Genomic DNA, 57,671 nt, shown 5'->3' with positions numbered 1-57,671 from the left:
ATATCATTCGTATTTCCGTAAGCGACAGCGGATTTGCCTTGCTCGAATGCATCTTTGCTGCGTACTTTGTTGGAAATGGCGTTCTTGTTAATATAACCTTTGTCATACCAGGATTTGATGACTTTCGCGGTTGCTTTCTGGCTGTCCAGAATGTACGGGTCGAATTGGGAATACACTTTGCCTTCCGGATCGTCCCACTCCGTATGAATACCAGACCATCCATTGGTGATCAACACCGTATCCAATGTCGCGCGGCCCGTTTCCCATTCCAAATTATAGAACGATTTGGCGAAGTCGTACTGGCTGTCCGCATTGATCGGAATCATGCCCTTCTCGTTCTGCTTGATCGCTGCCAAATACGGCTCGATATCTTTGAATTTCGTGATTTCCGGAACGCCGTACTTTTTGCGAAGATCGCCACGGATCAACGTTACAGGCACCTTCTGGTCAGGAGTAGCAGTCGGAATCATGAAGATTTTGCCGCCGATCGACGCTTCTTTCCAAGCGACTTCGCTTGCAGCCGCAAAGTGCTTAGGCATATATTTCTGAAGATCGTCCTGCGTAATTTCGCGGAAGGCGCCTTTCGCCGCTTCTTGGTTATAGAACGCCCAGTTCGCGGCATAGATGAAATCCACGTCTTCTCCTGCCGCCAGAACAAGAGGATACTTCGCGCTCAGATCGCCCCAGCCGATATAACGGAATTCGACCGTCGCATTAATGTCCGCTTTCAGCTTTTTGTTAAGCTCTTCCACGACTGCGCTCATGCCGGCAGGCGCGTCACCTAACAAATAACCGACCAGCTTAACTTCCTTCGACGTGTCTACCGCGTTGTCCGAACTAGCGGATGCCGAAGCGGAAGGCGATGATTCCTGAGAATTCGACGCGCTTGGTGCCGCGCTGCTTTCCTTTGCCTGATTGTTATTTTTGTCGTTACCGCAGCCTGCTAACACTAATGTAAATACGATAATCGCCGAAATGAAGGTAAACAACATTTTTGACTTAATCATTGAAATCCTCCTAATAATGAATGATGGAATGATATCCCCCTGTGAATCTCTTGAAAAGGCTGTTCAACTTTAGTATCGAGCCTATGCCAGTACGACTCACCTCCCTCAAGGAATGAACGCGATCCTTTAACCTTTTACCGCTCCGACCGTAATACCGGATACGAAATACTTCTGTACGAACGGATATAGCAGCACGATCGGTCCGGTTGCAACGATCGTTAGCGCCAGCTTCAACGATTCCTTAGGCATATCCAGCCGAGGAACGCTGTTTACGATCTGCGTGGAGAAGTTTGCGCTGGACAGTATGCGATAGAGCGTATATTGCAGCGTATATAAATTTTCTTTCTCGACGAACATGAGCGGCGTCCACCAGTCGTTCCAATAGCTCAGCGCCGTAAACATTCCGATGGCGGCCAGACCCGGTTTGGAGAGCGGCAGAATAATCTGGATGAAAATTCTAAAGTCCCCCGCTCCATCGATTTTCGACGACTCTATCAACGCATCCGGAATCGAGCCGTTAATGAAGTTTCTAAGAATGAGAATGTTGAACACGCTGAACATCCCGCACAGCATCAAAACCATAAGATGATTTTTCAGATGCAAGTCTTGAACGATCAACAAGTAGAACGGCACCAAACCGCCGTTGAACAATGTCGTGAAGAACAGGAAGAACGCTAAGCTGTTCCGATAACGAACGTCCTTGCGGAACATGACGTACGCTGCCATCATCGAGACGAACAAAGAAATGATCGTGCCTGCGACCGTTATGAAAATAGTGACTCCGTACGAGCGCAATATTTTTTGCGGATTCTGAAACACCAGTTCATAAGCGTCTAGCGAAAATTCCTTCGGAATCAAGGAGTAGCCGTAATAAATGATGGAATGCTCGGTAGAGAAAGAGTTAATGGCAACCACGAAGAAAGGAACTACGGCGATTAATGCGAATAGCCCGACTATGATATGCCCGATTATGTTTAATATGGTTACGTCCCGTGAACGAATTCCCATGTCTATCACCTCGATGGATTCTTTTTTTAGAATAAGGCGTGATCACGATCGTATTTCTTGACCAGCCCGTTCGCGAGCAGAATGATCACGAAACAGAGAACGGATTGATACAAACCGCCGGCGGAAGCCATTCCGAAGTCCGGACTAAGCACCAACGAACGGAATACCAACGTGTCGATAATATCCGTGCCATCCATCAGAATCCCGTTGTTGCCAATCAGCTGATAGAACATATCGAATTCGCCGCGCATGATTCTTCCGATTCCCAGGAGCACCAAGATAATCGTCGTCGGCTTTAACAAAGGCAAGGTCAGATAACGAATTCTTTGGAAAATATTCGCCCCGTCGATCTTAGCCGCTTCATTAATCGAGTTATCGAGCCCCATGATCGCGGAAAGATACAAGATGCTTCCGAAGCCGACCCACTTCCAGACGTAGAAGAACGGAAGGATGAAATACCAATAACTGACGTTGGAATAAATATCGATCGGTTCAATACCCATGTTCTTAAGGAGCGTATTAATGACGCCGAACTCGTAGTTAAACAAGTTGTAGACGATTGCCGCTACTGCGACCCATGATAGGAAGTAAGGGAGGAACAGCAGCGTTTGTGCTGTTTTCTTGAATACTTTGCCCGCCATCTCGGCGATGAGTACGGCAACAAGAATTGAGAAAAACGTATATGCGGCTAGAAAAACGATGTTGTATAAAAAGGTGTTTCGAGTCACCAGCCACGCTTTGCCCGAGCTGAAGAAATACTCGAAGTTGTCCAAGCCGACCCAAGGACTGCCGAACATGCCGCCGGAGTAATTAAAATTTTTGAACGCGACTACGATTCCGGCCATCGGGTAGTAGTTAAATACGATGAAATAAACCGCAATCGGGACGAACATCAAGTAAAGAACCTTGTTCTTCATGAGCTCGTGAATAAATCCTTTGTTCATCTAGGTCCCTTCTCTCCTATCTATTATCTGTATCTGGATGCGCTTACAACTGTAATTATAAGGAACCCGAAAATGATTAAGAATGACACAGGATTACGATTTTCTTGGTTAGATTACGGAATTACGACTTCCGGTTTAGGAGCGGTTGCGCATATTCGAAATCCGATATATATTGTAGGCACACATTTGAGAAACGGGGGGACCTGTTGCGATGAAGGTTCTATTGGTCGATGACGAGCCTCTAACTACCGAAAGCCTGGAACGTTATATCGATTGGCAACAATTAGGCATATTCGAAGTGAAAACCGCATCTAACGGGTTAGAGGCATTGGAACTTCTGCCGCAGTTCAATCCGGATATTATCGTCAGCGACGTTCGCATGCCCCGGATGAACGGAATCGAATTCGCTACGGCCGCGCGCGAGCGTTATCCGACGGTTAAGCTCATTTTCTTAAGCGGCTATTCCGACAAGGAGTATCTCAAATCCGCCATACACCTTAAGGCACTCAGCTACGTCGAGAAGCCGGTTAAGCTCGAGGAGCTCACTTCGGCCATTCGCGAAAGCGTTTACCAATGTCAAGCTGAAACCGCTAACCGCACGCTGACCCGATCGGTTATTCGTCATCGCATTCTAGCCAAACTCCTTAAAGAACCTCTCTCATATGAAGAACTTCGCGAAGAATTCGGAGATCACGTTCCTTCCTTCTTCAATAAGTCTGCTCGTGCAATGGCCATCCTCATGTCGGTGAATCACGAGGCCGATCCAAAGCTCAAACAATCATGGCATACGGAAATCGCGGATCGGTTAGCCGATCTCGTCGGGGAAACGAATGTCGCGAATTGCTTCTGCGGTTACGCGGGGAACGATACGCTGTTCGTTCTTATGGATGCGGATGAAATATCTGCTTCGAGCTTCAAAGATTCGGCGAGGAAGCTGCTCTATTCTTTGAATGCCCTCTACGGGGACAAGATCGCTTTCTCCATCGGCATTGGGAAGCCGTCTGCTGCCCAGGACACACTTACGGTTTGCTGCCTCTCTTCCATCGAAGCCGTCCGATCGCAATTTTATTTCGGGACCGGACTTGTTTTCTCCGAGCCTCCCGCGGAAGTCCGTTGCGACCCTTCCGCTATCGCGGCCAAGCTATACCCGGATTTCCGCCATGCGCTTAGATCGGACAGCGCGCTTGAAGCGGGTTCCCTTGTCGAGCAATTGACGCAGGACATGAGGCGGGAACGCGACCCTGAAATCGGTCGCGTCAAGAACGCGTTCTTCAAGCTTCTGATGATCTTGCATGAGTTTGCGGTGGAGAAAGGATTAACCGGAACGGACCCTCAGCAGGAGGAGAAATTCATCTGGCAAGAAGTTGGAGAGCTTTCCACTCTGGACTCGCTGAGCGATTATGTAACCGCAAACGTTCAAGCGGTATTCTCTCAATTCAAGGAACATACCGCGGTAAATGCAAGAGTAGGCAGCGTCATGCAGTACATTAAAGAGCATTACTCGGACAAAGACCTAACGACGCGTTCGATCGCCGACAATACTTACTTGAGCCAGAATTACATGTGCGCATTGTTTAAGAAGGAAACTGGCAAGACGATCAACGAATACATTACGGAAGTGCGTTTGGAGAAAGCGAAAGAACTTCTGAAAGACCGCCACGTCAAGCTTTACGAAATCGCGCTGTCGATCGGCATTACCGATCCGAACTATTTCTCATCCATGTTCAAGAAATCGACAGGGCTCACGCCTAGCCAATATAGGGAGAAAATGTGACGGCCATGAGACGATTGTTCCGCCCATTCCGCGATTTAAGCATTAAAAATAAAATGTTTATATCGTTTTTGCTCATATTGACGGTCTCTTCCGGACTGTTCATTGTCGTCAATTCTTATATCACTTCGAACGATACGGAAAAGCAGGCTAGATATTCCTTGGAAGTCGTTCTCGAGCAATCCCGTTCTTTCCTCAACTACAAGACGAGTTCGATCCGCAAGGTCGTAGATATTATGGTCATTCACGATACGATTCAAGCGATCGTTGCAACCAAGTCCGAAGTCTATCGCAACAATATCGGCAACTGGCTATTAGATGAATATGTTTTTAATCAACTGATCTACAACGTTCAGACGAATCCCGATATTCAGAAAATAAGCCTCTATATGAGGGATGGGATGGCTTCCATTCAAGCGACGGATCAATTTCTTCGGTTGGAGGATGTGCAAGCGGAGCCTTGGATGCTGCGGTTGGTAAACAACGAGAAGCCGTACCTGTGGATTCCCTCCGAATCGGTATCGGAGTCCGACGGAGATACGATATCCTTCTTCCGCAAGGTGCCAAGTCCGATAGACAATAACGATTTCGCGGGTTTACTAAGGGCTGAAATGCCTAAGATGAGCTTAGTCCAAATTTTAGACCAAGCCTTGTTCACCCAATCGACGTCGGCCCTGCTCATCAATAGCCGTAACGAACTCATAGCAAGCTCTAGCCAGGGAAAAGTTTCCGACCCGGATACGATCATCCAATCACTGGACAGCATGACGAACACGAACGACGACGCCTTCGAAACCGTCACGCTGAACGGCGAGAAAATGCTGATCGGAACGGTGCCCGTAGAACATACGGATTGGCGATTCATTCTCGTCGTACCGCAGCATGACATCGTGAAGATCGCCCAAAAATCGCGTAATCAAATGCTCGTCATTTTCCTGTTCGTCGCGGCCATGACGTTCCCGCTCGCCTTCTGGGTGTCCGCATCCGGAACGATCCGCATCCGTAAGCTGACCAAGAATATGCGGAAAGTCGGCGTAGATAACTTCAAACCAAATCTCGATCCCAAGAACAATGACGAGATCGGCGAGTTGACTACGACGTTTAACCGGATGATTACGCGGATCGACGATCTAGCGGCGGACAAGTATCAGCTCGGATTAGACGTGAAGAACATGGAGCTTAAAGCGCTGCAGGCGCAAATCAATCCCCATTTTCTATATAACACCTTGGACATGGCCAATTGGCTCGCCATGAAATACAACGCGGACGATATTCGGGTGTTGATTACCTCTCTCTCGGATTTCTATAAGCTCAGCTTAAGCAACGGGGAAGATTTCATCTCCGTTCGCAATGAAATCGAGCATGTGTCCGCTTACGTGCGCATACAAAATATGAGGTTCCGCGACAAGATCGATCTTCGGATCGACGTACCCGAAGAGCTGATGGACTATCGAACGTTGAAGCTCCTGCTCCAACCGCTTGTCGAGAATGCGATCCTACACGGGATCATGGAGAAAGAAACGCAGACGGGAACGGTATGGATACGCGGTAAAATGGACGGGGACACGATCGAGCTCATCGTGGAGGATGACGGAATCGGGATGGAAGACGGTACTCTGCGAGGCATTCTAGATGGGACGCTCAAGAAAAAAATCGGCGGCTACGGCATGCGGAACATCCATAACCGTCTTGAGCTCATCTTCGGTTACCCTTTCGGCATAATGGTGGAAAGCAAAATTGGCGAAGGCACTAAGGTGACGGTCAGAATCCCCGTGCAGGGGACGTCAGAAGAAGCGGAAGCGGAAGCGGAACGCGCGTAAATCCATAATCGCTGCCTAAATAGGCCATCCTTAACGGGATGGCCTATTTTATGTATTTTTAAGGGGGACTTACTGTTCCAAAAAGGTTGGACCCACACCAATTATCGCCGACAAATTTATTAATGGACTATTAATAGATTTCCGTGGGTGGTATCATTTTTCGACCAAATGAGACTAGCATAATTGTAAAGGAAAGGGCAGTCCAAGAAGGTCATTAAGACCTCCCGAGACTGCCCAAGCTTTATTTCGCCGAAAGATATAGACGATAGATAATCATAGCCGCTTCCGCTCTCGAACAATGCTCCAACGGTGCGAATCTGCCGTCGGCGACGCCTTTGATCAGTCCTGCATGGAACATCGCGTTTACGGCATTGACTGCGTAAGGGGACACTTGGGATCGATCCTTGAAAGAGCCTTCTATTGAGCCGGAGCTCAGATCGATTCCAAGATGTTTTGTTGCCTTGAACGCGATCACGGCCATATCCTCTCTCGTAATCCGATCCGCAGCGCCTAAGCTGCCGTCGGGTTTGCCGTCTACAATTCCAAGCTGCTGCGCGATAGCAACTTGATTAAAGTACCATGCGCCTTTAGGAACATCCTTTAACGTTGTCGTCGCATTGTTTGCTTCCAGATCGAACGCTCGAATCAACATGGCGATAAATTCAGCACGGCTGACATCGCCTTTCGGCCCGAATTGGCCGTTGCCGATCCCTTTGATCGCTTCCCTTGCCGCTAAAGCTCCAATCGCCTCCTTAGCCCAGGCATGAGATCCAAGATCGTTAAAGGTGACGGCGACATGAGCCGCCATATATTTACTGAAATGCTTTGCCTTGAACTCTACTTTCCCCGTCGTCGGATTGTACTTGCCGTTCTTCACGATCTCGAGTTGACCCTGATCATTAATGAAGTATACGACGACTTGATTCGGATTTTCTGCCGGTTTCAACGTGTAAGGAATAGCAACCTGAACTTCATTTCCATTAAAATCTCTAATCGGTTTCCCATCCAGCAGCAAGTTGAAGTCGAATACTTCGTTGTCGCCAACCCGCGATCTTACCCCATCTCGCAAGATTGCCGAGTCAACCTTGGAAACGGTAAGCTGCAGATTCCCTGAAGCAGTAGCTCCTTTGCTCTTGAGCAAGTCCGGTTGAATAGAGAGGGTAGCCAGCCCCGTATCCATAACTATGACCTTGATTCCGTCTTGTCCGGCTTGCATGACGGAGGCGGAAGGAAGGCTAACTTGCACTTCATTCGTTCCGGCAGGCGGCTTCACTTCGATACGTACGGTGTTATTTTCCGTATTCTGCGTGGCCGATTGCAGTTGTTCGACCGGAACGTTTACCGCAATTTTTCCAGTCCCATTGGTAACCGGCACAATGGTAATCGTCCCTTTGTTAACCGATATTCCTGGCTGCGAAGGTTGCGTCGATCCTGATGAACCGGAAGATCCGGATGGATTCGACGGCGTCGTCGTCACTTCCCCGTTTAAGCTAACATTCACGCCTGAAGTGGTTTCGTAAGCGACAACGGCGACATTGGCCGTTGTTCCCGCCGAATATCCCGTCTTGCTTGCCGTAACGCGATATCCCGTTCCTTCAGGAACATTCGGCAAGTCGAATGCACCCGATTGATCCGTAACCGCGGAATACTCGACTCCGCCAACCGTAAGCTTAACTGCGGCCCCTACAACTGCGTGGTTAGACGGATCCTTTACCGTACCTGCAATATTTCCTACTGCCGGCCCCTGGTAACCGAGCTCCACTTGGTCGACGAGCATCCAATTCCCTGCCTTGGCATCCGCATAGAAACCGATCGTAAGCTGTCCGTTAGTTACTTTCACGTTGAGCAGCTTCTGGGTCATGCTGCCCGTTACAGGAATGTTGACCCTAGCCTCCGCGCTTCCCGAATCCTTGGCATACATATAATACTCGTTCTGCCCTCCGCCTCCAGTAAACCAAGCGGAAACGGTATAGTATCCATTCGCCAATCCGGTAATCGTTTGATGAGCGTCCGAGATGAACGGTCCCTCCATCCAACTGGATAAAACGTATTGCCCCTCTTTAACCGCAGCGTGCGTCTGGATGTAAGTTGATTTCTCCGTTCCCAGAGTCGTGACCCAGTTCGGAATGTCGAACTTGTTCGTACCCTGCATTTCGAAACTTCCGTTAAGTACCGGAACCTTAGCCGACACCCGAAGATTGGCTCCTTCCGTCGTATTAAGGGCGCTTACCTGAACGCCAACTTTCGTCCCCGCTAAATAACCGTCCGCTTGGGCGGTAATCGTATAGGAGTTACCTGCAAGCACTTGATCCAGCTTATACCCGCCTTGGGAATCTGTTGTGGTGCTAAAATTGCTCGTCCCCGAGACCGCCGTCACGACAGCGCCGGAAATGGATTGTCCATTCGTATTCTTGACCGTTCCTTTGATCGATCCTACGTTAAGCTTCAAGACGATATCGGGACTTGTCGTTTTCGCTCCAATGGTTACCTGAATACCCGTCGCCGTGCCGTCTAAATAGTTGCTCTTGCTAGCTTTGACCGTGTATCCGGTACCCGGTGGGACATGGTAAATGGAATACCCGCCTGATGCGTCCGTTACCGCCGAATAAGATTTTCCTGATGCGATGACGTTAACATTCGCGCCTGCTACGGGAACGGATTCATGATCGATGACAGCTCCAGCAATCGTTCCTGAATTCAACGCGACCGTAAGGTTCACGCCCGTCGTCGTGCCCCCATAGCTTGGAACGTCGATTGCTGTTGCGGAGCCCTCTTGATAACCGACTACGGTCGCTTTAACCGTATATCCGTTTGCTATCGGCAAATCGTTCAACAGATAAGTTCCGTCTGCTTGCGATAATGTCTCGTAAGTTTTTTCCGAAGTTTCAACGCTTATCGTCGCCCCCGGCATGAGGTTTCCGCTCGTATCCGTTACGGTCCCGGAGATCGCTCCGCCCATCAGAACCAGAGAGTCTGCAGTCGTGTTGGCTCCTGCGGTCACGATAGCCGTTGTCGTCGAGCCGCCGCCATATCCGGCTTTGCTTGCGGAGATCGAATACCCGTTTCCTTCAGGTACGTCAGGGAAAATATAATTTCCTTGCCTATCGGTCACGGCCGAATATATCGTTCCCGACGCGTTCATGGTTACGTTCGCATGGTAGATTCCCGTTCCGCCCGCACCTTTAACCACTCCGGTCACGTTCCCCGAGTTCGTACCTTCCGTGTTGTATTTATAAGCATCGTGCGCAGGCAACGCCCTGCCATTGAAGTCGAATAGGGTCGTATTGGATACGACGTTAACGTCCGGCAGATCATCCGATTCTTTAATTGCCCAGCCTACGCCCGGCGTCGCGATCATGATCGGATCCCAGTACAAATCCCCTATGACTCTGCCTCCGTTAACATTTTTCAAACCGTTGAAAAGCTCGAGCATGAAGTTCTTCTGCCCTTCCGGCGTACTCGTGCTGTCGGAATAAGGACCGTTATCGGACAGCTGGCCGGGCTCTCCGTTCGGCAGAGTCGAGTTCCAATTATAGCCGGTCTCCATGATCATAATGTCCTTGTCGTATTTGGCGCTTATCGTGTTGCAGAACGCTACGATTTGTTGTACCGTCAAATCCGTCCAGAACGGATAATAAGAAGGGCCGATAATATCGTAAGGTACACCTAGCTCTGCGGCTTTATCGAAGAAGCTCGTGTATTTGCCGTAATCACCCGCTCCGTCCAAATGAAGGATGATCTTGGAAGTTGGGGAAACCGCCTTAACGGCCGACGCGCCGGCTTTTAGAAATTCCGCCAAATTCGTCCATGCCCCGTCCGTAGCCCTACCATACGGAAACAGAATGCCCGCTTGCATCTCGTTGCCTAAAGACACGAATTCAGGAGTCGTTCCTTGGGCAACCATTGCCTGCATGACTTCTGTCGTATAATCGGACAGCAATTGTTTGAGCTTAGCTACTTTAGCGGAATCACCCGCTAATCCGCTAATCTGCTCCGCCCATTCATGCGGAACCATATGCGTGGCCCCGTTCGTCCAATAGTCGCTGTAATGGAAAGAAAGTTGAATTTGCAGCCCCGCCGCTTTGGCCCGTTTGGCCAGCTTCAAAATATCCGCTTTATCCATGATGCCGGCCGGACGATAGTAGTTCCCGTCGCCATGCCCTTTGCCCGGATCGTTATAAACTCGCAGCCTAACGATGTCGTGACCGTTCTCCTTGAGAATCTGGAACAGGTCTTTCTCCACGCCGTTCGCATCGTAAAATTTGCCGCCCATTTTCTCGACATGGCTAAGCTCCGATACGTCTCCGCCCTTGAGTAACCGATAAGGCTTATCGTCTTTGACGAGCTCTACGAAATCCATTTTCGCCCAATTGCCCGCGTTCGCATCCGAATAAAGCCCGATCGTCGCTTGGCCCGTCGTCACGTGTATGCCCCTTACGGTAACTTTCGTCCAGCTGTCCGCAACCGGAAGGCTCGTTCTGGACTCGGAAGTTCCGTTGTCTCTCGCGAATAAGTAGCTCGCTTTCTGGCCGCCGCCGTTCTGCGTCCATGCCGTCAGCGTGTAATACCCTTCCGCTAGTCCGGTTATCGTCTGTTGCGTAGAGACGGTGTAAGCCGAATCTCTGTAATGCGTTAAGCTGTTCGCGCTTAAATAACCTGTCGCTTCGGTGAAAGAAGCCTCGCTATCTCCCGCTTCACTCCATTGATCGATGACGTTCGAAGGACTTCCGACCTCGAAATCACGGTTTGGAATATTCTCGCCGTTGGGATCGGGAACCGCGCTGGTCTCTTTCGTTAAAGTGACAAGATCCGCTCCCAGCCATCCTCCGGCTTTGCCGTTTGCATGAAATCCGATCGTCAACTCTCCATTATCGACTAGAACCGATAAACTGATCTTGATCCAACCGCTATTCGTCGGCATGGATGCCTTCGATGTTGGCTTTCCAGGAACGTCGGCATACAGCACTTTGTCATTGAATTTGTCGTTCCCGGTCACCCAAGCCGAGATCGTATAAATCCCATTCGCAAGTCCCGTGACCGTCTGATGAATATCGGCCGTATAAGGATCGGCTTCGTTTAAGTAAAATTGCAGGTACTTCGCTCCGCCGTCCGCCCCTTCTCCCAGTTTCCAAGAATCGGAGTATCCCGATCCCGTCGAGATTACGCCGGATGCGGGAGTGCTAGCCACAACCCATGAAGCAAGATCGCTCTCGAAGCTTGCATTCATTAGGCTAGGAGTTACGCCTGCCTCGGGTGCTTGTTCGCTCGTCAGAGTAATCAAGTCCACGCCTAACCAAGCATCAGCGGACGAATCCGCGTAAACTCCGATCGTTAACTGATTGTTCGTCACGGTTACGGGTAAACTTACTTTCATCCAACTTCCGCTGACGGGAATATCGGTCTTCACCTTATCGATGCCGTTTCCAATTGCGTACAAATACCGTTCGTTATTCGTTCCGTTACCGGCAATCCAAGCGGATAACGTGTACGCCCCATTCGCTAAGCCCGTTAACGTTTGATGCGTGTCTGCCTTATACGCATTAGCTGAATAATAATTTAATTTGCTGGCGCCTCCGCCGGTCGGAGTCCATCCATCCGTATTAATGGAAATCGCTCCGCTCCCCGTGTCATCGGTTACCCAATTGGCTAATTGATTCTCGAAGCTTCCGTTAGGCACCATGATGTCCGTCGATGCGGCCTTAACCATCTTACCTGGGGGTAAAAAAACCATGATTAAACAGATAGCTAATAGAATGTGCAAACCAGATCTAAAATTTCGTTTCATTACACCCACCTCTATTTCCCCCTATCCTTCTTATCAAAGCATTAGAAACGGCGCGCGTTGAATGCGCTTACAAGAATTATAAGGAATCCGTTTTTCGCTGATAATCGGGTTATTCAACGATTTCCTTGGACGGATTACGGAATTCATTAAAGCCGCATAGGACAGCGAAAAAACCTGCCGAGATTTCCTCGACAGGTTTGATAATTGATGGAGTAGGAGTATCACTTTTAAGCGGGTATACTCCCCTCTATTCGCATTTGCTAGAAGTAAAACGATATTCCCCCGAACCGACTTTACAATGAACGTATCCCGCTTCGAATTTGACTATCCTTATATCCGTGCATTGCCGGACCGGATTCCCGCTCTCGCTGATCTCAGCCCCATCGGCAACAGGAAGGCATACGACCGCTCTCACATTGGGCGGCAGCGAGACGTCAAGCTCGACCCCGCCCGCTTCGGTTGTCTTCCAAGCTACTTCAACCAAACCTTGGGGCATGAGATGGCTGGCCTTCGTCCAATCGATCCCCTCTGCCAGGAACGGTTTAATGACAAGATCCGTGTCTTCGTGCAATTTCCCGTCGTAGTCGCGGACGATTCCCGCCAAGTATCGGTAGAACCATTCTTCTACATGACCTAGCATAAAATGATTTTGCGATTTGCCGGAAGTGGGTCCATCCCAATGCTCCGTCAGCGCCGTTGCACCATGTAGGATCTGATAGCCGTAACTAGGATCGTCCGTCTGGTTGAGCATCCGAGCAATCACATCCGAACGGCCTCCTTCACTCAATGCGGTCAGCAGCAACCGATGTCCGACGTCGCCGCTTGTCGTATGATAACCTTTCGCTGCCACGTCTTCGCATAGAAGATCCAACACAGCCGGGGCTAGGGAAGGATCGGTCATGCCAAGCGCCAGCGGAGTTGCATTGGAAGTTTGGCTGCCGGAGCCGTATCGACGTGTCGTCGAATCGAAAAACTGATTGTGGAACGCCTTGTTCACTTCATCCGTCATTTCCTTATATTTATGCGCTTCTTCAATTAAGCCTAGCAAGTCCGACACTTCCTGCATGATCCGCAGCACGTAGAAGTAATAACCCGTCGCCGTGATCGGAACCGGCGTATTCTGGGCATGAGGGGGATTCGGGCCTACGTCCGCCCAGTCGCCCAAACCATGGCTGACGATGCCGTTATGGGACATCATCGTTAAATAAGCAGCATATCTGGCCATTCCTTCGTAATGTTCCTTCAATATCCGCGTATCGCCTTCCCAATGATACAGGTACCACGGAATTACGACGTAAGCGCAGCCCCATTCAGGCGAATCCAGAAATCCTTCTTCGAATACCGCATACTCTGGAGAGATGCTCGGGATAAGTCCATTCGTTAACTGGGAATCCGCCATATCCCTTACGGCTTTGCGGAACAAGTTCGCCAATCCGTAATTATACATGACTGACGGACCCATGAGATGGGTTTCCTCCAGCCACCCCAGCTTTTCCCGGTGCGGGCAATCGGTGAATACGCTCTTTACGTTGCTGAGAATGGCCCAATTAATGATTTCATGAATTCGATTCCACATCGGATTGGAGCAGGAAAATTGCCCGATCGTCGGAGTATCGGGATAGATCAATTGTCCCTCCAACGACTCGATGACGGGTTTGTCTGTCTCCGCTTGATCTTGATTGGTTAACAAGAGCTCCCAAGGAGTCGCCCCTTCAATCTGCACATACCGATATCCCGTATAAGTAAACCTAGGAGTCCAGCTTTCTTTCCGATCTCCTTTGGCCGTATACACAAAGTAATTCCAAGCCTCATCCTTCTGCTGGAGCTCCTGCCATACCCGGCCGTCCTCGCCTAACAATTCGGAGGGCGTAACGACAATCCTCTGTCCGGCTGAAGCACCGCTAATCGAAAGCTTAAACCAGCCGGAGAAATTTTGGCCGAGGTCCGCCACGTAAACGCCCGCAGAAGGTTCTGTCCATTTCGTCGGCCGGAATATCTCTCTCACTTTGTTAGGAGGATTCATCTCTCTCCTTAATCTACCGCCTGGTGCAGGAACAAGAGCCGCTGGAGTCCAACTTTCGTCCTCTTCGTAACTTGGCTGATCCCAGCCCGTCTTTTCTTGTCGCGCATCGTAATCCTCTCCGCCGAAGTAGCAGGAGTAGACGATCGGACCTTGGGCAACCTTCCAGCTGCCATCGCTGCAAATCCATTCAGTCGTGCCATCCGAGAAGGTGAGAGCGAGCTGAACGATCGCTTTCGGATCATCTTGCTGGACGCGCTTGGGCGAATAGTCTCTCTGCAAAGCGTTCTTCATATAACGTCCGGGCTCTTCATTCACGTTATAGAACCCGTTTCCGAGCATCACTCCGACTGCATTGTTCCCAGTACGAAGATGAGAAGTAATATCATGGACGGCGTACAAGCACGTCTTCCCGTAATTCGTCCAACCTGGCTCCAGAACGTGATCGCCTACTTTGACTCCGTTCAACCTCAGCTCGAAGTTTCCTAATCCGCTCACGTAAGCTCTTGCCTGAACTACCTCCCGATTCAGCGCAAACTCGCGCCTCAAGAGCGGCAAAGGTTTGGAATTCCGATAGGCTTCCCCAGATGACCAATGAGCTAGTATATTCGGATGAACCCCAATCCATTGCGCTGTCCAGTCCCGTTCTTCTAATAGCCCCATCTCCCAGAAGGCTGTTTCGCTGCTCGAAGCTGCTCCGGTCTCGTCCCACGCTTGAACTTTCCAATAATATTTGCGAGTAGAAACAAGATCAGGACCTTCATATTCCACGTTCGTGTGATGGCCCGATTGAACGATGCCGCTATCCCATAGGTTTCCTTCGTTAGACGAAAGAAGCAGCGGGTCATCCGACACCCGAATCCGATAGGCGCTTTGAGCTTGACCGCGCTGTGTCGTAGCGTCAAAGCTCCACCCGAATCTAATCTTACGGCAATCGATTCCGAGCGGATTATTAATATCTTCAACGGTAAGCTTAATAAGATGCAGCATAACTAAACGCTATCCCTCCTCTATCGAACGCAAATTGTATTCACCACTTCGCGGCTACCGGATCAGGACAGTAAGAATCACGCAGCTTCGTTCTGATCTTCACGTAACATCCGCAATAGCGGCAAGTCGTTCCGCCTTGAAGTGACGTGCATTGCTCGCAATGCCTCAGCCTTGCCGCAGCCTCCCCATCCGATACGAAGGGGACGTTGCCACCCTTCGCCATCCTTTCCAGAAACCTTTCAATCTGGCTCTCTTCCGTATGAACGGCTTCCCGGCAGCCTTTGCAGGGAACAACCTGGACTCGTGCCCGTTGTTGCTCTCCGTACATGAGTCCACTCATCCTTCCAGAGCAATGACGGCCACGGAGGCCGGCGGCAAACGAAAGCTTACAATACCATCTTTAAGAACGATTCCCTCAAGGGATACCGGCTTGATCGTCTCCGGCGAATCGAACGTATTGTGCGCATCCAGCCTATTAGCCGTCAACAGCCTACCCGATGCTTTAGCCGTGTTGCACCCTCTTAATTCCGTGCGGAACTCCGCATCGTCCGCATGACTTAAATTACAAACCGAAAGATGAATTCTGCCTTCAGCATCTCTGGATGCCGATACGCTTAACTGCGGAATTTCATCGTCCCCGTGCTTGATCTTAGGGCTATCGAAAACAATTTCCAGCCGCTCGGCATCCTGATGAACCTTGTACATTTCGAATACGTGATAGGTAGGCGTCAGCAGCATTCGCGAGCCCTCAGTGAGGATCATCGCTTGCAATACATTAACGACCTGGGCGATATTCGCCATCCTCACCCGATCGCAATGCTGATGGAACAGATTCAGGTTAATCCCGGCGACAAGGGCATCCCTAAGCGTATTTTGCTGATATAGGAATCCCGGGTTCGTTCCTGGCTCCACGTTATACCACGTTCCCCATTCATCGACGATCAGCGCGACCTTCTTGTCTGGATCGTACTTATCCATAATGGCGGAATGCTTAATAATCAGCTCTTCCATGTGCAGAGTCTTGCTAAGCGTTACGTACCATTCCTCAGTTCCGAACCCCACCGCTTCGCCTTTATCCTTCCAATCCCCTGTCGGCAGCGTGTAATAGTGCATGCTGAGCCCATCCATATACGCTCCCGCTTCGCGCATTAATACTTCGGTCCAATGATAGTTGTCTTCATTCGCTCCGCAAGCGATTTTGTAGATTTGATTGCCGGAATAGTTGCGCACGTATGTCGCATACCGGCGATATTCGTCCGCGTAATACTCCGGTCGCATATTGCCGCCGCAGCCCCAATTCTCGTTGCCGACACCGAAATAGGTCAGCTTCCACGGTTGCTCGCGGCCGTTGCGTTTACGCCAGTCCGCCATTGGGGAAGTGCCGTCGAAGGTCATATATTCCACCCATTGCTGCATCTCGTGCACGGTTCCGCTGCCGACATTTCCGCTTATATAAGGCTCAGCCCCGATCAATTCGCACAGGCGAAGGAATTCATGAGTACCGAAATGGTTATTCTCCTCCACGCCTCCCCAATTGTTGTTGATCATGCGAGGACGTTCATGGATCGGCCCTACGCCGTCCTTCCAATGATACTCATCCGCGAAACAGCCTCCCGGCCAACGAAGCACCGGAACCGCCGCCTGTTTCAAAGCTCCGATAACGTCGTTTCGAATGCCATCCGTATTCGGAATAGGAGAATCCTTCCCCACCCAGATGCCTTCGTATATGCACCGGCCCAAATGCTCCGCAAATTGTCCGTAAAGATTGCGGCTAATTGTCCCTTTCGAAGCATCGGCATTAATCGTCATTTTGATCATTTCATCCTACCCCCTCTAATTTCTTCCATTATATAAGAAAACCCACAGGAACTTATCCTGTGGGTCCGCTGAATTACTTGAGCGTTGCCAAGTAAGCCGTTGTTTGTTTCTCCATTTCCGCTTTGATCTTCTCGATTCCGGCGGCTTTGAGCTTGTCTGCTAGTTGAACGTAAGCTTCGTCAACATTTTTCACGGCGCCAATGAAGAGCGGGCTACCGTACTGAGTAGAGACGTTGGCTACGCTTGCGATTTGCGATTTTACGCTTTCCGAGTTAAAGGTGAATCCAGCGTAGAGCTGCGGCTTCAACTTCTCGCCTACGGAGTTGATATGATCGATATACGATTGCGGCCAGTTAGCCAGCGGTTTGAATAGGTCTTTGTTGACGAACCAGAATCCGCTGGAATCGGTCGGGAACGTATTGTTCTCTGGTGTAACGCCTTCCGGTAAAGCAATTTTGTCATCCGCGTTGATGACGTAGTTCTTGCCTTCGATTCCGAAAGAAACAAGGTAGACGATCTCAGGGTCCTGCATGATCAAATCCATCGCTTGCAGCGCGCGCTCCGGATTTTTGGAGTTGGCGGCAACCGCCAAGCCATTATTTAACCAAGTGTTCTGAGGAGCATGTCCTTGCGGCGAAGTCGCCGTAATGATCTCAACATCGAACCCTTTGGATGCGCACAGCTCGGTCATCGCGGCTACGTCCAGCGAGTTGCCGAAAGCGACGCCCGATTTCCCTTCGCAGAAATTATCCTTGGAGCGGGTTTTATTCGCGTATGGATTTTTGTTAACGTAACCTTTGTCATACCATTCTTTCATGATGTTCGATGCGTATTTGGATGCGCTGAGGAAAGGTTCTTCTACAGTCGTAAACACTTTGCCGGATGGATCCTCGTAATCGTAAGCTATCCCTTGAGCCATCGGATTACCCGAGTCGAGCGGCTGCGTATAAGCGATTTTCTCGTTCGTCAAGTAAAGGTGAGGCGTCGGCAAATCGAATTGATTATCCAAGTTCAACGGAATCATATTCGGTTCGTTTTTCTTGATCGCTTCCAAGTAAGGTCCGATCTCGGAAAACTTCGTGAAAGCGGGAACTCCGTATTTCTCGCGCAAATCTTTGCGAATGACCGCTACGCTAGCTTTGCGGTCCGGAGTGGCCGTTGGAATCATGTACGGAACTCCGTTGATTTCCGCGGCTTTAAGCGCTTCCGGGTTCAGCTTTTCCATTTGTTTCGGCATATATTTGTTTAGCTCGTCCTGTTTCAGCGGGTAGAAAGCGCCTTTGTTCGCTTCTTGAACGTAGAAGTTCCAATCCGCCGTGAAGATAATGTCTACATCTTCGCCCGATGCCAGAATAAGAGGGTATTTGGACTGTACGTCGCCCCAACCGATATAGTTCAAGTCAATCGTAGCGTTAATGCTTTCTTTCATCTTCTTATTGACTTGTTCCATAACCTCCGGCATGCCTTTCGGAGCATCTCCGAGCAAGTACATGCTAAGCTTTACTTCTTTGGAGTTATCGATGGCATCCGAATTCGCGCTGCCCGACGGGCTTGCCGACGAACCGTTCGTTTCCGCAGCCCCGTTATTCCCATCATTGTTGCTGCTGCATGCAGCCAGTACAAGCGAGAACAGTAAAAGCATTGTCACGACAAAACTGAATTTGTTCCTCACTTACAATTCCTCCCCTTTGTATACCTGATGTCTGAACCTCTATATAAATCCGCTTGCGCAGACTCATATCATTGGAACCGAGCCCATAACCGATTAGCCTTTAACAGCGCCGATCGTAACTCCCGAAACAAAGTACTTCTGGACGAAAGGAAATAATGCAAGAATAGGTCCGGTTGCGACGACCGTCATCGCCAGCTTAAACGTTTCCTTAGGTTGCTCCATCGCGCCTGCGTATTGGGCCATGGCTGCCGACATATTGACCGAGGAGATCATCTTGTACAACATGTACTGAAGCGGAATCAGATGATCCTTGCTCACGAACATCATCGCCGTCCACCAGTCATTCCAGTAAGCGAGCGCCGTGAACAATCCGATGGACGCTAGCGCGGGTTTGGACAAAGGCAGCACCATCTGGAAGAAAATACGGTACTCTCCGGCGCCGTCTATTTTCGCGGATTCAATGAGCGGCTCCGGAACCGACCCTCGTATAAAACTGCGAAGGATCAAGATGTACATGACGTTAAACATCGGCAATAAGATGAGAACGGGAAGCGTGTTCTTGAGATCCAAATATTTCGTGATCAAGATGTAGAACGGAGCCAATCCTCCGTTAAACAACGTCGTAAAGAAAAGATAGAAAGCTAATGCATTGCGGTACTTAACTTCCTTGCGATAGAGAACGTATGCAGCCATCGTCGAGACGAACAGCCCGATGACCGTACCTACGACCGTAATGATGATCGATACCCGATAAGCTGAGATCACTTCGGCCGGATAGCGGAAGATGAAGGCGTAAGCGTCCCACGAAAACTCCCTCGGCCAGAACCAATATCCGCTTTTCAATACGGCGCTTTCCGAAGAAAGCGAGCCTGAGATCAACACGACAAACGGGATTACCGTTATTAAGGCCAGCCCGCCGATAATCAAATAAGATAAAGCGGTAAAACCGGGAGCTTTATTCAATTTGTTAGTACCCATGCTTCATTCACCTGCTTGTCTATGGAGTGCGATTTAGAATAACGCTTGATCTTTGTCATAACGTCGGACAAGGTAATTCGCGGAAAGAATAATAATTAGCGTCAACACCGATTGGTAGAAACCAACCGAAGAGGCCATGCCGAAATCCTGTGTCCCGACTAACGATCTGAAAACCAAAGTGTCAATAATATCCGTCGCATCCATCAACATGCCGTTATTTCCGATTAATTGATAGAACATATCGAATTCGCCGCGCATGATCCGTCCTAAACCTAGCAGGATCAAAATAATCATCGTCGGCTTCAGCAGAGGGATCGTAATGCGGGTGATTTTCTGCCATCTGCTCGCGCCATCGATCGTCGCCGCCTCGTACACTTCTTGGTCAATGCCCACGATTGCCGCCAAATAAAGAATGCTTCCGTAGCCGACCCACTTCCACACATATAACAAGGGAAGAATGAGAAACCAAATGGAAGGCGACGAGTAAATATCGATAGCATCCAAATTCAGTTTCCTTAAGATGACGTTGACGATCCCGTATTCATAGTTCAGGAAGTTGTAGACGAATGCCGATACGGTAACCCATGAAATAAAGTACGGCAGAAATAAGAACGTCTGGGAAACCCGTTTGAAAAACTTGTTATACACTTCCGATAAGAAAACGGCTGTCATGACGGAGAATAAAGTGTAAGCTCCGAGAAAAACGACGTTGTACATGATCGTGTTTTTCGTGACGAGCCAAGCTTTGCCCGAACGGAAAAAATATTCGAAGTTATCGAATCCGTTCCAAGGACTTCCGAATATTCCGCCTCTGTAATTAAAGTCTTTGAAAGCCATCACGACGCCTGCCATAGGGGCATAAGCGAATATGAGGAAGTACACCGCGATGGGTAAGAACATCGTATATAACGGCCAGTTTTTGCGAATTTCTCGTATCATTCCATCACCATCCGGGGAGTTTCTCTCTGCAGTATCTTTATTTTAGAGCGACCGCAGATTTACACCTACCCGACAAAGTTACGATTTCCTTCGAAAACCTTCGCTATGGAATACCTTTTACAGCGCCGACGGCTGAGAATCCGGCAATCGGATCGTAACGACGGTCCTCTCGCCGACTTGGCTCACGTACGTTAAGCCGTAAGAAGTACCGAAGAATAGAACGATTCTCTCCTGAATGTTCCTCACTCCGAATCCACCGGTACCTTTGCTGCTCTTGCCCGCCATGGCATTCGCAAGCTGCTTCTCGTCCATGCCGACTCCGTCATCCTCGACTTGAATGATGATGTCGCCTCTATCTTTCCATGCCTTAATCGTGATCGTGCCTTCCTCCGAATCCTTCTCGCGAATGCCATGAAGAATCGAATTCTCGATCAACGGTTGCAGCATGATCTTAGGTACCTCGCGGTTCATCAGCTCCTCGGGCACCTCATGCTTCAGAACGATACCGCCTCCGAACCGCATGTTCTGAATGCGCACGTAGGCTTCAACATGTTTAAGCTCGCTCTCGAGTTGAACTTGCTCCCGACCGTTGGATAGGCTTAATTTGTAGAAAATCGCCAGCTCGTCTACGACGGTCGAAATATCGCGTTCGCCTGATTCGATGGCCATTACGTTAATGAGATCCAGCGTGTTATAGAGGAAGTGAGGATTAATCTGCGCTTGTAAGGCTTTCAATTCTTTATTTTTCACTTCTCTGCCTAACTGATAGGTTTCGTCCACTAGCTTCGAGACGTTGTTCACCATGTCGTTGAAGCTTAAAGTCAGTTCCCCGATTTCATCCCGATTCGCCGGTAATTGAATCGGATAGAAGTTGCCTCCCTTTACTTTGACCATATTGCGCGTCAGCTGCCGAATACGCTTCGTGGAAGAACCCGCGACGATGAACGACAGCGGTAACGTAAAAGGAATGATAAGCAGGAAGATCGCTATTAATCGATTCCTCGCTTGATACGTCGTCGCCAAAATATCCGATTCGGGAACGATGACGACCAATCTCATCGTCGAGCCGAAGATCGGACTGGCCCCAACGAGAAGAGATCGCCCCTTGTAGACGACATGGTTGTCCCACGTCGTATCAAGCGCGATTAGCGTTGGATTTGAATCTAGGATTGACGTAACGTCCTGTTGCTCGAATTGAACGGACGTTGTCGTACTGAGCACGTCATCTTGATCGTTAAACAGGAATACCGATGTTTTCGGCGTAAAGGTCGTATGGTTAAGCACGCTTTGCATCGCGGATTTCGAGATTTGCGCGCGTACGATGCCCGACGATGTAGCCAAGCTGTGCTGCTCGGGAATTTTCCGCAGGACGGATATCATGCCCGCATCCGCTTCGGGTTCGAAATACGAGGAAGGAAACCAACCGAAAGTCGCTTTGGAAGAAGCGTATTTGTTGAACCACTGTTCCTTTTCTACATTTTCCAGCTTAATATAATCATCGTTTCCGACTTCCCCCGCAAGCCCCGCTTTCATGTACAATTGCATCATTTCAATATCCTGATTGTAACGAAATTGATGCAGAACCTTGGCGACCCGATTCGCATCCGTCCCCCATAAGTTAACATCGGCGTAAGGCTCCGGGTTGGAAGCCGCCTCTTGAATGACTTCGTTAAACGCAATAAAATTAAGCACCTCATGAATAGAGACGGCTTTATATTCCAAGTAGGCTTTCGTTTCTTCCATGACCTTGTGCGCGGAGATCGTAGCCTGTTGTTTGCTTTCCTTTGCCGTCATGTTCAAGTGAATGGATAAGAGCAAGGCGAAAGGAACCGAAACGACAAACAGGAATACGGCAAAAAGCTTATAACGGATGCTCAAATCGGACCAACGCCTGTTCCATGTCCTCATCTCTAGCGCCCTAGCCTTTCACGGTATTCCGAAGGGGTACAGCCCGCGTATTTCTTGAAAAAGGTCGTGAAATAGTTCGCGTCGCTGATTCCGACCGATAAAGCGATGTCGTACAGCTTGCGCTCTTGCTCGGCTAACAGCTCTTTCGCCTTTTCTACTCGGGTTTCCGTAATATACTCTTTGATCGTTTGGCCTCTTTGTTTTTTGAAGAACGAACACAAGTAGGTCTCGCTCAAATTCACATGGTCCGCGATCGCCTGAATCGTAAAATTCCGATCTTGAAAATGAGCATGGATATACCGGATTATCTCGCGAAGCTTGCTAGAACCTGCGTGTGATTCGCCCTCTTCTCTTGAGAATGGCGCAAGGAAAGAGAGAACGTAATTCTCCAACCCCTTCAGATCGGAAATCCGGTCTATCTCCTTCCAGATATACTTGCTTTCTCCGCCTTCTTCCTTATCGGTCAGCCCCTGCTGAAGCGCGATCTCAAGAAGAATCAACAGAAACTGAAAGTATACGTCCCTGACCCGGATAATATCGAGATCTTTGCATTTCCGCGATCTGGCGGTTAAGTTATGAATGTAAACAGTAGCCTGCGCGATATCCCCTTTGCGGATCGCTTCGCGGAACTGCTTAAGCTCCTCCCAATCCGTCTCCAAAGGTTCATGCCCCCCTAATTCGGAGGCGAATGAAATGCCTGCTTGCTCCTTATAAAATTCCAAGTTGCCCGCATCTAAGGCAGATCGATAAGATGCAGGTACGTCCATTAGCTTGCGTGCAACGTTGCCTACCCCAATCTTGAAGACGATCGGATTTTCCAATGATCGTTTAAGCATGCCATGCAGGTGGTCTAATCTTTGTTTTCCTTCGCTGTAGCTCGCCCCGAATGCGCCCGGCATGATCATCACAAGCCAATTCTGCGAATCAAACCCGCAAATCATGTTCCATTCCCTAGCTGCCGAGTCATTGCTCAAGCGGTCCAGAAGCTCGTCCTGCACGGTCTTAAGATCCTTCGTATAAACAAAAGGATTCCAGAATAAGGGGGCAACCGCTACCGTATAAGGGCCATCGGCCGGAAGCAGAAAAACCTCGCGATTGAGCAATGCGGGCAATACATGAGGACCTGAAGGATCGGTGATCAACTTGCGTACCATCTCGCGACGCAAGATGGGGATATTCGCATCATAAGCGGATTGAAGCTGAATTCCCTCCGCCTTCTTGGCCACTTCGGCTTGTTGGGCACGGACGGCCTGTCCGACCGCGTCCATTAATACGTCGGGGCGAATCGGCTTTTCAATAAACTGAAACGCTTGCAATTGGATCGCCGAGAACAAATATTCCTTATCGGAGAAGCCGCTTAGAAAGATCAGCTTAGCGTCTAAGTCCATCTGACGTAGGCGCTTAGCGAATTCAATGCCATCCATCTTCGGCATTCGGATATCGCATAGAATGATATCCGGATGCCATTCCCCAACCCTTTCCAATGCCAATAAACCGTTTTTGACCGATTCCACTTCGTCCAATCCTAACGTATCCCATCGGATACGATGATGAAGAAATTCTCTTGTGCGCACTTCATCGTCTATGATGAGAAGCTTCAAGGTTTCAACCTCCCCCCTGGCTTACTCGGATTCCAGAATAAACCGATTCCATTTGCGTTGCCATTCCACGTCGTTCCAGAACGGATGGTGCGGCGCGCAATTCGAACAAAGAATCATTCCCCAGAATCCAAGCTTCATGCCTTTGCGAATCGCGTACTCCGCGATAAACTTGCCGACCGGCCCTTCTTCGAATCCGGCATATAACGGCGTATAGCCGACGTAACCTTCGCCTATCACGATAGGGAGATCGGATTTCTTAGCCCACTCGTGAATTTCATCGAAACGGAAATCGGTTTTCTGCAGCATGGCGATTTTATGGGCTCCATATCGATCGTATAGGTACAGGTCCCACTTGTCCGGATCCACCCAGTCGTGCAAATAGATCAGCTTCATCCCAACGGGATTGCCCCTCATTCTCCACTCCTGCCCTTCCGGCAGCGTCCAAGTTTCGAACGGCGGCGCATCGTCGCGAAGCAAAGCTTGAACTGCCTGATTAGGGAACGGGACGGTGTCATCGTCTAACCCCGTCGTGTCCATCAATTCCTGCAAGACGCCTTTAATATAAAGATGGAAGTGCGCAACCTGCATGTTGTCGGCGAGATAGGCTTTCGGATACGCTTCGTTCACGGTGTAGCTCGTTGTCATCAGAATGTCCGGATGGTTGCGTTTAAGGAAATCGACAGCTTCCTCCAGATAGGGCTTCATGACTTCGATTTGACCGGCCGTATCCGAGAACGGAATTCCCTGGTCTTGGCCTACCTTCGTCAACTGGCCGAATTCCACTTCGTTGTGAAGCTCGGCATAGGCGATCTGCTCCCCGTATCCCGCTTCTTTCACGTAACGAACGAGTTGGTTCATGGAATGGGCAAGCGACATGAATCTTTCCTTCGCGGGGATAGCCGCAAGCTCGTCCCACAATTCCGGAGTCGCCAAGAAGCTCGGGCTCTGCTGGTACTCCCAAGAAGAGAGAATGATATAACAACCATGCGCTTTCGCTTGCTTGAACAGCTCCAACAGATGCGCATGGCCGTCCAGCACTGCGCCGCCTTGGCAATTATACCAACGGGTACGCTGGCCGACTTGTCCGAGGTTGCCGAACTTCAACGGTCCTGGACGTTTGCCCTCGGCAGTAAACAGCATATAAGGCATGGCGCAAATGCGTATCGAATTGTACCCGCGGTCGACGGCCTCTTGGAATCGGGCTGCAAGATCGTGATACGGCTCACCCGGCAGCGTCATCGTGTACCACGAAAAATCCCACATCGTAATCGTCAGTTTTCTCGGTAATTTATCCAGCAATGGGTTCGTCATTTTGTTCACTCCTGATCGTTTGTTATTTTCCGTTGCTTAGTGCGAAAAATCCGAACCTAGGCTTTCAGCCATAGATTCGGAATGATCCGTTAATCAAATTTTCTGGATAAAGCGCACGTATACTGCGGAACGGCATCAATGCGATGGAAGGTGGCGATTTCCACGCCTTCGAATCGTTCCACGAACGCCTGATTGACGAACGTGTGCACCGTCCCCTTGCGCAACGGAGTGATGGCTAGATTCAACGTTTTCCCTTCCAAGTCTTCCTTGAACAATTTCAAGCCGATCGGCCATGGCTTGCCGTAATGAATATGGTCGGTTAGAAGCCGATTGCCCAGATATGCCCCGGCAACATCCCCGTCATACTCGATGTGCAGGAACACGTCCGACACTTGCTCCGGCCAATTTGTATCCACTTGGACTAACGCATTCCGCTCCGAAGGCTTCTCTATGCTCAATCCAGCTTCATAAGCGGCAACCTTCACCGCATAGGTGCGGAATAATCCATGCTGCTGCTCGTCCAATCCCCCACGATCGGTCTGCAGGGATAGCTTGCTCGTCGGGTACACGGATACCGACCAGTTGTTGCACCCCGACGATGTCGTCATCAATCTTTCGTCTTTGGCGTACAAAGAGCTTGCGCTGATCAACAGTCTCTCTTCTCCCCACACATGTAGCTTGTAGGTTTGCAAAGCCTCTTCGCGGGACAGCACCAGAATGGCGACGTTCCGTCCGTCTTGCAGCTTCACGTTAACGCTATGCTGCTTGCCGACGCCTGGTTTAACGATGAACAACGAATCCGCTTGCTCGACAACGCCCGCTTCCGATTGGATCGACGCAATTCCTTGACGGTCAATAACAAGTTCCGGAGCGAGCGCATCATGGGCATAGAACACCAGCAACGAGGAATCGTCGCCGGTAGATAACATAGTAAGCGGCTGAACAGTCGCCGATACGATGTGAACCCCTTCCAGCTCGACGTGAAAAGGCAAGACGGCGCTGAATCCGCTCTTCAAAGTCAACGTACCTTCGTGCGGGAAAGCCGCGGCTCCCTGCGAAGTCTTCAATTCTATCCGAACATTGTCCCTATCCGGCATCTCCACATGATCTTGGAAGTTGTTCAAGAACAAGAACCCGGAGCCGTCCTTCTGGCGCATGCACCAGCGGAGAGTGTCCACATCCTCTGGAGCTAAGGAGGATTGGCCTTCAGGCAACACCGTTCCCATCGGCGCGATCAACGAACCGAATGCTTCCATGAACAAGGATAAAGATCTGATTCTATCGTAAGACTCGCCGATTCTGCCGAATTCGCCTAGCGGAGATTGATAATCGTAAGTAATTTTAGGTAGCCCATACTCATTCAAGTAAGTATGCTTACCTTCCGGATTCGAGCCGCCATGATACATGTAATAGCCGAGCAGATTGCTTCCGCTTGCAAGCTTAACGAGCGTCATCGCTTCCACGCTCTCCGGACTTACATAAGGACGAGCCGTATAGCTGACTTGCATCCCACCGGCCATCTCGCAATATGCAACCGGATACTCCAACGAATTGTAATTCACTTCTTCGACTGGATTCGCGTGCAAGTCGCGGAAAATATATTCACCGCTCGGCGGCTGGTTCGGAATCCATGGCGTATACGCGTACCCCGCCAACATAGGCAGCGTATCGTTCTCGGCAACCGCCGCGCCGCCCCATGCCGTTGCGGAGAAGAATGCAGGCTTAATGCCAGCTTCCTCCGCAAGCCTGCGCAACTCGGCAAGATGCGCATTCCCTTCTTTACCTGAGGACATGAACACTCCCGTCTTATAACCCCAAGCATCAAGCGGTGCTCCGCAATGCATGTATTCGTTCTCCAGTTGCACTCCGATCACGGGTCCGCCTTCCTGGAAAAGCGAGCCTTTAACTTGCTTCGCGATTTCCCGGTATAAGCGACGCGCATACGACAGATACAGCTCATCGTTGGAGCGGATTTCAAGAGGCTTGCGGAAAACCCAATCCGGGATGCCTCCATTGCGAACCTCTCCATGGCAGAACGGTCCGATTCTCAGAATCAACGGAATGTCGTGCTTGGCACACAGATCGACGAAGTGCTTCAAATTGCGGTTGCCACCCCACTCGAACACGCCTTCCTCTTCCTCGTGATAAATCCAGAAGACATAGGTGGCGACTATGTTCACGCCGCCCGCCTTCATTTTCAACAGCTCCTCTTCCCAATAAAGGTAGGAGAACCGGGAGAAGTGAAACTCTCCGACTACCGGGATATTCGGAACGCCATTGCGTTCCATATAGAAGTTCGTAAACCCGAAGGTTTGCCCTTCAGGGTTAACCCCTTTGTTGCCGGACAACTTTCCCGGTTTAATAGCTTTGTTGGCACTAGTGAGTTCATAGACGATCTTCGACATCTTCGAGTCCCCCTTATCCTTTATCCCCGATCAAATCGAGATGGATTTGCGCGCCATGATGGTTCGGATCGAGCTTAACGGCGCGTTCCAATTGCTCTTTCGCTTCGCTTAACCGGTCTAAGCCGATTAAACCTAATCCCATCATGAAACGGCAGTGAATTTCGTTCCTTAAGTTCAAATCGTCTTCGAAGACGAGGAAGTCCGGTAGAGAAACCGCAAAGTAATCTATCTTAACCTCATCGAACATATGCTTCTCCGCATAATCGATCAGCTTGTTAAATCGGCGTTTCGATTGTTTGCCATCCTTCAATTTGCTCCAGGCCAGCCCTTGGTAGAAAATCATTTCCGGGGGCTGATCGTTATAATACATCGCGCTAGTCGGCTCCTCTAAGCCTTGGGAAGCGGTCTTGAATGCCCTAGCGGCATGTTCGGACAGACTTAGCCCTTCATAAGCGCAACCTAGATAATAGTAAATATTGTTTTCTTGCGCTCCGGTCAGCTTACCTTCGCCCAGATTTTCCGGGTATACAAGCGATTGATTCAGGTTGTCGATCGCTTGCTGGTAATTTTCGTCCTGAATATTTTCCTTGGCCAGCTCGACGTGAGCTAACACGTATTGCCCCGTGGCTTTGCCTTCTCCGCCTTCCCAAGGATGGAATTTGCGGGAAGCCAGCAATTGTACCGCCTCTTGGTGCAGGTGCAGCCTATTGTGCAGAGCGACGTATTCCAAGTACAAGTCGTCTCGCGCTTGAACGAGTTCCATTCGCGATTTTAATTTCTCTAGTCTCTCTTGCGGACTCACTCCGATTTTCTTATACAACTGGTCAAGCTCGTAGAAAATGCGGGCATCCGACGGATCGCAAGCAACGGCATGTTCCAAGGCTTCTTTCGCCTGATCCGGCCGATTCAATTTATTGAAATACGCGAGAGCCAAGTTCCGGCTAACGATAGAGAATGCAGGATTTAACTGCCGCGATTGTTCCCAATGACGAATAGCTTCGGGATGGCGCTTCTTATCGTACAGTAAGTTTCCTAAGTAATAATGCGCTTTGGAGTCTTCGGCATTCGCTTCGATCGCATAATTCAAAATCGTAAGATCGAATAAGGAGTTCGGGAAACAATAATCCGAATTCGCAGCGGAGCCCATCTGAAGGTGTACGCGAGACGCTTCGAAATCGCCAAGCTGTCCGTAGAGATATCCCAAGGCATAATGAACCATTGGATAAGCTGCAGAATCCGCATTCCCGGCTATCAGCGCAAGAACCTTAACGGCTTCTTCGTACAAGCCGGCGTTAGCGTAATCTTCGGCCAATGACAAGTAATTATGAGCCTCATCGCGCATCAAGGCAACAAAACTTTTGTTCGCTTCTTCCGCCTCCGCCTTCTCTCCGGCCATCTCCAACAATAACTTCCATTCATAATTGGCGCCGAAATCCGCGATATCGAACTTAATCGTTTCTTTCGTCCACGCCTTCGCTTCCTCCAGCTTGCCGAGCTTTCGCAGCAACGCCGATTTCAAAGCCCGCGCTTTATAATTGCGCGTGTTTCTGATTAACGACCTCTCGATAAGCTCGAACGCTTCCTCATAGGAACCATGTCCCGTTGCGATCTGAGCGAGCGAGAAATAACCGCTGTCCTGCCATGCCGCCGACCATACCGACTTGTAGAATGCCGTGAAAGCCTCATCCGCCCTGCCTTGCAGCTTCAAAGACAAGCCCAATTGATAGTACGCCTCGCTGTCGTACGGATTCGGATTTTTCCAAGTTAAGCTCTTCACCGCGGCGCGGAAATGTTGTTCGCTCTGCGAGAACAAACCTCTACGCAACAACAAGGTGCCATAAGCGACATTGATTCGAATATCCTCGGGATCGCGCTTTAAGCCTTCCAAATAATAAGCATCCGGCTCGAAAGTAGCGTGACGATATTGCTCCAGATGCAATCCCGCCAAGTAAAGCTGATCGTTCGTTTGGAGCTCAGCGGGCACTGGTAGCGGCTTCGCAGCATCCGGCACTTGCTCGATCTCCGGCTTCTTAGGCTGATAGCCGATCAGCTTTCGTCCGTTGGCATCCTTGACAGTTAAAATCAGTTGGTGCTCCAATTCCCCCGGCAACAAATCGACTTCGGAATGGAACGTTACCGTAGGCGATAGATCAGCGGTCTCGTTCAAATACGTCTGATTCGCGCCTTTAAGCTCAACCTTTAACCCTTCCTGCAACGATGTCGTATACACTTGCACGTAAGCTTTTCCAAGCTCCGCATCGACTTCTAGGTTCACCGCGACGTCGATCGTCGCGTTTTTTACGACTCCAACATCCTTATAAGGCATGAAATACTGCTTGAAGGACTTCTCCTCGTAAGGCTGCAACCATGTAAAATCAGGTTGGTTGTCGGTGTATACGCCCGTCATCAATTCGATATAAGGTCCGTCTTCATCGGTAAGATTCCGATCCCACGCTTGTCCGAATTCCTCGTTCCCCCAAGTCCATTGCTTCTTGCCGGGAGAAATATGATGATTCGCGACATGCAGCAAGCCTGCCTTCACCGAATGATCGTAACCGCCGACGAAATTGTAGTCCGACTTGTAGGCCATATAAGAGGTTGGTACCGGGATGTTCTTGTAGCGGGAGATGTCGACGCCTTCCGAATAATCCATCTTGTAATAAGTTCCGGTAGCGATCGGGAATCTCGATACATCTCGTTTGCCGTGGTCGAATACGGCCATGACGTCCGGCGGGAACACCGATTGCGTATGATCGTTAACCGCTACCGCCGGGTTCGCCCACCACAGGAACGTTTGCGGCTCGGGCGTACGGTTATACAACTGAGCATGAATTTCCAAATACGCTTTGTCCGGGTATAACGTGAAACCGGCCGTTACTTTAGTACCGTACATCCGGTCGATCTCGCTTACCCATACCGTTGCGCTGCCATCGTCCTTCTGCTCCAGCTTGTATTCCACGGGTCCATACGTATTAGGACGGTGATGCTGCGGCCAGTTAAATTCGATGCCTCCGGAAATCCACGGTCCGGCTAACCCGACTAATGCAGGCTTAATGACGCGATTATAATAAACGAATTCATAATCGTTCGTCTTGTCTTGCGCCCGGTATATGCGTCCGCCCAGCTCCGGCATAATCTCGATTCGCAAATAATCGTTCTCGAGAATGACCATCCGGTAGGCTTTCATTGTTTTCTCGTCTTCGATCTTATCAATAACGGGATGAGGGTATACTTTGCCCGTGCTTCCCTGATACACGCGTTTTTCCAAGAACATCGGATTTTTGTCCGGTTTGCCGGCTTCATAGGTCGGTATTTCTACGATTTCTTCCCATACGCGGGATTGTCCATTTGGGTTAGCCACTGCTATTCACTCCAGCCTGTTCAGATTTACTGTATACGTAAACCTTACAAGAGAACCGACTGGCGAACAATTCACAATCCGCTGATTATGATGGACGATATTCTGATCTGGAGTTACAATAACTGCAAACCTACAGGAAAGCGGGATTCGAAGTATGGAAAAGAAAGCGGATGGGTTTCAAGCGGAGAAAATATTCATCATGCCTCAGTATGTAGAGGATGAAGTGTTGAACGAGCCGCTCATTCGCCCGTTCTACTTGACCGATATCGGCTATTACCCTCGTGCCTTCCACCATTATAGAGAGCGGCCTCGCGGCTGCGACTCCCATATTCTGATCTATTGCGTCGGCGGTGAGGGTTGGGTATCCGCGGGAGCGGACAATACCTACCGGGTAACCGAACGTACTTTAGCGATCATTCCGGCGGATACGCCGCATGCTTATGGAGCGGACGATACGAATCCATGGAGTATCTACTGGTTTCACGTGCGAGGTGAGCAGGTAGAGGATTACCTGAAAGCTATCGGCCTCGCGGCGGGAGCTTTAACGCTTTCCCCTCGCGACGCGGATAAATTAGCGGAGATGTTCCATCATTGTTACGACATTCTGACCGCTAAGTCCTATTCCATCCCTCATCATCTTCACATCTCGCAGACGGTCAAATATTACCTCAGCCTCACCGGACTAATCCCGGGACGCAAGGAAGAGGAAAGAAAACAGCAGGTCATCGAGCATTCCGTCCAATTCATGAGAACCAAGCTGGACCAATCGCTAACGTTGGAACAGCTCGTCTCCCATGCGCAAATTTCCAAACAGCATTTGAACCATCTGTTCAAATCCTCCACCGGTCATGCCCCAATCGATTATTATCATCGCTTAAAGATGCAACGAGCCGGACAACTGCTGGATTTAACGGACTTAACCATTAAAGAAATTTGCCACTCTCTCGGCTTTACGGATCCCTATTATTTCTCCCGAATGTTCAAGAAGATCATAGGAATCTCGCCGTCCGAGTATCGCAACAATCCCAAGGGGTAATCGTTTACGGGTTTTTGTTCCATTGGACGGACCTTCGTTTCCAGCGCAGAAGGAAAGCAGCGCTTCTTACGGATTCATCCAATATTAAAGCGCACATCACGCCTATGAGTCCGAACCCTGCGCTGATGCCGAATACGTATGTCCCTCCTGATACCAATACCCACATACCGAAAACGGTTAACATCGCGACGTATTTGGCTTCCCCGATAATATTAAGAGAATTGGACGCGCAAAATCCGATCACGCGCAGCGGCTGCCACAGCATGCACATAGCTAGAATCGGCAACGACAGCTCGATGATGGCGTCATCCGATGTAAATAAGCGCATAAGCGGTGTCCCAAACAGAAAGATCATAGCCGATACGACAACGCTTAGAGCGATCCCCGGCCAGATCGCTTGCGCAAGGCTTCGGTCAACTTCCTTCAGCCTGCCCGCTCCGTAATATTGGCCGATTCGGATTTGCAGTCCTCCCCCGATTGCGGCCGCTATCATCCATGTAAATTGTTGAATCGTTTGGATATAAGTATAAGAAGCCAGCGTCGTCGTCCCCATGCGCGAGATCAAAGCTAACACGATGATTTGCGAATACCCCCAAGATACCGCCGTGAAAGTAACCGGCAAACCCACCTGCAATACTTCCTTCAGCAGGGGGATCTCCAGCTTGAACCACTCCCTCATCCGCCAATGAGGGTGAAAGGTTCTCCACAACAGCCAAGCCGATACGAGCAAAGCCGCGAACCGGCTTATCATGCTGGATAATGCCGCTCCTTGGATTCCCATCTCGGGAAATCCCAAAGCCCCGAAGATCAGCACGTAATTAAGCACAAGATGAAGCAAGTTCATTCCGATCGTAATATACATCGGCCCTCGCGTATTTCCCGTGCTACGAACGACCGCATTAATGACGAAATGCAAAAGTACGATTATCGTCATGGAGCCGACGAATGTTAAATAGGGACTGGCATAGTGCACGACATCCTCCGGAGTGTTCATGTAACGAAGTACGGCCGATGTCCCGAAAAAAAACAACAGGCTTCCTATGAGTCCCATGACCAGGTTGGCTTGCACGCCGAGAACCGCCGTTTTGCGCGCTTCTTCTCTTAGCCTTCCACCCCATTTGCGGGCAACGACAACGCTGATCCCCGCATTGATTAAGGCGAAAACGGTTAAAGCCGATTGAATGACCTGGTTTGATACTCCTACGGCCGATACCGCCTCGTCACCGATTCGGCTAACCATGACCGTGTCTACGGCTCCCATAAGAAACTGCAGCAGCAGCTCGATTCCGATAGGCCAAGCCAAATGCCACAGCGATAGTTTGTTCTCTTGTTCCAATGCCTGATCTTTCAAGCCCACCGACACTCCTCATATTGTCATCAAGATGTTATTGGTGTACGACGACAATTCATGCTAAGCTACCATAATAGTGGGAAAAATCGATTCCGTCTCAACCTTTCTTGCGTTCTATTTATCCAATATTGTCATTGTAGGAGCTAAATCATGAGAAAAGCCTTATACGAGAACACCCAATTGGCGGACGCGAGCTTTCCGATGAACGTATTCCATACTCCCTTTCAAGACCATCAATTTTTAACTTTGCATTGGCATGAGCACTTTGAATTTATTCTGATCGAGCAAGGGGAAGCGACCATTCAGATCGGGGAGCGCTCATTCGTAGGCCAGGCCGGGGATTTGTTCGTAGTGAACAGCGGAGAGCTTCATGCCGTTTATCATCCTAAGAACGAGTTCACTCTGTTTGCCGTCGTTTTCCATCCCTCTCTTATCGGGTTGAAATCCTCTGATTTCATTGATGTTCGATGGCACAACCGCGTGGATAGAAACACGGAACACGGCAAGCTGATCCATCAAGCCCTTCAAGGGCTGATAGAAGAATTCCAACGCAAAAAAAGCGGCTACCGGCAAGCCGTAGTCGCTTTCGCGCAATTGCTATATACTTGGTGCTGCCGCTGGAACAAAGTGAACAGCGAGCCGGACAACCAATTCCTCGGCCTCCAGCAGAAGGCATCCCGCTTCAAGGAACTCATCGAATACGTCGAACTGCACTATAGGGACAAAATCACTTTAGCGCAAGCCGCTTCATTCGTCCATTTGAGTCCCTATCATTTCTGTAAAGCTTTCAAGAAGATGACGGGGCTTACCTTCGTCCATTTCGTTAACTTATATAGAATCCATGAAGCCGAACGTTTACTTCTGAATACGACTTTGTCTATCTCGGAGATCGCCGATCGGATCGGTTGCGGGAGCATCAACGGTTTCTCCAAACTGTTCAAGCAAGTCAAAGGTTTCTCACCGAAGCATGCGCGTGCTTTGAATGCTAATTCGTTATAATATTATCACGCTAGAACCAAAGCTTCTTTATTTGCGAGACCAAGCGTCCGAGCTGTTGAAGTATGAATTTCGTTGATAAGCTCTGGGTTTTTCAACAGTGACACGCCATAGGATGGAATCATTTCTTTAATTTTCGCTTCCCACTCTTTCATATGTTGCGGGAAACATTTATTAATGACCTCAAGCATAACGTGAACGGCAGTTGAAGCACCCGGAGAAGCTCCGAGCAATGCGGCTATCGAACCGTCAGCGGCGCTAACCACTTCCGTACCGAATTGAAGCGTTCCTTTGCCGGCATCCGTATCTTTGATAACTTGCACGCGTTGACCCGCTACCACTAAATCCCAATCCTCGATTCTGGCGTTCGGGATAAACTCTCGCAACTCTTCCATGCGCTTCTCTTTCGATAACATAACTTGCTGGATCAAATATTTGGTCAATGACATGTTTTTTGCGCCAGCCGCCAACATCGTTACGACGTTATTCGGTTTTACGGAAGTTACCAAATCGAACATGGAGCCGGATTTTAAGAATTTAGGCGAGAAGCCGGCAAATGGTCCAAATAGCAACGATTTTTTATTGTCGATATATCTTGTGTCAAGATGCGGAACGGACATTGGAGGTGCGCCAACCTTCGCTTTGCCGTATACCTTTGCATGATGCTGCGCGACAACATCCGGATTATTACACACCATGAATATTCCGCTTACCGGGAATCCCCCGATATGTTTTCCTTCAGGAATACCCGATTTTTGCAATAAATGTACGCTTCCGCCTCCGCCTCCGATAAAGACGAATTTTGCGGTATGGCGTTCGACGTTACCGCTATCGATATTTCGCACTTTCAGTTCCCACGAGCCATCGCTAGTACGTTTAATATTATCAACATTTTGTTTGTACTTGATTTCGACGTTCTTGCTTTTTAAATGGTCGAACAACATGCGCGTTAAAGCGCCAAAGTTGACATCCGTTCCAGTGTCTATTTTTGTTGCCGCTATAGCTTCATTCGATGGACGGTCTTGCATAATAAGCGGAATCCATTCCATCAGTTTTTCCGGGTCATCCGAAAATTCCATCCCTTGAAACAAGGGATTGTTAGACAACGCTTCAAAACGTTTCTTTAAAAACGTTATGTCTTTTTCGCCTTGTACCATACTCATATGAGGCAATGGCATAATAAAATCTTGCGGATTATTTACCAGCTTGCTGTTTACGAGATAAGACCAAAACTGCATGGAAAGCTGAAACTGCTCGTTAATTTTGATAGCCTTGCTAATATCTATAGATCCGTCCGGTTTTTCGACGGTGTAGTTAAGCTCGCACAGTGCAGCATGCCCAGTTCCTGCGTTATTCCATTCGTTAGAGCTTTCCTCACCTGCGTTTTCGAGCTTCTCAAACACTTTAATTTCCCAGCCCGGTACTAGTTCCTTCAGAAGTGTCCCCAAAGTCGCACTCATGATTCCGGCACCGATTAAAATAACGTCTGTTTTAGTTTGTATGTTGCTCATTTTTACCGTCCTTATACCCTTCGTTTTGCAGAAAGGATGCAGGCGACTGCTTAGGCGCCATAGCAAGCCAGGGCGCGACCTAGCACACATCTTTTCTGGTTCAATAATTAACTTATCCTAGTGTATCACTATTAGTAATAGATTAAAATAATTGTTGCAAATGTCCTCGTACCATTTTATAGTTTTTAACCCGTCTAATAGAAAGATGTTCCCACATAATATCAACCATGGAATAAATACTCACTCATCAAATGATAAATCCTATTTTTCAAAAGGAAAACGGCGGCTTTGAGTATTTACAGGCGTTCTCTTATATAAAACTGGTATTGCCGCTGCTATAAGGATCATGCCCATAAAAGCGGGTGCGGCATGACCAAGTGATACATAGATTTGACCTCCAATGATAGGCCCAATCATTCTTGCTAAAGCCTGAATAGATTGGCTACCTCCTTGAATCCTTCCTTGTTCACTAGAATCGACAGACTTGGAGAGCATCCCATTAAATGAAGGTCCATAGATCGAATCACCAAAACCAAATATGAACATTCCAGCGATCAAAAGAGGATAGAACGAGAATAGAGCCGATGCAGCAATAAGACTGTAGCCTATAATCTCCGAAACCATTCCAAGAATGGCTATCTGTTTATCACTAAACTTTCTCAAAAGCTTCGGCATTATGAAACCTTGTGAAACGATGTCTTGGAAACCCATAATTGAAAACATAAGTCCGATTAGTGCAGGCTTCCAACTGAAAGTATCGATTGAAAATTGTGAAAAAACGGCCTGTAAAGATCCGTTGGGTACCCAAAGTAAGAACGCTGAGACAAGCAGCCATTTTAAGTTTTTCGTGGAAAGTATGCTTGCAAGCTGAGTAAATGGATTCAGTTTTACAAACGCAATCTCTTTCCGTCTATTATTTTTGTTTAGGCTCTCAGGCATAAAAAAGAATCCATAAACAACATTCAATAAAGTTATTGTTGCTCCAAAATAGAGGGGGGCAGAATAACTAAACTTGGCAAGTAATCCCCCTAGAGTTGGGCCAATGACGGTGCCTACACCTACAACCGCACTCACCCATCCAAAGTATTTGGTTCTCTGTTCTGGAGGAATGATGTCTGCAAAATAGGCGAAGATCGTGCTTATGCTCCCGCCAGTTATTCCTTCAATAATGCGCCCAACAAATAGTACCCATAGAGCTCCTCCTATGCCAAAAACCAAGTACCCGATTGCGGAACCCACAAGGCATACTAAGAGCAATGGACGACGGCCATATCTGTCGCTCAAAGCTCCAAGTACGGGGGCCGCAAAAAACACGCAGACCGCATAAACAGAGGTCAGCAGCGTAACAACTATAGCTTGTTCTCCCGGATTGCTTGTATAAGGCTGCACTAAGAACGGAACGACAGGTGCTATTATACTGAAGCCTATTCCGCAAAGAAACACAGAGATAAGACCGAATATTAATGCGTGTTTATCTATGGTTTGTTCTGTGTTCTGTTCATTGTGTGATCTAAATATGGACACTTAAATTCTCCATTCAAAAGTTATGATTTTGATTCCTTGGAAACATATTTATCGTATCGTCATTTTGTTTCCCTGTCAACAAAATAAGGACAATAAAAAGGCAGCCCGTTCTCAATAGAGCCCGGCTGCCTGTGATTTCATTTTCATAATTCAAATTTATTCTGACTTCATATCTATACCCTGTTTCTTTATTTCCGCATCCAAATGCCTACTATACTTTTCCACGAAGCTAAGCATACTGTCAAATTGTTCCTCGGTTACATGCTCGAATACAGCTTTATCCCGCTCTTGAAACTCTTTGTGCAGGTCCTCATGGATTCTAAAAATGACTTTCCCTTGCTCAGTAAGCCTAAAATAGATTTCTTTCTTGTTATCCGACTTCTGGTAGCTCTCGATAAGACCTTTGTGTATGAGCTTCTGAGTTATTTTACTTATGGCACCGCGAGTCATATAAAGGGACTCCGCAAGTTTTGTCACATTGGAATCTGCATTTTTTTCAATGTATTCGATGCAATGTACTTCAGAAGACTTATAACCCTTAAGACCTTCTTCCATCTTATCTTTATTAAGCCAAACCATCTTGTTATATAAGTCCCTGAAACCCATTATGACCCGATCTTCTTTGTTCATGGCCTGTCCTCCCACCCGTTAGTGCATTAACAATGGTCTATATATTATAACAAAACCGCCTGTTAGAAGGCGGTTCATTCATTTCCAACCATGACGATTTTATTGTCCCTTATGTCCCTTTAATCCCCGTTGCCGCTGAGCCTCGAACAGCAGTACCGTAGCCGCCATAGCCACGTTAAGAGACTCGGCTCTTCCAGTCATAGGTATAATTACATTCGCATCCACTAATGTAGCGACCTGCTCGGACATGCCACTGCCTTCATTGCCGAAGACGAGCCATACGTTACGATCGCTGAAATCATAATCGTAACACGATTGCGCGGCCTGAAGGCTTGTACCTACGAGGGATACCCCTTGCTCGGCGGCTTGAGGCAACAACGAACTTAAATCCGCCTCGAGTACGGGAACGTGGAACAGCGCCCCCATTGTCGCCCTGATCGTCTTAGGATTGTACAAATCGGCCGTACCCTTGCCCAAGACAACCGCCGTCGCACCGCTTGCGGCGGCGCTTCTTACAATGGTTCCGACATTGCCGGGATCCTGCACGCCGTCCAACACGACGATTAATCCAGCGTCATCGCCGAACAGAAGTTCTTCGCTCGGAGGGCGCTTCCGCGCTACCGCAAAGATCGGCTGCGGAGTTCCCGTCTCGCTGCATTTCTCGATAATTTCCGGCGATACCGGAAACCATGCCGTAACGTCACTTCCTCGTTGCTCGTCTTCTATGTATTCCTCGAATGCATCCATAACGCCGGAGCCTTCATCGAAGGCAATAACATCAAGCGGCCATCCCGCTTCCAGAGCTTCCTTCACCAAATGGACGCCCTCCAGCAGAAACTTCTCTTCGCGCTGCCGATATTTACGCTCCAGCAGCTTGGCCCACTCTTTCACTCGCGGGTTGGAAGCCGAACTGATATATCCCTCAAGGTTCCGCATATGCTTGCTCCAGTTTCGTTAATAGGTCGTTCTTGCCCACGATGACGAGAATATCGTCCTTGATCAAGGGCTCGTCCGCACGCGGAGTAATATTTAATTCTCCTTGGCGCTTTACCGCTAGAACGTTGCAATTGTATTTTTGACGAATATCGAGTTGCTTAAGATTTTTACCGATCATCGAGGAAGGTACCTTCATCTCGACGATACTGTAATCGGCGGACAATTCGATATGCTCGAGAATGTTCGGAGAGATCAGATGATGCGCGACGCGTAACCCCATATCCCGTTCGGGGAATACGACTTTGTCCGCGCCGATCTTATTCAGCACTTTGCCGTGCAGCTCGTTCTGCGCTTTGACGATAATATAAGGTACGCCAAGGTCCTTCAGAATCAAGGTCGTCAATATGCTCGATTGGATGTCTTGTCCGATTGCCACGACGACAACGTCGAAGTTGCGGATGCCCAGCGCGTTCATCGCTTCTTCATCCGTGGAATCGGCTGAAACGGCATGAGTCACGGCATGCGCGACATCTTGAACGCGTTGCGCGTTATCGTCGACGGCAAGCACTTCGTAACCGAGTTCGGCCAGATAGATCGCCACGCTCGATCCGAACCGGCCAAGCCCGATAATCGCGAATTGTTTTTTTCCATGTGGTTTCTTCGCCACCAATTGCTTCCTCCTCACGATCGTTTCCAATGGGCTCATTATAACACATTCCTTACCCGGCATAACCGTCGGGCCTATAGGGAAATCTACACGGGAAGTTCCCCTTTAAGGAGGTATATCCGTGGAATTAGACTTAAGACAGGCGATTATTCAGCGGGTACAAGGTAAGAACAACGACGAATTAACGGAAATTATCGAAGGTTCTATCGGCACAGAAGAAATGGCCTTGCCTGGTTTGGGAGTTCTATATGAGATGATTTGGAACAATAGCACGCCTGCTGCGCGCAAAAAAATGGTAGAAGTCCTGCATAAGCACCTTAACAAACAACCCTAAACAAAATCCTTCGTGGCGTGAACAACGACTCCGCCAACGATGGTCGAGTGAACGAGCGGAATGCCCCGCACTTTGCGGACAATGATCACATCCGCCGCTTTGCCTAACTCGATCGAACCGATCGAATCGGCACGGCCTAACGCGCGCGCGGCATTAAGGGAAGCCATGTTGACCGCTTGATGGAGAGGTAATCCTTCTGTCTCCAGTTGAAAAACGGCATGAAGCAATGACGCTGGATGGTAGTCCGAGCACAGAATGTCGGCTACCCCTTCCCTAATAGCTTCAACTGCCTTCAGATTGCCGTCGTGAGAACCGCCGCGAACGATGTTGGGCGCTCCTACGCATACTCCCATCCCTTGGGCGGTAGCATATCTTGCCGTTTCAAGAGTTAAAGGAAACTCGGATACCGTCGCCTGAAAATCAAGAGAACGATTGACGGCCGCTTCGCTATCGTCGTCGTGAGATGCGACGGCGATACCGCGGCTGCGCGCTTGCGCCGTTAGCGCTTTAAGCTTGCTCCAATCGACCCGGCTTCTTCTCTCCTGCAGCTCCTCGACGATAACGGCTACTTCGTCCACGCTAACTCCTTGATTTTTCATCACATATCGTTGAAATGCCCCGGGCCGATGATATTGTCCCTGCCCCGGCGCATGATCCATTAAAGACAAATAATCGAGCAATCCATCGTCAAGCAGCTTCTGGGCCAACTCGAATCCGGTCAAATGCGAAACCTCGTAACGCAAATGCACGCCGTGGCGAATCATTGCCCGTTCCTGGCGCATGCTAGCGATTAGTCCGATCATCTCCGCAACGAGATGCTCTCCGCGCAAGCTCAAGCCTACCCCTAATGACAAGGAATGCAGCATCGTCGTTATGCCATGTCCCGCTAGCTTTCGTTCGAACTGTAAAAAAGCCATCTCCAGCGGAAACAGCGTATTCGGCCTCGGCTCCACTTCTTTCTCGATCGCATCGCAATGAATATCGATCAAGCCTGGCAGCACCCAGGCACCTTCGGCATCTATTACTTGATCGTAGCCAACTTCCCCAGCATCTGCACTTATTGACGAGATTACGCCGCCCTCTATTGCCAGATCCCGTTGGCTAACGCCATCCGGGCGAACGACCAAACCGCCCTTAATCTTCATACGGTTCCCCATGAACCATTCGCCCTCTTCCGGTAAGTTTCTTCCCATTTTACCAGTTCCGAAGCCTGACATACAACAAAACCCGCCGCCAGCATGGGCAACGGGTTTATCATCGTTAAGGAGCGACTTCCAAGAACTGCAGATCCGGCATGCGTTCCATAGCGGTTCTCATTGCGTATTCGTTCTCGAAGAGCGCGACATCGACATTGTTCTTGTCTTTGACCAGAATCGAGTTAATACGGAATTTGGTTTGATCGACTTTATCGCCGACAATCCAACGAGCGAATTGGAATTGCGTCCGGAACAGTTGGATATCGACGCCGTATTCGTTCTTCATCCGGTACTCGAACACCTCGAATTGAAGCTGGCCGACGACGCCAAGATACGTATCCTCGAACGCCCCTACCGAACGGAAAACTTGAACCATGCCTTCTTCCGTCAGCTGGTCGAGCCCTTTCAAATATTGCTTCTGCTTCAGCGCGTTCTTGATCGACACTTTGGAGAAAATCTCCGGCGAGAACGTAGGCAGCTCGTCAAATACGATGTCCCGTCCTTCACTTAAGCTATCGCCAATTCGGAAAATACCGGGATCGAACAACCCGATAATATCCCCCGGATACGCCGTTTCGACGATATCCCGGTCCTGAGCCAGAAATTGCTGCGGCTGGGACAACTTGATCTCCTTACCGACGCGTACATGACGGACGCTCATGCCCCGCTGGAATTTCCCCGAACAAATCCGCAGGAAAGCGATACGGTCGCGGTGAGCCGGGTTCATATTCGCTTGAATTTTGAAAACATAACCGGAGAACTTCTCCTCGTCCGGATCAACCGTGCCTTCCGTCGTTTTACGCTGGGTTGGCTGCGGCGCCAGCTCCAAGAAGTTTTCGAGGAACGTCTGCACTCCGAAGTTGTTCACCGCGCTGCCGAAGAACACTGGCGTCAACTGGCCGGTACGCACTTTCTCATAATCGAAGGAATCGCCCGCGACGTCTAGAAGCTCGAGCTCCTGCGCCAATTGCTCGGCCAAATAATCGCCCGCCATCTCGCGAATAATCGGGTCGTTGTAATCTTCCGTCTTGCGGACTTCGATCTCGGTATGGTCCTTGCCTTGGAACAGCTCGACTTGGTTTTTCATCCGGTCGTATACGCCGCACAACTCACGGCCCATGCCGATCGGCCAGTTCATAGGAACGGAGCGGATGCCGAGCACCCGCTCGATCTCTTCAAGCAGCTCGAACGGATTTTGCCCTTCGCGGTCTAGCTTGTTGATGAACGTGAAAATCGGAATGCCTCTCTTGCTGCACACTTGGAACAGCTTGATCGTCTGCGCCTCGACGCCTTTGGCGACGTCGATAAGCATGACGGCGCTATCCGCGGCCGTTAACGTGCGATACGTGTCTTCACTGAAATCTTGGTGACCGGGGGTATCGAGAATGTTCACCTGTTTGTCTTGATACTGGAACTGCATGACCGAGGAAGTAACCGAAATTCCCCGTTGCTTCTCGATTTCCATCCAGTCGCTTGTCGCGTGCCGCGCCGCTTTGCGCGCTTTAACCGACCCTGCGATGTGAATTGCGCCCCCATAGAGAAGCAGCTTCTCGGTTAAAGTCGTTTTCCCCGCATCGGGGTGAGAAATTATAGCGAAAGTACGGCGCTTCCCAACCTCTTGCCGTAATTCTTCAGTCGTCTTTTGGCTCATCCGTTGATATTCCCTTCACGATAAAATAACAGCTTTCATTATACCATAAGAAAATCGCTCAGGGATATTTCGGGTTTAAGCCGATGTTTGAAGCTCCGATGCCATCTCCGGTTCTTTCTTTAATAAAACTTCCTTCTTCAGGAACCAGCAAATGATGAACGAGGCTACGACGAAGAAGAGCGAGATAAAGAAAATGTTCTGGAACGAGTCGGCGAATGCTGCCTTCACTTGACTGAGCAGTTCCGGCGCGAGCCCGGAAGGGATTCCTCCCGTCACGATATGGTCGACCGATCCGGCTGGCAGCTGATCCTTCAGCCCCTCCACTCCGTTGCCGATGTTTCTCGCCAGCAAGCTGCCGAAAATGCTTAATCCGATCGTCGCTCCGAGAGATTGGAACACCTGTACAGTCGATAGCGCGATTCCGCTCTCTTCTTTGGCTACCGATTCCTGTACGATCAAGTTATCTCCCCCGAACAACGCGCCGAGACCGAGTCCGAGAATGAAGAAGCTGATGACGATGAAGAGCACGGTCGTGTCGACTCCAATTCGGGATAACATGATGAATCCGATTATCGGAAGCACGAACGAGATGATGAACAAATTGCGGTAAGCCAATTTCGTAATGAGGAAGCCGATCACAATGCTTGACGGAATCGCTCCCCCCATGAATGCGAGCATCAGATAGCCCGATGCCGTCGGCGTCATCCCCATCACGTTCTGCGCGAAGAACGGGAAAGTAGCGATTCCTCCCATAACCCCAAGCATAAGTGTAAAGACGAGCAAGGACAGCACGACGACGTTTCGGTTACGGAACAAGTGCATCGGAATGATCGGTTCCTTGACTTTCATCTCGATTCTCACGAATAGCACGAACAGCATTGCGGACAAGACCAACAGCCCGATGACAACTGGAGAAGACCAACTATAGCCTTGATTGTCGATCAATACTGGAGCTAGCAGCAGCGATAGCAAGCCCAGAACGAGCGTGAACGCCCCCGCCCAATCGATCGAACGCTTTTCTTCGCCTCTCGTCTCGCGCATTCCTTTGGCGAGCACGGCCGCCGCAATGAGGCCGAGCGGAATGTTGATCAGGAACACCCAGTGCCAATTAATATGGCCAACGATATATCCGCCGACTGTAGGCCCTAATAGCTGAGGGAGAATCATAAGCGGACCGAATAAGCTTTGAATTTTAGCCCGTTGCTCCAATGGATAAGTATCCCCGATGATGACGAGCGCGAGCGGCATTAATCCTCCCGCTCCGATTCCTTGAATTCCGCGCCCGATCAGCAGCCATGTCATCGATGGCGCTAACCCGCTTACGATCGAGCCCCCGATGAAAAAGGCCATGCAGATCATATAAACTTTTTTGCGTCCATAGAGATCAGCCAGTTTCCCCAATATCGGCATGAACATTGTAACCGCCAGCATGTAGACACCGGCTACCCAGCCATATAACGATAAACCGTGAAGCTCGCGGATAATCGTCGGCATAGCCGTCGATACGACCGTCTCGTCGAGCTCCGCAAAAATGAGTCCGATCAGTAGACCAGTCAAAACTAACTTCTTGTTGTTCCCCTTACTTTCCACTTGTACACCTTCCCATCAAATCTTAACTTTAGCGTCTGGGTAAGAATACGATTCAATTGTGAACTGAATATGAACCTTACCCTTTAATGCCCGGATGCGTATTCTTTACCTTCCGCGGAGGCATCAAGCTTCTGGCGGCCCATGAAGAAAGCCACCGCTAACGCAAGCACCGCCGGTATGATCGCCCAAGCGAACGTATACACGATTGACGAGGAAAGCATTTTCGTGATGGGATTCAGAATTTCCGGAGGAATATGGGCCCGTAATTCTGGCGATAACAACGAGTGGGGATCTTTGAAATCAAGACCATCCGGCATTTGTCCGCCCGACGCTTCCGCACCTCCAGGAGCGAAAAAGTCCTTTAGTTTCCCCGTAAATACATGGCTTTGGATAATTCCGAAAGTCGTAATGCCGATCGTCATGCCGAGCGAGCGGATGAAATTAAGCGTAGAGCTAGCCGTTCCGCGTTGGCGTGCGGTTAAACCATGAATCGCGGCATTGCTCAACACGGAGAAGGAAGCTCCGATACCGAGACCGATCAAAATCATATACAGCGTGACGATCAACCTTGTGGACTCCGAATTTAAGGTTGCCACAAGAGCCGTGCCCGCCACTAAAATAGCGAGAGTAGGAATCATCAGGTTTCGATAAGGCAGCTTCGTCATTAAGAATCCGCCGAGTGAAGCCGTGACGACCGATCCGACCATCATCGGCAGCAGCACGAGCCCCGAATTGGTCGCAGAGCCTCCGAGCACGCCTTGAATGAAGATCGGAATATACACGGAGGCGACAATGAACGCCGCACCGCTAAACAAAGCGCATAGAATGCTCGTCGCATACAGCCGATTCTTGAACAAGCTGTACGAAATAATCGGCTCCTCGACCTTCGTCTCGTTAATGAGGAACGCGATCGCCAGCACCGCGAATCCGGCGAACAAGCCTAAGATCATGGAAGAATCCCATGCATATTGCTTGCCTCCCAGCTCAAGCGCGAACATGAGGCATATGACCGCTCCCACGAGGGTGAACGCGCCGACCCAATCGATCGGTTGCTTCGAGTGCTCATGAGATTCTTTGTAGAAGAACGTAATCATCGCGAAAGCCAGCACGCCCAAAGGCAGATTGATGTAGAATATCCATTCCCACGCGATATGGTCCGTAATGTAAGCCCCTAGCAATGGACCGAATATGCTCGACAGCCCGAACACCGCTCCGAATAGACCGCCAAGCTTGCCCCGGGATTGCAACGGAACCGCGTCGAACATGATCGTGAACGCGATCGGAACAAGCGCTCCGCCGCCGATCCCTTGAATCGCCCGATACATGGCCAATTCCGTAATCGAGCTGGCGGTCCCGCAAAGTGCCGATCCGATCATGAAAACGATGATTCCAAAAACGAAAAACTTCTTGCGCCCGTACATATCCGACAGCTTTCCGAATATCGGCATTCCGGCCATCTCCGCCACCATGTAAGCCGAAGTGACCCATACGAACTGATCTAATCCGCCAAGCTCCCCGACGATGTTCCCCATCGCCGTGGCGACGATTGTGTTATCCATTGATGCCATCAAGATGCCGAGTAGCAAACCGGCGATAACGATCCCCAAGCTACCCTGCTTTCGTTGCTCCATTTCCCTCGCGCTCCCTAATCTTATTAACAACCGTTATCGCTTAATGCTATCTTTAACGTTAGCGCTCTTGTGGATGTCCAGCGAATCCCGGTACTCCACCCGGCCGATCTGACAGCCTTGGCCGATAATGACTCGATTGCCTCTTACGATGGCTGCGTTCGTATGTTCCAGTTCCACGACATCGCCTTCGATCTGCTCCGCATTCAAGTTAGAATCTCCCTTGAACATGAAGAAGTTGAGCAGCTTCGTCGCCTTGCTTCGCTTGACCCTGAGCGTCGTCCCTCCGATTTCCCTGGCCATGCAAGGACCGAACATCTTCACGTACAACCCATCCGCGCTTAGTAAGCCTGACACGTTAAAAGCCCCGGCTAATTCAATCGATCCCGCTTCGCAATCTCCCTTCGCGTCCAAGTTGCCTGTAAACTTAACGTTCTCCATGCGAACTCCGGAAGATACTTTCACTTCGCCACGCCCGCGTACGACTAACGCTTCAAGTTGGCCTTGGACCTCGCATTCTCCCGTAATTTTAAGCTCTTCGGTTTTCAAGTTTCCCATAACCTTAACCTCGCCGGTATTATACAGCTTGATGCAATCGACATCACCGTTAAATATACTTTCGCCGGTCAGCTTGATATTCCGGTACCGTCCGCCTACGGACGTCGTCTCGCCCAACATCTTCATATCGCGTCTCGTATTGTCAGCCACCCGTCTTCACCTCTTTACCGATTTTTGCTCCGGGATGTACCTTAAGCTCCGTGCGATATTCGATCAACCCTATCGAACAGCCTTTACCGATGAGAACCCGGTTCCCCCTTACGATATCAGCCTCGGTATATTCCAGATCGATATCGTCTCCTTCGATAACGGTAACTTGCAGCTCCGGGCTGAACTTCGGAAGCATCCAGCTCCATAGCTTTCCCCATACGCTTCTCGACGCTTGACGGACTTGAATGCTCTCCACGCCGATCTCCCGCGCTTTGCCTCTGCCTTGCAGCTTCAGCTCCATCCTACCCGCATTCAGCAATCCCTGAACCTCGAATGCGCCATGCATATCAAATTGTTCGATTTCGCAATCTCCGCCAATATTCAGAATCCCGTTAGCCGAACAATAGTCCGCTTTTAAGGAGCCCTTCACTTTCATCTTTCCGTCTATCTTCATTTTCCTAGCGGTTAGCAAGCCATCGACTCTAAAGATACCGTCGCTATCCAACTCTCCTGTAATGAGGTCGCCGTGTACCTTCGTTATTCCGTTCGCGTCGAACGTAACGGAGGCAACGCTGCCTTCAACGGTTCCCACTCCATCGATTTTCACTTTTCCGTATTCTCCGCCGCCAGCTTTACTAACTCCATTAATCAATAAATCCGGTCCGTTAAAAGTTTCCATATCTTCACCCCTATACCCATTTTCCTTTTAGTTGTTCGATGCACTCCGACATAGACACCCGCGCGATTAACTTTACTCCGCTTTCGTAATACAGATCCGCTGGAACCGACAACAATGCAAAGGACGATACGCCCATCTTGCGAATGAATATGAGATCGCAGGGCTTGCCATCGAATTTCGGAAAATGATCGCGCAACGTCTGCAACAATCGTTCTCCTTCTTCCATGCTCATCTCGCCTGCCTGAAGCAGCTTGTCGACGACATAAAAGTAGAGCAATTTATCGAACGTATAGACGACCCCGTCAGCGTCACCGGATGCAAATCGCTCTATGACAACAGGCGAAACAATGTTTCGTTTCAATAGGTCGACTTTTCGCATCTCATACTCAGGCAATAACGGTGAAAACTTATCCGCCAGCTCATCTAGCGACAAATCATCCTTCATATTCATGATTTTATCGATACGCGTTAATATTAAATCTTTAGGAAAAAACGTCTCTTGACCCGTAAACGTAGATTTTCGGATAAACCACTCTTCAGGAATGAGCTGTTTTCGCTTCCAACGATACAATTGGCCGTAGGATATGCCCTTTTCATCGAGTAGATCTTTTTTGGATATCAAATCTTGTTCCATAGCAATCCCTCCACCGTTAATGTAACATAACACTGTTACGTTGTAAACCCAAAAAAAGAGAAAAGGGCGAAAAGACCCTTCTCTCTGTATTCGCTAAAGACGAATCTCTTGCATTACGCCATCAGAAAAGCGCGTGCAGGAGCTGCATCGATTCCGGTAAGCTTAAGCGGAGCGATCACTAACGTGTAATTTCCCGCTTCTACATCCTTCAAACGTACCCCTTCGACAATGATAACATCATTGCGCATCAATGTACGATGTGTCGGATACTCCGCTTGAGCGCGTTCGATTCCGAGCGCGTCCGTCGCGATTAGGCCCACTCCGATATCCGCTAAGTACTTCGCTCCGTCTTCACGCAAGAAGACGAAGTCAAGCATGAACTCTTCGGTTAACGAGCTTGTCGTCTTGAACAGCAATCTCTCCCCGCGCTGAATAGCGAACGGTTCAAGATCTTCCTTCGTGATAAACTCCTTCAAATGCGTTAGATCCAGCACCCGTGCCGGTCCGATCAAGCGCTCCAACGAAATCGTTTCAATCGTAGCGCCGCCCGCAAGCATGTGAAGTGGAGCATCTACATGCGTTCCCGTATGCGTGTTAATCGTGAGCAAGCTTTCATGCGGCTTGCCTTCATCGTGATTTTGCACGTTCGTGATCCGCGGTTTCTTCTGCTCATAGCTTTTCCACACTTGCATGTTCTCTTCTATCGTCATACTGATATCGTAAATTTTCGGCAAAGCAGACACCTCCGAACTTACTATTTGCTTGTATTTGATACCCAAATGACATTATCCTCGTCTTGCCCGTTAACAGGCCACCAGTGGAAACCTTCGTCCGTCAGCAGCTCTATCGCTTTTTGAGGTCCCCACGAGCCCGCAGCGTACGACTGCAGATCGCTGGAATCTTCTCGCCAAGCAGCGGCGATCGGATCGATCAGTTTCCATGCGACGGCTAACTCGTCCCAACGCGTGAAGTACGTATGATCCCCGCGCGCCGCGTCGAAAATTAACCTCTCATAAGCTTCTGGCGTATTCAAGCCGACTTGGCAGCTTTGGCAGAACTCCATCGCCACCGGTTGAACCGTCATGTCGTTACCCGGTTTCTTGGCATTGAACTTAATGTAGATGCCTTCCATCGGGTTGACGCGAATGACGAGAAGATTCGGTTGCAAGTCCTGACGCTTCGCGAACAGAACGTTATTCGGAACGTTCTTGAACTCGATGACGATCTCCGTCGATTTGACCGGCAAGCGCTTGCCTGTACGGACATAGAACGGTACGCCAGCCCAACGGAAGTTGTCAACGAATAGACGAGCCGCGAAGAACGTCTCGGTGACGGATTCCGGATCGACGGAATCCTCTTGGCGGTAGCCCTTCAGTTCCTTGCCTCGCGAAGCTCCTTGCGCGTACTGCCCTCTTATGATATTCCGACGAATTTCTTCGCCGGACACGAGATTGCGGATCGAACGAAGAACCTTAACCTTCTCATCCCGAATATCTTCCGGATCAAGGCGGCTTGGCGGTTCCATGGCGATCATCGTAAGCATTTGCAGCATATGGTTCTGAACCATATCGCGCAACGCGCCCGACTTATTGTAATAAGCACCGCGTTCTTCGACGCCCACTGTCTCCGCTAACGTGATCTGAACGTTCGCGATGTGGTTGTTGTTCCACAACGGTTCGAAGAAGGCATTAGACAATCGGATAACTTCGATGTTCTGTACCATTTCCTTGCCGAGGTAATGATCGATACGGAATACCTCATCTTCGCGGAATACTTGACGAATTTCTTCATTCAAGCGCTCAGCGGAAGGGTAATCGTAGCCGAAAGGTTTCTCGATGACAAGGCGATGCCAGCCACTGCTCTCAAGCATGCCGCCGTCGCGAAGATTGCGGGATACGTTACCGAACAGTTCCGGTGCAAGCGCCAAATAAAACAGGCGGTTCCCCGGAATTTGATATTGCGCTTCCAGTTCCTCCGTATGAGCTTTCAACTGCTTGAAAGCATCTACGTTCCCCGTGTCGAGGGATTGATATGTAAAATGTCCAACAAAAGCGTTCCATGCCTCTTTATCGCTTGGTTTGTACCGGCAAAATTCTTGTATGGACTCGTATACGTCATCACGGAATTGGGATGGGGTACGCGGTCTACGAGCTAAGCCGACAATGGCAAAACGTTCTCCTAGCTTACCTTCGCGATATAAGCTATACAAGGCTGGGAATAGTTTTCGGCGAGCCAGATCGCCCGTAGCTCCGAAAATGAAATAGACCGCTTCATGAGCGGAAATAGACTCTTGTTTGTTGTCCGTCGTCATGGTCCTCATCTTTCTTGTATGCAGGATTGGATGATCTGATTATTGTCAAATCTCATGAATTGTAGTTTAGCACAATTAACATTCCAACGCTACGTTTTTAACTGTCTTTTCCAAAGCGTGGGCAAATACCCTTACACGTTTGTCTCGCCTTGAATACACTGCTTAAAATTCTAATCCATGGAGGATGATAGCATGATGGATTCTTCTTTTTCTTTCGATGAGGACTCTCTTCAGCCGTTGTGCGGACGGGCGGTTTGCGTAATCCTGAATGATGGTACGCGTCATACCGGAATCCTCACCTCTTGCAGTCCTTCCACGATCGTTCTAAACGGGGAACGGACAGTGCGTCCGGTTAAGCGAACGCGCAAATCCAAAGCTCAAGTAGACATCAGCACTATACAATCGGAGGAGCAGTCCGAAAGCACCGCTTATTGGGGCGTTCTTAGCGCCGGTCCCTTGATGGAGGTTAGTTCGGTGAAGAGCGTTATTCCATTGGCCCCTGTACGGGAGGTTATTCTCATTTAGTCCGCTAGTCCGTTCCGATGCGCATAGATCGCGGCTTGCGTCCGATCCTCCACGCTCAGCTTGCCGAATAGGTTCGTCAAATGGTATTTAACCGTCTTGATTCCGATGAACAGATCGTCGGCAATCTCCTGGTTCGATTTCCCTAGGGCGATCAGCTTCAGCACTTCCATCTCCCGATCGGTTAAATCTTCGTGGGGCTGCGAGTTAGCTTGTGGAGGACGGCGGAAGCGGTTCATCATCTTCGAGGCGACTTGCGACTCGAGCACCGACTGCCCGCGGGATGCCGCTCGTATGGCATCCGCAATTTCGGAAGCCCGGGATGTTTTTAATAAGTAGCTGAACGCTCCAGCTTCGATAACGGGATACATCTTCTCGTCATCCAAGAAGCTCGTAAGTACGATAACTCTGCATTCCGGCATTTCCTCCATAATCTGGCGGGTCGTTTCGATGCCGTCCATGCCTTCCATCACTAGATCCATAAGCACGACATCGGGGGAATATTCGCGCGCAAGCCGAAGACCGTCCATTCCGTTGCCTGCCTCGCCTACCACTTCGATGCCTTCTTCCGTTCCGAGCACCGCAGCCAAACCGATTCTAACCATCTCATGATCATCGACCAATAAAACCCGAACCAAAGATTGATCTGCCATTCGGTTATCCGCCTTCCGCCATCAAGGGCACTCTGATTTCGATTCTCGTTCCTTTGCCGGGAGCGCTAGCGATATTTAACGATCCGCCAAGCTCGTTCACGCGCTCCTCCATGTTCGTCATTCCATAGGATGCCTGTTTTTTCACCTGCGTGTCGAAGCCGATTCCGTTATCCTTAATGCCTAGCCGCACGGCATCTCCGCGACGTTGAAGCACAATATCCATTTTCGTAGCCTTGGCATGCCGAAGTGTGTTGGAAAGCGCCTCCTGCACGATTCGGAAGAGATGGTTCTCCACACCTTTGTTAAGTGGCAAATCCTGCTCCATGTCGATCGAAATATCGACCGGCACCTTGGCTTTCATCTCTTCCACCAATTCAGGAATCGCTTGAGCCAATCGCTTGCCTTCCAGATGAACTGGACGCAGATGCAGCAGCAGGGCTCTCATCTCCGATTGCGCTGCGGATGCCATTTCTTCTATTAATTCCACCTGACGGCGGGCCCGCTCGAAATCATTGTCCATTGTCCGGCCAACGGCCGTGGCCGTCATCGAGATCGCGAACAGCTGTTGGCTTACCGCATCGTGCAACTCGCGGGCCAGTCGCTGGCGTTCCTCGATGACGGCGCTCATGCGAGCTTGGGCTGCCAATTCTGCATTGTTAGTGGACAAGCGTTGCAGCGACGAGACTTGATCCTCCCATTTGCGGCCAAGCTTTCCTAACTGTTCCCCGAGACGCCCGATCTCGTCCTTGCCAAGGTTGGGCAACGGCGGATTAGAGCTGCCTTTTTCCAACATCAGCATGGTCTCCCTTAGAAGCTCAAGCCGATGCCTTATCGGATAACTTCTCCAGAAGCCGTAAGCAGCCCCTGTTACGGTGAGAACGCCCAATGCGGTCAATGAATAAGAGATGACCGCTCCCCACGAGAGGAATTCTCCCGCCAACCCGTATCTAATCAACAATAAAATGACAAGTGCGCCAACGCCAAGGGAGTACAGCACCGATTCGCCCATATGGCGCCACACCATATTGGTCACTTTCTGGGATTCCATGCGACTCCCCCTTTCGAAGTTGATTTATACCGTTCGTATTTTGATATCTCCTACGAGATAGAATAACTGAAGTTTCAATCGTTGCTCGCATTCGTCATAATTGGGCGACCTCCACGATAAGCGATGGAACATGCCGCCTTCTTTGATCTGTTTGAACGATACTTGACCGATGAGCACCGAAGCTTCGACCTGAATTCCGTAGTCATCCGGAATGATAAGATCCAAATCTCCAACCAATCCCTGCAGAACAATCGTCGTTTCTTTGTCCTCCGGTACCGCTAACGACATATCCATTCGGATTTCGCCGATGGCATGCCAGTAGCTCATCGAGTGAAGCAGCCAAGACTGTTCGTCCAGCCTCATATTTAATAGGAGTCTGTGCTTGCTCTCATAAGTTCCGACCGTCGGCGGCCTGCCCCTAAAGTAATAAATGCCGAGGGATACTAGAACCACAACCGCGAACAAAGCGAATTGGGTAATGATCAGCACTAACGTGCTAATGACAATGACAATAATGGATATTCGCGAACGATCGGATCGATAACGCTCTATTCCTAGAAGCAGTAGCACGACGGCATTTACCGTCGTGTAACCCGCCATGGCTCCAAGAGCGAGGTAAAGTCCGGCGGCTATGAACAATATCGCATTACTGGGCTTCCTCATGTCGGGTCACACCTCCTGCTGCTTCACCTAATTTTCGTAGTTAAAGCCATAACGGATTTCAACCCGTTATGGCTTGGCCAGCTATCTCTTCCCTATCTTTCTGACATCATAGCACATCTTGCGACAAGGGAGAATGTTTGCTCTTTATTCTTTGCTCAAATTCGGTTGCACGCGGTTTCTTAGAGCTTCAAGCTCTTGCTCTACGCGATATTCTTTTTCCGGGTCGATGCGCGTTGGTACTCCGCCATAAGACGATCCCGGGATACGGGCAACATCCGCTTCCGCTTCGAGCTGCATGATCTTCTCCTCCATGCGATGGAAGCCGCGGGAAGCCGAACCGCTCTCAATCGTATGCAGCGTGCTGATCTGTGCCATTTGCTTGCGTGCTTTCGCCATCTGCGAACGCGCCGCCAATTCATTGCGTTTGTTGCGAAGCTTGTAGTACTCTTCTTTCATTTCATGAAGCTGCGCGGTCAGATCGTTCACTTGCGCGCTTGCTTGATCGTGCAGGCCGGCCAAATCCGCCGCTTGTTGGCTCAATTGAACCTTCTCCGCGAGAAGTTTGCGGGCGAGGTCCTCGTTACCGTTGCGAAGGGAATGCTCCGCTTGTCCTTCACGGTCTACTCCTAATCTTACAAGCTCATCCAAGCGTTGTTTCATCCTGCGTTCGGAAGCCATTTGCTTAGCAACCGTAACTTCGGCATCATGTATTTCCGTTTCCATATCGCGAAGATATTGATTCAGCATTACGATCGGATCCTCAAGTTTATCTAGCCAGTCATGTACCGAAGCCTTCGTCATGTCTTTCATTCTTTGGAATACACCCATTGTGTTATTCTCCTTTCGATTGTTTCTCAAATTTTGAAATTCTAGCTTTCAACTCTTCGATCTCTCTTTGCAACGACTTCTTCTCTATATCTTCCATCATCGCGTCGATCCCTTGCGCAGGTTGAGAGGGAGACTGCGTAGGTGCTGTATAGGGGGCTGGACGTTGCGCGCTCGGGTTGGTGAACCCCGCGCCTGGTCTTGCTCCTGGAGCCGGCCCTGCATAGTTGTTAGAATTGGGATTCCAGTTCTGATTCTGATTGCCGTAGCCGTATTGAGACTGTTCATTGCCTCTCCAGCCTTGGTCGTATGGATTAGCTCCGAAGCCGCCACCGTAATTCGGTTCACGAGGAATGACGAAACCGGCGATGATATATACGACGATCACGGAACCCGCCGAGAAGACCGCCACGATGATCAGCAATATTCTGAGCAACGTCGCATCGACGCCGAGATAATCGGCCAAGCCTCCGCACACCCCGAATAATTTTCGGTCCCGCGTAGAACGATATAATTTACGCATCCTTGTTTAACCTCCTTGTTGCAGCTTACGCTTTAACTGCTCCAGTTCTCTCTCGATCGTCGTTTTCACAAGCTCGCCCGCTTGCATCAACGTTTCTTGGCCCATGCGCCGAAGATCGCGCAAACTCCGGGTTTCAAGCTCGATATCCGTCAATCTGTCGTCGATCTTGCGGAACATTTGCGACGTATCCGGATTACCCGGAGTATAACGCGCATTCAGTCTCTGTTGGAGACGAAGCGACTCCATTCTCGCAACATAGAACTGGCGGCGGTCATATACCGACCGATATTCATTGCGCAGCTCCTGCAACAGTTGCTCCAGATCGGTCAATTCATTCCGGCTTTGCTCGTACAGTTGGCGATATCTTTCCGCGCGTTCTTCATGAATGACCTTTTCTTGAAGCGCCAGCTTCGCTACATCCTCTTCGCCGGCTTTTAGCGCCGTTAACGCTTGCTGCTCGCGCTTCGTCATCCATTGCTCTGCGTCTCTCCACTGCCGATGCAGATTATCGGTATGAGCTGCATACTGACGAGCTAGCCCTTCCGACTGCGTAATTTCTTGATGCGTCGACCATAGAAACTGGTCAATTACGCGAACGGGATCTTCCGACTTCTCAAGACGATCGTTCAGTGTTGCCACCGTCATATCGCGAACTCTTTTTATGACGCTCATTCCCTGTATCCCTCCTTGTTCCGATTACGGCTACTCTTATAGTTAAGTTACATTCGAGTTCTATGATTCTTGCGACCGAGCATCGATACTCCGAATATGATCAGCGCGATTGCCGCAGCCCAGACGAACAAGAAGCTCAGCTTACCGAGAAGAATAAATCCCCCAACTACCGTTATGACTCCACCCAGCAGTCGGTTTCCGTTGTTCCAAGCTACGACACCGAGTAGAATAATCAGTATCGGGATAAGTAGTCCGAACAACCACCCGAGCCCTAAGCCCAATTTACCTAGTACGATTAATCCGCCGAATGTGATAAGCAGGATTGCCAGCCCATTTCCGCTTCGCATTTGTTTCACCTCTTTTCTGTTACTCGTTTACCTCATGACCTTATTGTAAACCTCTCTGTGCTTTTGCATAACGGACTCGCGTATGTTTTTACTCCTAGACTGTGGTCGGGGGTGGTTACCGCCTTGGGACCTTGACCTATCAGACTAACGGTTCTAGCGAATGGCAACAATTGAGGGTTTCCCCCAACTTTCCTCCTATGTTAGCGTATAGCTAGACATTAAACGGAGGTGTTGAAGCGTGAAAAAACACGTATTGGGATTGTGCGCAACCTTGCTGTTAGCAAGTGGATTGAGTACCGTTCCGGCGGTTTCGGCTGCTTCACTAGCTACTCCGACGAAGAACGCTTCAGCGAAAAACAAATCGATTTCTTCTACTATAGAAGAGAATTCGAATTCTAGCTCGGCAACGGATACTAATTCATCGTCAAGTATGGGTACGGATACGAACAACGGAGTTGACGAGAATACAGCAGCTACCGAAGCGATCGAAAAAGTGATCACTGACGGCATGAAATACGAAGGAACACCTTACGAGTTCGGTTCCAATCGTAGCACGACGGCTACGTTCGATTGTTCGGACTTCGTTCGTTGGATATTTAAGGAGTCACTAGGCGTTACCCTTCCAGCCGACTCCCGCCAGCAAGGCACATATGTCCAAAAAAATGGAACCGCCGTGACAGACTGGCACAAGCTGAAACGCGGGGATTTGATGTTCTTCATGACCTACAAGGGATCTGCTGCTCAGAAATATGAAGGAATCGACAAAACAAGCCAACGAATCACCCACGTTGCCCTCTACCTCGGAAACGGCAAAATCTTGCACACTTACTCCAATGCTAGCGGAGGAGTCCACGTAGGTGATTTCGCGAACACCCAATGGGAATATCGTTTCCTCTTCGGTGGCAGCGTACTGCCGAAGCAATAGAGTCCCGTAACCTTATATATTGAAAATGCCCACGGAATTAGTCCGCGGGCATTTTCTGATCTTTATAATCGTTTCCATTGCGTAAACACCGCGGCTTGTCCTTTGTACTCGCCAGCATCGTTTACGATATTCCAAAGCAACACGTTCTGAATTTCAAATCTTGTCCCGCTCTTGGAGATGCGAACGCCGTAATATCCATCCGAATATCCCTGCCTTTTAGCATCCGCCAGCAGCCGTTCTCTTTCGCTTCTCTCTGTCGGTTCGGCCGTCAGCCGCGATGGAATCGCCGTGAATTGATCCCACGTCATTTCCCACAAGCGCAAAGCCGAACGATTCCCGTAATTCAGTACTGGGTCCTGCTCCGTCCCATGGGACAAGAGCACGAAAGGACCATTAAACAAAACCTCAGCTGCAGATACTGAGTTGTTATCATATCGGATAAGGGATCTCCCGGTCGCGCGATAGTAGCTATCGATTAGTAACTGTGAATGAGTTTCAATCCATTCGCTATGTATAATTGTTTCCACGATAATCCCCTGCTCCTCTACGCTTAACGGCTATCGAACGATTTATAAATTCAACAAAAAAGCTTATCTTCTAGGATCTTTTCAGATCTTCGCGATAAGCTCTTGATTACTGTAGTGGTGCCGGTGAAGGGACTTGAACCCCCACTCCCTTGCGAGAAACGGATTTTGAGTCCGTCGCGTCTGCCATTCCGCCACACCGGCATATTCAGTTTTCTTACTGGCGCGCCCTAAGAGATTCGAACTCCT

Annotated in this window: 45 protein-coding genes and 1 tRNA gene (1 of these 46 running past the window's edge); 7 read left to right on the top strand and 39 right to left on the bottom strand. The window is 49.6% G+C overall.

What is annotated here, in order from left to right; translation table 11 throughout:
* The 3 genes from L3D05_RS22595 to L3D05_RS22585 all read right to left on the bottom strand — a co-directional run.
* Positions 1-1,007: the 5' portion of a DUF3502 domain-containing protein gene (locus L3D05_RS22595; RefSeq protein WP_239618645.1), read on the bottom strand. It extends 622 nt beyond the left edge of the window; the window shows 1,007 of its 1,629 coding nt (coding positions 1-1,007); the start codon lies at positions 1,005-1,007; the stop codon falls past the left edge of the window.
* A 126-nt stretch (positions 1,008-1,133) separates the two neighbouring features.
* A complete protein-coding gene (locus L3D05_RS22590; protein ID WP_239618644.1) occupies positions 1,134-2,015 on the bottom strand; it encodes a carbohydrate ABC transporter permease in 882 nt (293 codons plus the stop codon).
* Between the two features lie 26 nt (positions 2,016-2,041).
* Positions 2,042-2,959: an ABC transporter permease gene (locus L3D05_RS22585; RefSeq protein ID WP_239618643.1), complete on the bottom strand. Its 918-nt coding sequence runs from the start codon at positions 2,957-2,959 to the stop codon at positions 2,042-2,044.
* Between the two features lie 211 nt (positions 2,960-3,170).
* On the opposite strand from L3D05_RS22585, the gene L3D05_RS22580 reads away from it, so the two are divergent.
* Both L3D05_RS22580 and L3D05_RS22575 read left to right on the top strand, forming a co-directional pair.
* Positions 3,171-4,733, top strand: a complete 1,563-nt coding sequence (locus L3D05_RS22580; RefSeq protein ID WP_239618642.1) for a response regulator transcription factor — start codon at positions 3,171-3,173, stop codon at positions 4,731-4,733.
* Positions 4,734-4,738: 5 nt separating this feature from the next.
* Positions 4,739-6,550 (top strand): cache domain-containing sensor histidine kinase, encoded by a 1,812-nt coding sequence (locus tag L3D05_RS22575; RefSeq protein WP_239618743.1) that lies wholly within the window; start codon positions 4,739-4,741, stop codon positions 6,548-6,550.
* Positions 6,551-6,791: 241 nt separating this feature from the next.
* On the opposite strand, the gene L3D05_RS22570 is transcribed toward L3D05_RS22575, so the two are convergent.
* The 12 genes from L3D05_RS22570 to L3D05_RS22515 form a co-directional block, all read right to left on the bottom strand.
* The gene (locus L3D05_RS22570) at positions 6,792-12,335 is read right to left on the bottom strand and encodes a glycosyl hydrolase 53 family protein (protein WP_239618641.1); all 5,544 of its coding nucleotides are present in this window, start codon (positions 12,333-12,335) and stop codon (positions 6,792-6,794) included.
* Between the two features lie 247 nt (positions 12,336-12,582).
* Entirely contained in the window at positions 12,583-15,345 is a 2,763-nt protein-coding gene (locus L3D05_RS22565; RefSeq protein WP_239618640.1) for an alpha-L-rhamnosidase, read from the bottom strand.
* Positions 15,346-15,385: 40 nt separating this feature from the next.
* The gene (locus L3D05_RS22560) at positions 15,386-15,673 is read right to left on the bottom strand and encodes a hypothetical protein (protein WP_239618639.1); all 288 of its coding nucleotides are present in this window, start codon (positions 15,671-15,673) and stop codon (positions 15,386-15,388) included.
* 8 nt (positions 15,674-15,681) lie between these two features.
* A complete protein-coding gene (locus tag L3D05_RS22555; protein WP_239618638.1) occupies positions 15,682-17,163 on the bottom strand; it encodes an alpha-N-arabinofuranosidase in 1,482 nt (493 codons plus the stop codon).
* Between the two features lie 73 nt (positions 17,164-17,236).
* A complete protein-coding gene (locus tag L3D05_RS22550) occupies positions 17,237-18,835 on the bottom strand; it encodes an ABC transporter substrate-binding protein (protein WP_239618637.1) in 1,599 nt (532 codons plus the stop codon).
* 93 nt (positions 18,836-18,928) lie between these two features.
* The gene (locus tag L3D05_RS22545; RefSeq protein ID WP_239618636.1) at positions 18,929-19,813 is read right to left on the bottom strand and encodes a carbohydrate ABC transporter permease; all 885 of its coding nucleotides are present in this window, start codon (positions 19,811-19,813) and stop codon (positions 18,929-18,931) included.
* 33 nt (positions 19,814-19,846) lie between these two features.
* Positions 19,847-20,752, bottom strand: a complete 906-nt coding sequence (locus L3D05_RS22540; RefSeq protein WP_239618635.1) for an ABC transporter permease — start codon at positions 20,750-20,752, stop codon at positions 19,847-19,849.
* A 117-nt stretch (positions 20,753-20,869) separates the two neighbouring features.
* Positions 20,870-22,630, bottom strand: a complete 1,761-nt coding sequence (locus tag L3D05_RS22535; protein ID WP_239618634.1) for a sensor histidine kinase — start codon at positions 22,628-22,630, stop codon at positions 20,870-20,872.
* A 32-nt stretch (positions 22,631-22,662) separates the two neighbouring features.
* A complete protein-coding gene (locus L3D05_RS22530; RefSeq protein WP_239618633.1) occupies positions 22,663-24,261 on the bottom strand; it encodes a response regulator in 1,599 nt (532 codons plus the stop codon).
* 21 nt (positions 24,262-24,282) lie between these two features.
* Entirely contained in the window at positions 24,283-25,572 is a 1,290-nt protein-coding gene (locus L3D05_RS22525; protein WP_239618632.1) for a cellulase-like family protein, read from the bottom strand.
* Between the two features lie 89 nt (positions 25,573-25,661).
* The gene (locus tag L3D05_RS22520; protein ID WP_239618631.1) at positions 25,662-27,977 is read right to left on the bottom strand and encodes a beta-galactosidase; all 2,316 of its coding nucleotides are present in this window, start codon (positions 27,975-27,977) and stop codon (positions 25,662-25,664) included.
* Between the two features lie 13 nt (positions 27,978-27,990).
* Positions 27,991-31,338: a DUF5107 domain-containing protein gene (locus L3D05_RS22515; RefSeq protein ID WP_239618630.1), complete on the bottom strand. Its 3,348-nt coding sequence runs from the start codon at positions 31,336-31,338 to the stop codon at positions 27,991-27,993.
* A gap of 154 nt (positions 31,339-31,492) precedes the next feature.
* Between L3D05_RS22515 and L3D05_RS22510 the strand changes: the two genes are divergently transcribed.
* The gene (locus L3D05_RS22510; protein ID WP_239618629.1) at positions 31,493-32,374 is read left to right on the top strand and encodes an AraC family transcriptional regulator; all 882 of its coding nucleotides are present in this window, start codon (positions 31,493-31,495) and stop codon (positions 32,372-32,374) included.
* A 4-nt stretch (positions 32,375-32,378) separates the two neighbouring features.
* Here L3D05_RS22510 and L3D05_RS22505 read toward each other — a convergent pair whose 3' ends face one another.
* Positions 32,379-33,725 (bottom strand): MATE family efflux transporter, encoded by a 1,347-nt coding sequence (locus L3D05_RS22505; RefSeq protein WP_239618628.1) that lies wholly within the window; start codon positions 33,723-33,725, stop codon positions 32,379-32,381.
* Positions 33,726-33,875: 150 nt separating this feature from the next.
* Here L3D05_RS22505 and L3D05_RS22500 point away from each other — a divergent pair, with 150 nt between their 5' ends.
* Positions 33,876-34,724 carry a helix-turn-helix transcriptional regulator gene (locus L3D05_RS22500; protein ID WP_239618627.1) on the top strand — a complete coding sequence of 283 codons (849 nt, stop codon included), beginning with the start codon at positions 33,876-33,878 and terminating at the stop codon, positions 34,722-34,724.
* 5 nt (positions 34,725-34,729) lie between these two features.
* On the opposite strand, the gene L3D05_RS22495 is transcribed toward L3D05_RS22500, so the two are convergent.
* The 5 genes from L3D05_RS22495 to L3D05_RS22475 form a co-directional block, all read right to left on the bottom strand.
* On the bottom strand, positions 34,730-36,232 hold the full coding sequence (locus L3D05_RS22495; RefSeq protein ID WP_239618626.1) for a malate:quinone oxidoreductase: 1,503 nt from the start codon (positions 36,230-36,232) through the stop codon (positions 34,730-34,732).
* A gap of 261 nt (positions 36,233-36,493) precedes the next feature.
* Positions 36,494-37,756: an MFS transporter gene (locus L3D05_RS22490; RefSeq protein WP_239618625.1), complete on the bottom strand. Its 1,263-nt coding sequence runs from the start codon at positions 37,754-37,756 to the stop codon at positions 36,494-36,496.
* Between the two features lie 156 nt (positions 37,757-37,912).
* Entirely contained in the window at positions 37,913-38,386 is a 474-nt protein-coding gene (locus tag L3D05_RS22485) for a MarR family winged helix-turn-helix transcriptional regulator (protein WP_239618624.1), read from the bottom strand.
* Positions 38,387-38,485: 99 nt separating this feature from the next.
* Positions 38,486-39,322 (bottom strand): TrmH family RNA methyltransferase, encoded by an 837-nt coding sequence (locus L3D05_RS22480; protein WP_239618623.1) that lies wholly within the window; start codon positions 39,320-39,322, stop codon positions 38,486-38,488.
* On the bottom strand, positions 39,309-39,989 hold the full coding sequence (locus L3D05_RS22475) for a potassium channel family protein (RefSeq protein ID WP_239618622.1): 681 nt from the start codon (positions 39,987-39,989) through the stop codon (positions 39,309-39,311). Before L3D05_RS22475 ends, L3D05_RS22480 begins: the two co-directional genes overlap by 14 nt.
* A 121-nt stretch (positions 39,990-40,110) precedes the next feature.
* On the opposite strand from L3D05_RS22475, the gene sspI reads away from it, so the two are divergent.
* On the top strand, positions 40,111-40,323 hold the full coding sequence (gene sspI, locus L3D05_RS22470) for a small acid-soluble spore protein SspI (RefSeq protein ID WP_239618621.1): 213 nt from the start codon (positions 40,111-40,113) through the stop codon (positions 40,321-40,323).
* On the opposite strand, the gene L3D05_RS22465 is transcribed toward sspI, so the two are convergent.
* From L3D05_RS22465 to zwf, 9 genes are all read right to left on the bottom strand, one after another.
* Complete coding sequence (locus L3D05_RS22465) at positions 40,320-41,516, bottom strand: alpha-D-ribose 1-methylphosphonate 5-triphosphate diphosphatase (RefSeq protein ID WP_239618620.1); 1,197 nt, start codon at positions 41,514-41,516, stop codon at positions 40,320-40,322. The genes sspI and L3D05_RS22465 overlap by 4 nt on opposite strands.
* 67 nt (positions 41,517-41,583) lie before the next feature.
* On the bottom strand, positions 41,584-43,170 hold the full coding sequence (locus L3D05_RS22460; protein ID WP_239618619.1) for a peptide chain release factor 3: 1,587 nt from the start codon (positions 43,168-43,170) through the stop codon (positions 41,584-41,586).
* A gap of 75 nt (positions 43,171-43,245) precedes the next feature.
* The gene (locus L3D05_RS22455) at positions 43,246-44,760 is read right to left on the bottom strand and encodes an MDR family MFS transporter (protein WP_239618618.1); all 1,515 of its coding nucleotides are present in this window, start codon (positions 44,758-44,760) and stop codon (positions 43,246-43,248) included.
* 83 nt (positions 44,761-44,843) lie between these two features.
* Entirely contained in the window at positions 44,844-46,391 is a 1,548-nt protein-coding gene (locus L3D05_RS22450; RefSeq protein ID WP_239618617.1) for an MDR family MFS transporter, read from the bottom strand.
* Positions 46,392-46,424: 33 nt separating this feature from the next.
* Positions 46,425-47,096 (bottom strand): bactofilin, encoded by a 672-nt coding sequence (locus tag L3D05_RS22445; RefSeq protein ID WP_239618616.1) that lies wholly within the window; start codon positions 47,094-47,096, stop codon positions 46,425-46,427.
* Positions 47,089-47,775, bottom strand: coding sequence for a hypothetical protein (locus tag L3D05_RS22440; protein ID WP_239618615.1), 687 nt, complete (start codon positions 47,773-47,775; stop codon positions 47,089-47,091). Before L3D05_RS22440 ends, L3D05_RS22445 begins: the two co-directional genes overlap by 8 nt.
* Before the next feature lie 10 nt (positions 47,776-47,785).
* Positions 47,786-48,409, bottom strand: a complete 624-nt coding sequence (locus L3D05_RS22435; RefSeq protein ID WP_239618614.1) for a YhbD family protein — start codon at positions 48,407-48,409, stop codon at positions 47,786-47,788.
* Positions 48,410-48,522: 113 nt separating this feature from the next.
* Positions 48,523-49,143 (bottom strand): cyclase family protein, encoded by a 621-nt coding sequence (locus L3D05_RS22430; protein WP_239618613.1) that lies wholly within the window; start codon positions 49,141-49,143, stop codon positions 48,523-48,525.
* 20 nt (positions 49,144-49,163) lie between these two features.
* Positions 49,164-50,720 (bottom strand): glucose-6-phosphate dehydrogenase, encoded by a 1,557-nt coding sequence (zwf, locus tag L3D05_RS22425; protein ID WP_239618612.1) that lies wholly within the window; start codon positions 50,718-50,720, stop codon positions 49,164-49,166.
* Positions 50,721-50,912: 192 nt separating this feature from the next.
* Between zwf and L3D05_RS22420 the strand changes: the two genes are divergently transcribed.
* Positions 50,913-51,245, top strand: coding sequence for a hypothetical protein (locus tag L3D05_RS22420; protein WP_239618611.1), 333 nt, complete (start codon positions 50,913-50,915; stop codon positions 51,243-51,245).
* Here L3D05_RS22420 and L3D05_RS22415 read toward each other — a convergent pair.
* From L3D05_RS22415 to L3D05_RS22385, 7 genes are all read right to left on the bottom strand, one after another.
* Positions 51,242-51,895: a response regulator gene (locus L3D05_RS22415; RefSeq protein ID WP_305037461.1), complete on the bottom strand. Its 654-nt coding sequence runs from the start codon at positions 51,893-51,895 to the stop codon at positions 51,242-51,244. The two genes, L3D05_RS22420 and L3D05_RS22415, sit on opposite strands and share 4 nt — an antisense overlap.
* Before the next feature lie 4 nt (positions 51,896-51,899).
* Positions 51,900-52,943, bottom strand: coding sequence for a sensor histidine kinase (locus tag L3D05_RS22410; protein WP_239618610.1), 1,044 nt, complete (start codon positions 52,941-52,943; stop codon positions 51,900-51,902).
* A gap of 24 nt (positions 52,944-52,967) precedes the next feature.
* Positions 52,968-53,606, bottom strand: coding sequence for a cell wall-active antibiotics response protein LiaF (liaF, locus tag L3D05_RS22405; RefSeq protein ID WP_239618609.1), 639 nt, complete (start codon positions 53,604-53,606; stop codon positions 52,968-52,970).
* Between the two features lie 144 nt (positions 53,607-53,750).
* On the bottom strand, positions 53,751-54,434 hold the full coding sequence (locus L3D05_RS22400; protein ID WP_239618608.1) for a PspA/IM30 family protein: 684 nt from the start codon (positions 54,432-54,434) through the stop codon (positions 53,751-53,753).
* 4 nt (positions 54,435-54,438) lie between these two features.
* On the bottom strand, positions 54,439-54,954 hold the full coding sequence (locus L3D05_RS22395) for a PspC domain-containing protein (RefSeq protein ID WP_239618607.1): 516 nt from the start codon (positions 54,952-54,954) through the stop codon (positions 54,439-54,441).
* Positions 54,955-54,960: 6 nt separating this feature from the next.
* Positions 54,961-55,626, bottom strand: a complete 666-nt coding sequence (locus L3D05_RS22390) for a PspA/IM30 family protein (protein ID WP_239618606.1) — start codon at positions 55,624-55,626, stop codon at positions 54,961-54,963.
* 47 nt (positions 55,627-55,673) lie between these two features.
* Complete coding sequence (locus L3D05_RS22385) at positions 55,674-55,973, bottom strand: LiaF transmembrane domain-containing protein (RefSeq protein WP_239618605.1); 300 nt, start codon at positions 55,971-55,973, stop codon at positions 55,674-55,676.
* 238 nt (positions 55,974-56,211) lie between these two features.
* Between L3D05_RS22385 and L3D05_RS26820 the strand changes: the two genes are divergently transcribed.
* Positions 56,212-56,898: a C40 family peptidase gene (locus L3D05_RS26820; RefSeq protein ID WP_369418001.1), complete on the top strand. Its 687-nt coding sequence runs from the start codon at positions 56,212-56,214 to the stop codon at positions 56,896-56,898.
* A 62-nt stretch (positions 56,899-56,960) separates the two neighbouring features.
* Here the strand turns inward: L3D05_RS26820 and L3D05_RS22375 are convergent, their stop codons facing one another.
* Both L3D05_RS22375 and L3D05_RS22370 read right to left on the bottom strand, forming a co-directional pair.
* The gene (locus tag L3D05_RS22375; protein WP_239618604.1) at positions 56,961-57,425 is read right to left on the bottom strand and encodes an MEKHLA domain-containing protein; all 465 of its coding nucleotides are present in this window, start codon (positions 57,423-57,425) and stop codon (positions 56,961-56,963) included.
* A 115-nt stretch (positions 57,426-57,540) separates the two neighbouring features.
* Positions 57,541-57,626 (bottom strand) — tRNA-Leu (locus tag L3D05_RS22370).
* Positions 57,627-57,671 lie beyond the last annotated feature (45 nt).

It is taken from the genome of Cohnella mopanensis (genome assembly GCF_022352055.1).
GTDB lineage: Bacteria > Bacillota > Bacilli > Paenibacillales > Paenibacillaceae > Cohnella > Cohnella mopanensis.
The sequence above is the reverse complement of the archived record's forward strand: the minus strand, read 5'-3'. Positions and strand labels throughout refer to the sequence as shown.

What these genes read in the sequence shown, in the direction of transcription:
- L3D05_RS22590 (WP_239618644.1), bottom strand. Translation starts at nt 2,015, where the DNA reads ATGGGAATTCGTTCACGGGACGTAACCATATTAAACATAATCGGGCAT.
- L3D05_RS22585 (WP_239618643.1), bottom strand. Translation starts at nt 2,959, where the DNA reads ATGAACAAAGGATTTATTCACGAGCTCATGAAGAACAAGGTTCTTTAC.
- L3D05_RS22580 (WP_239618642.1), top strand. Translation starts at nt 3,171, where the DNA reads ATGAAGGTTCTATTGGTCGATGACGAGCCTCTAACTACCGAAAGCCTG.
- L3D05_RS22575 (WP_239618743.1), top strand. Translation starts at nt 4,739, where the DNA reads ATGAGACGATTGTTCCGCCCATTCCGCGATTTAAGCATTAAAAATAAA.
- L3D05_RS22570 (WP_239618641.1), bottom strand. Translation starts at nt 12,335, where the DNA reads ATGAAACGAAATTTTAGATCTGGTTTGCACATTCTATTAGCTATCTGT.
- L3D05_RS22565 (WP_239618640.1), bottom strand. Translation starts at nt 15,345, where the DNA reads ATGCTGCATCTTATTAAGCTTACCGTTGAAGATATTAATAATCCGCTC.
- L3D05_RS22560 (WP_239618639.1), bottom strand. Translation starts at nt 15,673, where the DNA reads ATGTACGGAGAGCAACAACGGGCACGAGTCCAGGTTGTTCCCTGCAAA.
- L3D05_RS22555 (WP_239618638.1), bottom strand. Translation starts at nt 17,163, where the DNA reads ATGATCAAAATGACGATTAATGCCGATGCTTCGAAAGGGACAATTAGC.
- L3D05_RS22545 (WP_239618636.1), bottom strand. Translation starts at nt 19,813, where the DNA reads ATGGGTACTAACAAATTGAATAAAGCTCCCGGTTTTACCGCTTTATCT.
- L3D05_RS22540 (WP_239618635.1), bottom strand. Translation starts at nt 20,752, where the DNA reads ATGATACGAGAAATTCGCAAAAACTGGCCGTTATATACGATGTTCTTA.
- L3D05_RS22525 (WP_239618632.1), bottom strand. Translation starts at nt 25,572, where the DNA reads ATGACGAACCCATTGCTGGATAAATTACCGAGAAAACTGACGATTACG.
- L3D05_RS22520 (WP_239618631.1), bottom strand. Translation starts at nt 27,977, where the DNA reads ATGTCGAAGATCGTCTATGAACTCACTAGTGCCAACAAAGCTATTAAA.
- L3D05_RS22510 (WP_239618629.1), top strand. Translation starts at nt 31,493, where the DNA reads ATGGAAAAGAAAGCGGATGGGTTTCAAGCGGAGAAAATATTCATCATG.
- L3D05_RS22500 (WP_239618627.1), top strand. Translation starts at nt 33,876, where the DNA reads ATGAGAAAAGCCTTATACGAGAACACCCAATTGGCGGACGCGAGCTTT.
- L3D05_RS22495 (WP_239618626.1), bottom strand. Translation starts at nt 36,232, where the DNA reads ATGAGCAACATACAAACTAAAACAGACGTTATTTTAATCGGTGCCGGA.
- L3D05_RS22485 (WP_239618624.1), bottom strand. Translation starts at nt 38,386, where the DNA reads ATGAACAAAGAAGATCGGGTCATAATGGGTTTCAGGGACTTATATAAC.
- L3D05_RS22480 (WP_239618623.1), bottom strand. Translation starts at nt 39,322, where the DNA reads ATGCGGAACCTTGAGGGATATATCAGTTCGGCTTCCAACCCGCGAGTG.
- L3D05_RS22465 (WP_239618620.1), bottom strand. Translation starts at nt 41,516, where the DNA reads ATGGGAAGAAACTTACCGGAAGAGGGCGAATGGTTCATGGGGAACCGT.
- L3D05_RS22460 (WP_239618619.1), bottom strand. Translation starts at nt 43,170, where the DNA reads ATGAGCCAAAAGACGACTGAAGAATTACGGCAAGAGGTTGGGAAGCGC.
- L3D05_RS22450 (WP_239618617.1), bottom strand. Translation starts at nt 46,391, where the DNA reads ATGGAGCAACGAAAGCAGGGTAGCTTGGGGATCGTTATCGCCGGTTTG.
- L3D05_RS22440 (WP_239618615.1), bottom strand. Translation starts at nt 47,775, where the DNA reads ATGGAAACTTTTAACGGACCGGATTTATTGATTAATGGAGTTAGTAAA.
- L3D05_RS22435 (WP_239618614.1), bottom strand. Translation starts at nt 48,409, where the DNA reads ATGGAACAAGATTTGATATCCAAAAAAGATCTACTCGATGAAAAGGGC.
- zwf (WP_239618612.1), bottom strand. Translation starts at nt 50,720, where the DNA reads ATGACGACGGACAACAAACAAGAGTCTATTTCCGCTCATGAAGCGGTC.
- L3D05_RS22420 (WP_239618611.1), top strand. Translation starts at nt 50,913, where the DNA reads ATGATGGATTCTTCTTTTTCTTTCGATGAGGACTCTCTTCAGCCGTTG.
- L3D05_RS22415 (WP_305037461.1), bottom strand. Translation starts at nt 51,895, where the DNA reads ATGGCAGATCAATCTTTGGTTCGGGTTTTATTGGTCGATGATCATGAG.
- L3D05_RS22410 (WP_239618610.1), bottom strand. Translation starts at nt 52,943, where the DNA reads ATGGAATCCCAGAAAGTGACCAATATGGTGTGGCGCCATATGGGCGAA.
- liaF (WP_239618609.1), bottom strand. Translation starts at nt 53,606, where the DNA reads ATGAGGAAGCCCAGTAATGCGATATTGTTCATAGCCGCCGGACTTTAC.
- L3D05_RS22400 (WP_239618608.1), bottom strand. Translation starts at nt 54,434, where the DNA reads ATGGGTGTATTCCAAAGAATGAAAGACATGACGAAGGCTTCGGTACAT.
- L3D05_RS22395 (WP_239618607.1), bottom strand. Translation starts at nt 54,954, where the DNA reads ATGCGTAAATTATATCGTTCTACGCGGGACCGAAAATTATTCGGGGTG.
- L3D05_RS22390 (WP_239618606.1), bottom strand. Translation starts at nt 55,626, where the DNA reads ATGAGCGTCATAAAAAGAGTTCGCGATATGACGGTGGCAACACTGAAC.
- L3D05_RS22385 (WP_239618605.1), bottom strand. Translation starts at nt 55,973, where the DNA reads ATGCGAAGCGGAAATGGGCTGGCAATCCTGCTTATCACATTCGGCGGA.